Annotated in this window: 54 protein-coding genes and 1 rRNA gene (2 of these 55 running past the window's edge); 29 read left to right on the forward strand and 26 right to left on the reverse strand. The window is 67.7% G+C overall.

Features of this window, described 5'->3' with window-relative positions:
• The 4 genes in view from ppk1 to VD997_16620 are tightly spaced (at most 41 nt apart) and all read right to left on the reverse strand, a layout consistent with a single transcriptional unit that may run on beyond the window.
• Positions 1-996, reverse strand: partial view of a polyphosphate kinase 1 gene (gene ppk1 / locus VD997_16605; protein ID HYE63614.1) — the beginning only. It extends 1,248 nt beyond the left edge of the window; 996 of the gene's 2,244 nt are visible here — the first part of the coding sequence; the start codon lies at positions 994-996; its stop codon lies off the left edge, out of view.
• A 41-nt stretch (positions 997-1,037) separates the two neighbouring features.
• Positions 1,038-1,439: a 6-carboxytetrahydropterin synthase gene (locus VD997_16610; protein HYE63615.1), complete on the reverse strand. Its 402-nt coding sequence runs from the start codon at positions 1,437-1,439 to the stop codon at positions 1,038-1,040.
• Between the two features lie 31 nt (positions 1,440-1,470).
• Entirely contained in the window at positions 1,471-1,893 is a 423-nt protein-coding gene (locus VD997_16615; GenBank protein HYE63616.1) for a hypothetical protein, read from the reverse strand.
• A gap of 34 nt (positions 1,894-1,927) precedes the next feature.
• The gene (locus VD997_16620; GenBank protein ID HYE63617.1) at positions 1,928-2,662 is read right to left on the reverse strand and encodes a SatD family protein; all 735 of its coding nucleotides are present in this window, start codon (positions 2,660-2,662) and stop codon (positions 1,928-1,930) included.
• A 113-nt stretch (positions 2,663-2,775) separates the two neighbouring features.
• On the opposite strand from VD997_16620, the gene VD997_16625 reads away from it, so the two are divergent.
• A complete protein-coding gene (locus VD997_16625; GenBank protein HYE63618.1) occupies positions 2,776-3,249 on the forward strand; it encodes a winged helix-turn-helix domain-containing protein in 474 nt (157 codons plus the stop codon).
• Between the two features lie 2 nt (positions 3,250-3,251).
• On the opposite strand, the gene tdh is transcribed toward VD997_16625, so the two are convergent.
• A complete protein-coding gene (gene tdh, locus VD997_16630; GenBank protein HYE63619.1) occupies positions 3,252-4,355 on the reverse strand; it encodes an L-threonine 3-dehydrogenase in 1,104 nt (367 codons plus the stop codon).
• Between the two features lie 320 nt (positions 4,356-4,675).
• Between tdh and VD997_16635 the strand changes: the two genes are divergently transcribed.
• Together VD997_16635 and VD997_16640 are read left to right on the forward strand one after the other, a co-directional pair.
• Positions 4,676-5,299: a hypothetical protein gene (locus VD997_16635; GenBank protein HYE63620.1), complete on the forward strand. Its 624-nt coding sequence runs from the start codon at positions 4,676-4,678 to the stop codon at positions 5,297-5,299.
• Positions 5,296-5,913, forward strand: a complete 618-nt coding sequence (locus VD997_16640) for a hypothetical protein (protein HYE63621.1) — start codon at positions 5,296-5,298, stop codon at positions 5,911-5,913. Before VD997_16635 ends, VD997_16640 begins: the two co-directional genes overlap by 4 nt.
• A 240-nt stretch (positions 5,914-6,153) precedes the next feature.
• On the opposite strand, the gene VD997_16645 is transcribed toward VD997_16640, so the two are convergent.
• Complete coding sequence (locus VD997_16645; protein ID HYE63622.1) at positions 6,154-7,785, reverse strand: DnaA/Hda family protein; 1,632 nt, start codon at positions 7,783-7,785, stop codon at positions 6,154-6,156.
• A gap of 434 nt (positions 7,786-8,219) precedes the next feature.
• Entirely contained in the window at positions 8,220-9,221 is a 1,002-nt protein-coding gene (locus tag VD997_16650) for a GNAT family N-acetyltransferase (protein HYE63623.1), read from the reverse strand.
• Between the two features lie 77 nt (positions 9,222-9,298).
• On the opposite strand from VD997_16650, the gene VD997_16655 reads away from it, so the two are divergent.
• The 3 genes from VD997_16655 to VD997_16665 all read left to right on the forward strand — a co-directional run bounded on the left by VD997_16655 (position 9,299) and on the right by VD997_16665 (position 11,363).
• A complete protein-coding gene (locus tag VD997_16655) occupies positions 9,299-9,949 on the forward strand; it encodes a hypothetical protein (protein HYE63624.1) in 651 nt (216 codons plus the stop codon).
• Positions 9,950-10,118: 169 nt separating this feature from the next.
• A complete protein-coding gene (locus VD997_16660; GenBank protein ID HYE63625.1) occupies positions 10,119-10,409 on the forward strand; it encodes a bL27 family ribosomal protein in 291 nt (96 codons plus the stop codon).
• 72 nt (positions 10,410-10,481) lie between these two features.
• Positions 10,482-11,363 (forward strand): LysR substrate-binding domain-containing protein, encoded by an 882-nt coding sequence (locus VD997_16665; GenBank protein HYE63626.1) that lies wholly within the window; start codon positions 10,482-10,484, stop codon positions 11,361-11,363.
• A gap of 50 nt (positions 11,364-11,413) precedes the next feature.
• Here VD997_16665 and VD997_16670 read toward each other — a convergent pair whose 3' ends face one another.
• The 3 genes from VD997_16670 to VD997_16680 are packed head-to-tail and all read right to left on the reverse strand — an operon-like array spanning position 11,414 to position 13,330.
• The gene (locus tag VD997_16670) at positions 11,414-12,607 is read right to left on the reverse strand and encodes a DegT/DnrJ/EryC1/StrS family aminotransferase (protein HYE63627.1); all 1,194 of its coding nucleotides are present in this window, start codon (positions 12,605-12,607) and stop codon (positions 11,414-11,416) included.
• Positions 12,608-12,644: 37 nt separating this feature from the next.
• A complete protein-coding gene (locus tag VD997_16675; GenBank protein ID HYE63628.1) occupies positions 12,645-13,052 on the reverse strand; it encodes a PIN domain-containing protein in 408 nt (135 codons plus the stop codon).
• A complete protein-coding gene (locus VD997_16680; protein ID HYE63629.1) occupies positions 13,049-13,330 on the reverse strand; it encodes a hypothetical protein in 282 nt (93 codons plus the stop codon). Before VD997_16680 ends, VD997_16675 begins: the two co-directional genes overlap by 4 nt.
• A 207-nt stretch (positions 13,331-13,537) precedes the next feature.
• On the opposite strand from VD997_16680, the gene VD997_16685 reads away from it, so the two are divergent.
• The 9 genes from VD997_16685 (at position 13,538) to VD997_16725 (ending at position 21,996) form a co-directional block, all read left to right on the forward strand.
• On the forward strand, positions 13,538-14,752 hold the full coding sequence (locus VD997_16685; protein HYE63630.1) for a type II secretion system F family protein: 1,215 nt from the start codon (positions 13,538-13,540) through the stop codon (positions 14,750-14,752).
• 81 nt (positions 14,753-14,833) lie between these two features.
• Entirely contained in the window at positions 14,834-15,250 is a 417-nt protein-coding gene (locus VD997_16690) for a type II secretion system protein (protein ID HYE63631.1), read from the forward strand.
• A gap of 91 nt (positions 15,251-15,341) precedes the next feature.
• Positions 15,342-16,064 carry a type II secretion system protein gene (locus VD997_16695; GenBank protein HYE63632.1) on the forward strand — a complete coding sequence of 241 codons (723 nt, stop codon included), beginning with the start codon at positions 15,342-15,344 and terminating at the stop codon, positions 16,062-16,064.
• Positions 16,061-17,428 (forward strand): hypothetical protein, encoded by a 1,368-nt coding sequence (locus VD997_16700; protein HYE63633.1) that lies wholly within the window; start codon positions 16,061-16,063, stop codon positions 17,426-17,428. Before VD997_16695 ends, VD997_16700 begins: the two co-directional genes overlap by 4 nt.
• Complete coding sequence (locus VD997_16705) at positions 17,425-18,270, forward strand: hypothetical protein (GenBank protein ID HYE63634.1); 846 nt, start codon at positions 17,425-17,427, stop codon at positions 18,268-18,270. Before VD997_16700 ends, VD997_16705 begins: the two co-directional genes overlap by 4 nt.
• Before the next feature lie 46 nt (positions 18,271-18,316).
• A complete protein-coding gene (locus VD997_16710) occupies positions 18,317-19,159 on the forward strand; it encodes a hypothetical protein (GenBank protein HYE63635.1) in 843 nt (280 codons plus the stop codon).
• A 5-nt stretch (positions 19,160-19,164) separates the two neighbouring features.
• A complete protein-coding gene (locus VD997_16715) occupies positions 19,165-20,784 on the forward strand; it encodes a hypothetical protein (protein ID HYE63636.1) in 1,620 nt (539 codons plus the stop codon).
• Positions 20,781-21,365, forward strand: a complete 585-nt coding sequence (locus VD997_16720; protein ID HYE63637.1) for a hypothetical protein — start codon at positions 20,781-20,783, stop codon at positions 21,363-21,365. Before VD997_16715 ends, VD997_16720 begins: the two co-directional genes overlap by 4 nt.
• 4 nt (positions 21,366-21,369) lie before the next feature.
• Positions 21,370-21,996: a hypothetical protein gene (locus VD997_16725; protein ID HYE63638.1), complete on the forward strand. Its 627-nt coding sequence runs from the start codon at positions 21,370-21,372 to the stop codon at positions 21,994-21,996.
• Positions 21,997-22,043: 47 nt separating this feature from the next.
• Here the strand turns inward: VD997_16725 and VD997_16730 are convergent, their stop codons facing one another.
• Positions 22,044-23,156, reverse strand: a complete 1,113-nt coding sequence (locus VD997_16730) for a protein arginine kinase (protein HYE63639.1) — start codon at positions 23,154-23,156, stop codon at positions 22,044-22,046.
• Between the two features lie 15 nt (positions 23,157-23,171).
• Positions 23,172-23,762: a UvrB/UvrC motif-containing protein gene (locus tag VD997_16735; GenBank protein ID HYE63640.1), complete on the reverse strand. Its 591-nt coding sequence runs from the start codon at positions 23,760-23,762 to the stop codon at positions 23,172-23,174.
• A gap of 113 nt (positions 23,763-23,875) precedes the next feature.
• Here VD997_16735 and VD997_16740 point away from each other — a divergent pair, with 113 nt between their 5' ends.
• Positions 23,876-24,385 (forward strand): hypothetical protein, encoded by a 510-nt coding sequence (locus VD997_16740; GenBank protein HYE63641.1) that lies wholly within the window; start codon positions 23,876-23,878, stop codon positions 24,383-24,385.
• 9 nt (positions 24,386-24,394) lie between these two features.
• Positions 24,395-24,850 carry a YetF domain-containing protein gene (locus VD997_16745; GenBank protein ID HYE63642.1) on the forward strand — a complete coding sequence of 152 codons (456 nt, stop codon included), beginning with the start codon at positions 24,395-24,397 and terminating at the stop codon, positions 24,848-24,850.
• A gap of 137 nt (positions 24,851-24,987) precedes the next feature.
• Here the strand turns inward: VD997_16745 and rpmB are convergent, their stop codons facing one another.
• Entirely contained in the window at positions 24,988-25,266 is a 279-nt protein-coding gene (gene rpmB, locus VD997_16750; GenBank protein HYE63643.1) for a 50S ribosomal protein L28, read from the reverse strand.
• Between the two features lie 238 nt (positions 25,267-25,504).
• Here rpmB and VD997_16755 point away from each other — a divergent pair, with 238 nt between their 5' ends.
• The 4 genes from VD997_16755 to VD997_16770 all read left to right on the forward strand — a co-directional run bounded on the left by VD997_16755 (position 25,505) and on the right by VD997_16770 (position 32,124).
• On the forward strand, positions 25,505-27,361 hold the full coding sequence (locus VD997_16755) for a C2 family cysteine protease (GenBank protein ID HYE63644.1): 1,857 nt from the start codon (positions 25,505-25,507) through the stop codon (positions 27,359-27,361).
• A 230-nt stretch (positions 27,362-27,591) separates the two neighbouring features.
• A complete protein-coding gene (acnA, locus tag VD997_16760; GenBank protein ID HYE63645.1) occupies positions 27,592-30,351 on the forward strand; it encodes an aconitate hydratase AcnA in 2,760 nt (919 codons plus the stop codon).
• A gap of 121 nt (positions 30,352-30,472) precedes the next feature.
• Positions 30,473-31,765 carry a hypothetical protein gene (locus VD997_16765; GenBank protein HYE63646.1) on the forward strand — a complete coding sequence of 431 codons (1,293 nt, stop codon included), beginning with the start codon at positions 30,473-30,475 and terminating at the stop codon, positions 31,763-31,765.
• The gene (locus VD997_16770; protein ID HYE63647.1) at positions 31,762-32,124 is read left to right on the forward strand and encodes a hypothetical protein; all 363 of its coding nucleotides are present in this window, start codon (positions 31,762-31,764) and stop codon (positions 32,122-32,124) included. Before VD997_16765 ends, VD997_16770 begins: the two co-directional genes overlap by 4 nt.
• Before the next feature lie 105 nt (positions 32,125-32,229).
• Here VD997_16770 and VD997_16775 read toward each other — a convergent pair whose 3' ends face one another.
• Positions 32,230-33,810, reverse strand: a complete 1,581-nt coding sequence (locus VD997_16775) for a lamin tail domain-containing protein (protein ID HYE63648.1) — start codon at positions 33,808-33,810, stop codon at positions 32,230-32,232.
• Between the two features lie 168 nt (positions 33,811-33,978).
• On the opposite strand from VD997_16775, the gene VD997_16780 reads away from it, so the two are divergent.
• From VD997_16780 to VD997_16805, 6 genes are all read left to right on the forward strand, one after another.
• On the forward strand, positions 33,979-34,872 hold the full coding sequence (locus VD997_16780; GenBank protein ID HYE63649.1) for a type II secretion system protein: 894 nt from the start codon (positions 33,979-33,981) through the stop codon (positions 34,870-34,872).
• A 93-nt stretch (positions 34,873-34,965) separates the two neighbouring features.
• On the forward strand, positions 34,966-35,853 hold the full coding sequence (locus tag VD997_16785; GenBank protein ID HYE63650.1) for a prepilin-type N-terminal cleavage/methylation domain-containing protein: 888 nt from the start codon (positions 34,966-34,968) through the stop codon (positions 35,851-35,853).
• A 243-nt stretch (positions 35,854-36,096) separates the two neighbouring features.
• The gene (locus VD997_16790; protein ID HYE63651.1) at positions 36,097-36,792 is read left to right on the forward strand and encodes a hypothetical protein; all 696 of its coding nucleotides are present in this window, start codon (positions 36,097-36,099) and stop codon (positions 36,790-36,792) included.
• A 133-nt stretch (positions 36,793-36,925) separates the two neighbouring features.
• Positions 36,926-37,171, forward strand: a complete 246-nt coding sequence (locus VD997_16795) for a hypothetical protein (protein HYE63652.1) — start codon at positions 36,926-36,928, stop codon at positions 37,169-37,171.
• Positions 37,172-37,296: 125 nt separating this feature from the next.
• On the forward strand, positions 37,297-38,271 hold the full coding sequence (locus VD997_16800; protein HYE63653.1) for a hypothetical protein: 975 nt from the start codon (positions 37,297-37,299) through the stop codon (positions 38,269-38,271).
• A 719-nt stretch (positions 38,272-38,990) separates the two neighbouring features.
• A 16S ribosomal RNA gene (locus VD997_16805) occupies positions 38,991-40,474 on the forward strand.
• Between the two features lie 312 nt (positions 40,475-40,786).
• Here the strand turns inward: VD997_16805 and VD997_16810 are convergent.
• The 6 genes from VD997_16810 to mfd all read right to left on the reverse strand — a co-directional run bounded on the left by VD997_16810 (position 40,787) and on the right by mfd (position 49,250).
• Positions 40,787-41,290: a hypothetical protein gene (locus tag VD997_16810; protein ID HYE63654.1), complete on the reverse strand. Its 504-nt coding sequence runs from the start codon at positions 41,288-41,290 to the stop codon at positions 40,787-40,789.
• Between the two features lies 1 nt (position 41,291).
• Entirely contained in the window at positions 41,292-41,549 is a 258-nt protein-coding gene (locus tag VD997_16815) for a hypothetical protein (GenBank protein ID HYE63655.1), read from the reverse strand.
• A gap of 132 nt (positions 41,550-41,681) precedes the next feature.
• The gene (locus tag VD997_16820) at positions 41,682-43,034 is read right to left on the reverse strand and encodes a hypothetical protein (protein HYE63656.1); all 1,353 of its coding nucleotides are present in this window, start codon (positions 43,032-43,034) and stop codon (positions 41,682-41,684) included.
• Between the two features lie 21 nt (positions 43,035-43,055).
• Entirely contained in the window at positions 43,056-44,846 is a 1,791-nt protein-coding gene (locus tag VD997_16825; GenBank protein ID HYE63657.1) for a tetratricopeptide repeat protein, read from the reverse strand.
• A complete protein-coding gene (gene phoU / locus VD997_16830; protein HYE63658.1) occupies positions 44,846-45,601 on the reverse strand; it encodes a phosphate signaling complex protein PhoU in 756 nt (251 codons plus the stop codon). Before phoU ends, VD997_16825 begins: the two co-directional genes overlap by 1 nt.
• Positions 45,602-45,650: 49 nt before the next feature.
• Positions 45,651-49,250 (reverse strand): transcription-repair coupling factor, encoded by a 3,600-nt coding sequence (mfd, locus tag VD997_16835; GenBank protein HYE63659.1) that lies wholly within the window; start codon positions 49,248-49,250, stop codon positions 45,651-45,653.
• 191 nt (positions 49,251-49,441) lie between these two features.
• Between mfd and VD997_16840 the strand changes: the two genes are divergently transcribed.
• Entirely contained in the window at positions 49,442-49,933 is a 492-nt protein-coding gene (locus VD997_16840; protein HYE63660.1) for a hypothetical protein, read from the forward strand.
• On the opposite strand, the gene VD997_16845 is transcribed toward VD997_16840, so the two are convergent.
• From VD997_16845 to VD997_16870, 6 genes are all read right to left on the reverse strand, one after another.
• Entirely contained in the window at positions 49,930-51,501 is a 1,572-nt protein-coding gene (locus tag VD997_16845; GenBank protein HYE63661.1) for a hypothetical protein, read from the reverse strand. The genes VD997_16840 and VD997_16845 overlap by 4 nt on opposite strands.
• A 36-nt stretch (positions 51,502-51,537) precedes the next feature.
• The gene (locus tag VD997_16850) at positions 51,538-53,337 is read right to left on the reverse strand and encodes a glutamine--tRNA ligase/YqeY domain fusion protein (protein ID HYE63662.1); all 1,800 of its coding nucleotides are present in this window, start codon (positions 53,335-53,337) and stop codon (positions 51,538-51,540) included.
• A gap of 66 nt (positions 53,338-53,403) precedes the next feature.
• Positions 53,404-53,775 (reverse strand): HepT-like ribonuclease domain-containing protein, encoded by a 372-nt coding sequence (locus VD997_16855; GenBank protein ID HYE63663.1) that lies wholly within the window; start codon positions 53,773-53,775, stop codon positions 53,404-53,406.
• A complete protein-coding gene (locus tag VD997_16860) occupies positions 53,765-54,067 on the reverse strand; it encodes a nucleotidyltransferase family protein (protein HYE63664.1) in 303 nt (100 codons plus the stop codon). Before VD997_16860 ends, VD997_16855 begins: the two co-directional genes overlap by 11 nt.
• Before the next feature lie 55 nt (positions 54,068-54,122).
• Positions 54,123-55,748 carry a hypothetical protein gene (locus VD997_16865; GenBank protein ID HYE63665.1) on the reverse strand — a complete coding sequence of 542 codons (1,626 nt, stop codon included), beginning with the start codon at positions 55,746-55,748 and terminating at the stop codon, positions 54,123-54,125.
• Positions 55,749-55,962: 214 nt separating this feature from the next.
• Positions 55,963-56,109, reverse strand: a complete 147-nt coding sequence (locus VD997_16870; GenBank protein HYE63666.1) for a hypothetical protein — start codon at positions 56,107-56,109, stop codon at positions 55,963-55,965.
• A 366-nt stretch (positions 56,110-56,475) separates the two neighbouring features.
• Between VD997_16870 and VD997_16875 the strand changes: the two genes are divergently transcribed.
• Positions 56,476-56,919, forward strand: partial view of a hypothetical protein gene (locus VD997_16875; GenBank protein ID HYE63667.1) — the 5' portion only. 1,740 nt of this gene lie beyond the right edge of the window; the window shows 444 of its 2,184 coding nt (coding positions 1-444); the start codon lies at positions 56,476-56,478; its stop codon lies beyond the right edge, outside the window.

The following is a 56,919-nucleotide window of genomic DNA, read 5'->3' on the forward strand; positions in this document are numbered from 1 at the left end:
GCGCTCGTAGACGTCGGAGTTGTCGAGGCTGAGCTTGTCCTGGAGCCAGCGGAGCAGCTGCGGCGGGGCGTCGGGCTCGATCTCCATGCGGACGACGCGGGCGAACCGGCGCTGCTTGAGGTCGGCCTCGATGGACTGGAGCAGGTTGGCGGTGTCGAGGTCGTCCTTCTGGATGCCGGCGGAGCGGGTGACCCGGAAGGTGACCTGCTGGTCGATGGCCATGCCCGCGAAGAGGTCGTCGAGGTTGTTGCGGATCAGGTCCTGGAGAACGACGAAACGGAGAGCCTTGTCGGCGCTGCGCCCGCGGCCCGGCACTGGGATGAAGTGCTGGATAGTGGGGGGGAACTTGAGGCGGGCGAAGAGGTTGTCGGGGTTGCGCTCCAGCGGGCGGTTGTTCGCGTTGGCGCGCCCGTTGGCGCCGCGCCGCGCCGCGGGCACGGGCTGCTCGCCGGGGCGGGCGGTGTGCGCCACGATCGCGAGGTTCTCGGAGAGGTTGCTGATGAAGGGGAACTTGTGGGTGGGGTCAACGGCGAGGGGCGTGAGGGCGGGGAAGATGTTCTGCTTGTACCAGTCGTCGACCCAGGCCCGGTCCTTGCCTGAGAGCTCTGCGTAGGAGAGGATGTGGATGTCGGCTCTGGTGAGGGCGGGCAGCACGCTCTCGTTGTAGATCTTCGCCTGCTGCTGGGTGAGGTCGGCGACGCTCTCGCGGATGTGGGCGAGCTGCTGGCGGGGGGTGAGGCCGTCGGGGCTGAGGGTGTCCAGGCCCGCCCAGATCTGGCGCTTCACGAGGCCCACGCGCTTCATGAAGAACTCGTCGAGGTTGCTGGTGAAGATCGCGAGGAAGCGGACGCGCTCGAGCAGCGGCATGGACTCGTCGGCGGCTTGCGCGAGCACGCGCCGGTTGAACTCAAGCCAGGAGAGATCGCGGTTGAAGAACCGCTGGTCGTCGGGGATCTCGCGGGTGCGGAGCGGGTTGCTGGTGCTTGTGGTCGTCATGGGCGGGGCCGCGGAGGGCCCGCGGGAAGGTCCTTCTTGGGCTACTGGACCCGGGACTTGCGGCCCCAGGGCGTCCAGTAGGTGATGGCGCAGCCGGGGGCCTCGGTCACCCGCACGCTCGCGACGCCGGCGTTGGGGGCCAGCTGCGGGTCGAGCCGGGCGGCGAGGGCATCGGCGATGTGCCGGGCCACGTTCTCGGCCGTGGGGTTCACATCGACAAACGGCGGGAGGCGGTTGAGGTCGTTGTTATGGTACGGCCCGATAACTTCACCGAGCGCCCGCTCAACCAGGTGGAAGTCGCAGAGGAGCCCTTCGTGGTCGAGCTGTGAGCCGGTGATGGTGGCCGTGACGTGCCAGTTGTGGCCGTGGACGATCTCGCGCTGGCCCTGGAGGAGGATGGCGTGGGCGGCGGAGAACTCGGCTTGGACGGAGAGTTCGAACACGGGCGGAGGGTAGGGTGAGGTCCGGACGGGGTCAGAAGCCCAGCACGAGGGCGCGCGCGATCAAACCGCCGACAAGGGAGCAAACGAAGTTGAGGAGCGTGCCTGCGAGGTAGTACGAAGGGTTGGATTTCATGTCCTGCATCCGGGCGATGGACTTTGCGGCAAGCACGAGGCCGAGGGCTTCGTACTGGCCCAGACAGACGAGTGAGAACACGATCAGGTTCTCGCACTTCCCGATCACAACTCCCACGCCTCCCGCGTCGGTTGTGCTGCCGTTGGTCATGTCCCGTCGCCCGGGTTGACCGCCGTGCTGCTCGAGCCAGCTGATGTAGGTCCTCATCACGGCTTCGCTCAAACCGAACGTAAAGAGGAGGGCCCCACCGAGGACGATGAGCTGCCACCACGGATCAAGTCCCGTGGCGACTGGGAAGAGGTCGGTGATCTTCTGGCTCATGTGAGGAACGATACTTCGGGCAGCCGGGATGTGCTCAGAGCCTTGAACAAACGAGTGCGCGTCCGGCCCCTTCAAGTTGGACGAGTACGTCCAGTCTGGCCCGCCGGACGGCTTTGGATACTGCCTGCTGGCGGATATTCAACAGACGCGCGACCGCCTCCTGTGTTCCAGCAGCGCGAACACTTGGGATGACCTTCGCGACCCCGGGAGTCCAGTCTTCGACGATCGCAGAGTGCGCCCGCGCGAGTGCTTCGATGGCCATGAGGTCGATTTGATCAGCATCAGGGGCGCGGATGACCAGCGCCGAGCCGCTCCGGCTTGCGACACTCAGCGCTTCGGCCGCGAGGTGAAAAGCGGGTCCGTCCATTTTCCCAGCGTTCCCTGATTCTTCCGCGAGGTCGATCCTTCCTATACCCACGCCCAACCGGAAGCGTGCAGGCCACAACGATTCGTTGAGTTGAACCATGAAGTCAAAGAGCGGCTTGGGCGTCTTGAACACCGCCGAAAACTCGTCGAGACCTCGGGTGAGGACCGGTATCGCAAGCATTTCTCGCCGATAAGAACGGCCCAGCGATTCGAGCGTGGACTCAATCAACGACATCAGGGCGTGGCGGTCGGCGGCAAGCCGTGACCCGACGAGGTCAGCCGATACCGCAATATGGTCACCGCTCTTCATCACGAACAGTATCGGCGAACGACAACCAACGGGAGTTGTATTTTCAAATACAACCGTTATCGGTTGTGGCTGCGCGCCGTTGACCTCCTTCAACCCCGGATTGCCACCTCGCGGCCACTACTTGGGCCTAAAAACAATCTGTAAATGCCTCTGGCGTTTACTGTCGGTTTGTGGTACAATCAGTCTATTGTCCAAGGAATTAATGCATGCCTCTGAACGTGGAAATCGACGACGACATCCTCAAGGTGGTCAGGGAGCGTGGCGTTTGGGGAGAGTCGTTCAGCGACGTGCTTCGACGCGCTTTCCAGGCCGCACTGTGGATGGATCCACCGCTTGAACTGCGGCCTCGCCCAACACCTACGGCAAGCTCACGACGTCGCAACCGGGGGAAAGTGAGCCGGACAACTCTTTATCGGCCTCTGATTCTGCGCTTTCTGTTAGCTCAAGGAAACTACCAGGCCCGGGCCAAGGACGTGATCGAGTTCATGCGGCCCCAGGTCGCGCCCAAGCTCACTCCGGTAGATCTGGAGCCGCTGCCGAGCAACAAAAGCGTTCAGAGGTGGGTCAACAAGGCACTCTGGGCCCGCCAAGAGCTCGTGAAGGAAGGACTTGTCGAATCGGTGGGGTGGGGAATGTGGCGACTCACTAATCGCGGTGTGGCTGCTGCGAAGGCGATCTGAGCTCACCCCCCGATATCCAGCACCACCTTGATCCCCTCCCCCGAGATCATCGTGCGGAAGGCTTCCTGGAACTTCTCCAGCGGGAACTCGTGGGTGATGATGTCGTCCAACTCGAGGCGGCCGCTCAGGAGCAGCTCCTCCATCTGGTACCAGGTCTCGAACATCTTGCGGCCGTTGATGCCCAGCACCGTCGCGCCCTTGAACACCACGTGCTCGGTGATGTTCCACGTGATCGGCTTGCTGGGGATCCCCAGGATTGCGGCGGTGCCGCCGTTGCGGAGGGCCCTGAAACCCTGGTCGAAGGCGGAGGGGGCGCCGGACATTTCCAGCAGCACGTCCACGCCCTCGCCGCGGGTGGCCTTCTTGATCTCCTGGATGAAGCCGTCGCCCTTGCGGACATCGAAGGCCTCGACCGCGCCCAGCTTGCGGGCCAGCTCCAGGCGCGGCGGGTTGATATCCGTCGCAAAGATCCGCGAGGCCCCCGCGGCCTTGGCCACCGTCACCGCCATCAGCCCGATGATGCCCGTGCCGCTGACCAGCACGCTCTTGGCCGAGACGTTGGCGGCCATCACGGTGTGCACGGCGTTGCCCAGCGGGTCGAGCACGGCCGCGACCTTGTCGGGGATGCTCGGGTGCACGGGCCACACGTTCTCCTCGGGGACGACGACGTACTCGGCGAAGCAGCCGTCGCGGTCGATGCCCACGATTCGGGTGTCGCTGGCGATGTGGGCGTTGCCGGTGCGGCTGTTGAAGTCCACGCCCGCGGTGATGTGCCCCTCGGCCGAGACGCGCAGGCCCGGCTGGTAGCGGGTCACGGCCGCGCCGACCTCCTCGATGATGCCCACGAACTCGTGCCCGGTGACGATGCCCACGGGGATGCGGCCCGCGGCCCACTGGTCCCACTCCCAGATGTGGCGGTCGGTGCCGCAGATGCCCGCCTTCTTCACGCGGATGAGCACGTCGCGCGGCCCCAGCGTGGGGCGCGGCCGCTGCCCGTCAAACTTCAGCTCCGGCCCGGCGTGGTGCTTGACCAGGGCCCGCATGGTGCGGGTGGGGGCGGGGACAACGACGGGGCCCTTGGAGGTGGTAGGGGACAGCGTGGTCATGGATGGTTCCGGGTGGAAGGGACGGGAACTCAGTCTGCCACATTGTTGGAGGGCGGTTTGGGGGATCAATGGAGAAAAAGGGGGCGCGTGCCCCGGGCGGGTGGGGTCCTTTGAGCTTCCGGCGTCGCGCATCCGAGAGGCCCTCAGGCCGGGCCTCTCGGGCTCTCCCGGGCCGTTCTGGTGGCTCGGCGGCTGGCGGCGCACCACCCGGCGAGCGCCGGTATCAGCGGTGGCATCCCGGCCACGCTTGCGTCCGGGCGGGTCGGGCAGGGCGGCGAGCCCTGCCACCAGCGATACCGATCGCGAAGTACGCTGCGGTGATGCAGCGACCGCCGCGCCTGAAACGCTGGAGCCTCAAGATCGCCGCGTGCCTGCTCGCGGGCGCGGTGATCACGTGGGCGGTGGCGTGGGGGTGTGCCATCTACTGCGAGCTTCCAGTTGGGGGCGTGCTGCGTCGATCAACGCAGGGGCGTCCATTCGAGTGGCCGTCTCCTGCACCGGCGGGCTGGCCTGCGAAGCCCGCCGCGCAGTTCACATCAAAGGGCCCCGGGATCACCGAGCATGACTCCGTCGGCCCTGACAACGGTCGATTGGACGGCTCATTCCCCTGCACGATGCTCGCGAGGGACTGCGGGTGGCCTCTCCGCTCCATGCGTGCCCTGCGCCGGACCCCGCAGGGCCCCTGGCCCACTGAGGAGTGGGACTCACCGGAGGCGCCCTGGCTCTGGAGGGGACCCATCGGGCGGCGCTTGCCGATCCAGGTCCTGCCGCTGGGCTTTGTCACCAACACACTGCTGACGAGCGCCGTGCTCTTCTTGACGTTCACTTCCCGTGGCGTGGTCCGTGGGTGGGGGCGGCGGCCTGGCCACTGCCCCGTGTGCGGATATGACCGCGCCGGGCTCGCGAGCGACGCGGCGTGCCCGGAGTGCGGGGGGAAGGCGTGAAGAAGCGGTGCACCGTCAAGGTCGCGCTGTGCCTGCTCGCGGGCGCGGTGGTCACGTGGGCGGTGTGCTGGTGGTCCGCGGTGCGGGGCGTTGAGCCGGGACGGACCGCGGCCGTCAGCGTCACGCTGGAGGACAGAGTGATCCGTTGGGGAAGCCGCCGAAGGACAATTTTGGGTGAGGAGTGGCGCCTCGCACTCCCCAGGGGGATGGGCGGCGAGCGTCGGCACGTCGAGCCGCCGCGGTGGGTCGGCGCGTTCCCCGACAGTGACTACACCGAGTCTGTTGCAGTTGGACTTCCGTTGCGGGCGATGGCGATGCGGCGCGCTGTTGTTGCGCAGCCCGCCGGGCTCCAGTTGATAGTTGACGGCGCCTTCGTCTGGTGGCGTGATGGGTGGCCGCAGCCACTCCCGACCCAGGTCCTCCCCCTCGGTTTCGCCTTGGACACCCTGCTCGCGGCGGGCGTGGTGCTGGGGGTGGTGGAGGGCGTGCGCTTCGCGCGGCGGCGATCGCGGCAGCGCAGGGGCCGCTGCCCCAAGTGCGGCTATGACCGCCGCGGGCTTGCGAGCCACGCGGCAGCCTGCCCGGAGTGCGGGACGGCGGTGGGAACACGGTGAACGTTGGGAACGAGCCCGGAACGCAGTGACGGGTTCTGGGTTGAACCCTGCGCTTGGGAAGACTCGGTCCGCTCACTTCGTTCGGGGCTCGTTGCGAACGCGACCGCGGTGACTCGCGGTCCTGTGGTCAACGCGAAAGGCACATAGCGACGCAGAGCCGTCGCCATGGCACGCAAAAAAAAGCCACCGAGATGAGGGCATCTCGGTGGCACGGGTAGACGTGTCGTTGCGCTCAGCGGGTCACAGGCCCGCGGCGTGGCGGACGATCTGCCTGCTGAGGGCGTCGATCAGCTCCATCAGGGTGCTGCCGGCGTGGTTGGGGACGAGCTCGGCGGGGATAGGGTCCTTCTTGGCGATGTCGCGCTCCACGCGCCGGTGGGCGGTGATGACGGTGGAGTGGTTGCCGCGGCCCATGGCGCGGGCGATCTCGGGGAAGGACAGCGTGGTCAGCTTGCGGCAGACGAAGCTGGTGACCGAGCGGGCCAGCACCACGCGGGGGTGGCGGCCCTTGCCCATGAAGTCGTTGAGCTCGACGTTGAGGGCGCGGCACACCTCGGCGATGATGGTCTGGGCCGCGATGGGGCGGCGGGGGCGGAGGGCGGGGGCGGGGCCGTCCGTCTTGGGCTCGTCGGCGGCGTTGAGGCCCAGGGCGCGGCGGACCAGGCCGAGGCTGATCTCGCCGTGGTTGGGCGTGGCGTCGGGCAGCAGGCGGTGGATGGCCTCGATCTGGATGAGCAGGCCCTCGAGCTCGCGGACCGAGCCGCCGAAGCCGCCGAGGCTGCCGATGGAGCGGGCGCTGCGGTCGCACAGCAGCTTCACCGAGGCGTCGTCGAGCTTCATGCTCCGCTCGGCGGCGAGGTGGCGGATGAGGCTGGTGCGGAGCTCGGCGTCGGGGGTGTCGATCTTGACCACCGCCCCCGCCATGAAGCGAGAGACCAGCTTGTCACTGAGCTTCTTGATCTCGCGGGGGTGCTCGTCGCTGGCGAGCACCACGCGGGCGCCGTCCAGGCCGATGGCGTCGAAGGTGTGCAGCAGCTCGGTCTGGGTGGCGTCCTTGTTGGAGAGGAAGTGCACGTCGTCGATGCAGAGCAGGTCCACCTTGCGGTAGGCCTTGCGGAAGGCGTCGACCTTTCCGGTGCGGACGGCGGTGATGAACTCGTTGGTGAAGGCCTCGGCGGTGGTGTACTTGACGTTGGCGGTGGGGCGGCGCTCCAGGAAGCGGGTGACCGTGGCCTGCAGCAGGTGCGTCTTGCCCAGGCCGCAGCTGCCGTGCAGGAAGAGCGGGGCGGCGGGGGCGGCCTCCTCCGCGAGGCGGAGGCACGCGGCGTGAGCGAGCTTGTTGGCGGCGCCGACCACGAAGTTCTCGAAGCGGTAGCGGCCCACGGGCTTGGGGGCGGGGCGGTGGCGCTGGCTGGCGCGGAGCGACGCGGGCGTCGGGGCGGGGGCGGGCTGGGCGCCGAAGGCGGCACGGTCGACGGTGAAGTGGACCTCGACGGGGGTGGCCCCGGGGACGGCGGCCGCGGCACGCTTGATGTGCTCGCCGAACTGGCTGCTGAGCATGCGGGCGAGCAGGTTGTTGGCGACGGTGACGTCGAGGCGGTCGCCGATCATGGTGAAGCGGGTCTGCCCGCTGAAGTAGCGCTGCATTTTGTCGTGGCCCAGGTCGGCTTCCAGCCGCTCCAGCACCCGCTGCGCCGTCGTCGTCTCCTTGTGCTCCGCCTCGCTGCTGATCTCCGCCGCCGCCGCTCCACCATCCACACGCGTGCTCATCATCGTCATGCCCGGCTCCATCAGGCTCACCACCACGGACGATTCCTTGAACCGGTGGCCACCCTCGGCGCGAGGGATGACCGTGGGCGCGATCGTGTCCATGCGATCGCGCCTGCGCCCGGCACATACCAACCTGGTTGGAGAGTCCTTTCACGGTTCCGTCGACGCGCAGTCACAGCGGCCCGCGTGTGCGGGTCACTCTCCCAACGGTGAAGTCGGGCCCAACGGAGATGTCGGGGTGCGACGGGTGTGAGGTCCCCGTGCGCGGGTCGGACGAACGGCCAGTCCATGGCCTTCTGAATCCCCCAGCCGTCGCGTCGCTGCGGCGTCTGGTGCGGGGCGGAAGGTAAGCGAACCCGCGCGGGTCTTCAACGCCCCGGACCTTCACTCACACGCGTGTCCCACGCCGTTGTCGCTTTCTGGCATGTGCGGCGCAATGACTTAGTGCAGTGAAAAAAATCTTACACACGGGGCGTGGAGTGTTCAGCGTGGATAAAGAGTGTGCAAACTGCCTCTGAGAAAACTCTCATGCGAGGTCAGCGCGCAAGTCCCCGGACGGGCCGCACGAACGCGATCCGCTCACCGAAACTCCTGAAGCCAAGTGCCCCGTACAGGCGGAGCGCCGGGGCGTTGCGGCGGTCCACGGCCAAGGTCATCGGCCATGTCGCGTGCCTGCGGCGGAGCTCCTCAATGCCCTGCAGCAAGAGGTGCTTTCCCAGGCCCTTGCCACGGATCTCCGGGGAGAGGCCCAGGTAGACCAGCTCGGCGGACGCGGCGTCGGGGACGGCGCTGAAGAGGGCGCAGCCGTGCGGCTCGCCCTGATAGGTGACCAGCCACCACGTGTGGGGGTCGAACTTCCCGGTGTCCTTGTGGGAGGCGAGGATGTCCCTGGTCTCGCGCAGGCCGCAGAGCTCGGGGCAGTCGAGAGTGTCGACGTAGGAGCGGTCCATGGCGGCCACGAGGGCGGCGTCGACCTTGGACTTGGGGAGGTCGCTGACGCGGGTGAGGGTGACGCCCTCGGGCGTCTGGAAGGGTTTGACAGGGCGGGGCGTTGGGCCGGCGGGGCGGCGGAGATAGCTGAGGTGCCCGACCATGGTGAAGCGGGCGTGGGTGAGGGCGTCCACGAACCACGGCTCGGTGGGGTCGGGCAGGGCCTGTGCGATGTGCACGCGCTGGCTGGGCTCCTGACCCAGGTGATCGCAGGCAGCATCGAGCACGGCGACGCGCTCGGCGAGGGCTTGGGCGGCGTCCTCGCCCTCCGGCATCGGCTCGCTGAGGAAGAGCATGGCCGTGCGTCCGGCGCCGGGGACGGCGAGGCAGGCCTGGCGGACGCGTCGGCGCTGGTCGAGGGTGGCCCAGATGAGGGAGAGGTCGATGCCGTGGGACGGGGCGGAGGCAACGAGGCGTCGTGCGGCGGCCTCGGTGTCATTAGAGGCTTGGGAGACGAGGCGTCCCGCGGCGGCGAGCGCCAGGTCGGGGGATATCCTGACCGCGATTGGGCGGCCAGCCGAGGCGGGATTTGGAACCGAACGGCTCACGGTGCGCAACGGTACGTCGGTTTGACGGGGCGGAATCCGCCAGTAGACTGGACGGCTTGCCTTATTGGGAACCCACGATGAAGACTCGCACCAACCGCCGCTCGTTCTTCAAACTCGCCGGCCTGCTGGCCCTCTCGGCCGCCGCCCTGGTGGGGGTGGGTTCCAGCATCGGCATGGGCCCCGAGCCCGACCCGATCCCGAAGAAGTGGGAGCTGACGGTCGATCCGGGCGCGCTGCGGTACGCCAGCGTTGATGACGGCAACGGCGCCAAGGGGTACTTTTACTTCACGTACACGGTAACCAACGCGACGGGCAAGGACATGCTGTTCACGCCCTCATTCGAGATGTGCAACGACCAGGGGGACGTGGTGCGCTCGGGGCGGGACGTGCCCGCGGCCGTGACCAAGGCCTTGCTTGAGAAGCTGGACAACCAGTTCCTGCAGGACCAGATCAGCATCGTGGGCACGCTGCTGCAGGGCGAGAGCAACCAGAAGCAGGGGCTGGTGGTGTGGCCGGCGACCACGCTGCGGTTCAGCGAGATGGAGATCTACGGCTCGGGGTTCAGCGGCGAGACCAAGAGCATCGAGACCAAGGACGCCAAGACCGGCAAGACCACCAAGGTGATCCTGCGGAAGACCCTGTGCCTGAAGTACCAGCCCACGGGCGAGGTACGTGACCAGGGCTCCAAGCCGTTTGAGCTGATCGAGAAGCGGTGGGTGATGCGGTAAGTTCCTTGGGGTGCTCGGGTTGCCCCTAGGCCTTCCCCAAGGTGGGCGGCACTTGTACGGTGATTGATGCGCGGCCCGCGCCTCGACTCGGCGGGGGCAGGCGTCTAATCTTCCCTCCCATTCCAGAGAGTTCCGGGCCCTGAACGCCCGCTTTGAGAGGTACTTCGTCATGGCACACAAAAAGGGCCAGGGTTCAACCAAGAACGGTCGTGACTCCAATCCGCAGTACCGCGGGATCAAGCTCTACGGCGGCGAGGTCGCTCAGCCGGGCTCGATCATCGTGCGTCAGGTCGGCACGCCCTTCATGGCGGGCTACAACGTGATGCGCGGCAAGGACGACACCCTGTTCTCCGTCGCCAACGGCACGGTGATCTTCCGCGGCCGCAAGGTGCACGTGAAGCCCGCCGACGAGAAGGCGAACCAGCCGGCGTGGATGCGGGCTGAGACGGCGAAGGCCTGAGGCGAGCGACATCATCGAATATCGAAGACCCGCCGGTGAACGGCGGGTTTTTCTTTGGGGTAGTCTCCGCGCGTGGAACTGACGCCGCTCCGCTACTTCATCGCGATCGCGACCGCCGGGCACATGACGCGAGCGGCGCGGGCGCTGGGTGTGACGCAGCCGGCGTTGTCTGCGGCGCTGAGGAAGCTGGAGGCGGAGGTAGGCGCGGAGCTGCTGCACCGCACGGGGCGCGGCGTCGAGCTGACGGAGGCGGGGCGGGTGTTCCTCGCGGCGGCGGAGGACACGGTGCGTCGGGCCGAGGGCGCCGTGCGGGCGGTGCGCGAGGTGGTTGGGCTGGAGCGCGGGTCGATCCGCGTGGGTGGCGGTGCGACGGCGACGACGTACCTGTTACCAAGGGTGGTGAGCGCGGTGCGGGCAGCGCACCCGGGGCTGCGGTTCTACGTGCGCGAGGCGGGGTCGCGGGCGGTAGCTACGGCGGTATTGGCCGGGGAGCTGGACCTGGGGATTGTCACGCTGCCGCTGGAGCAGGCGGTGGCGCGGGAGCTGGTGGTCGTGCCGCTGGTGGAGGACGAGCTGCGGCTGATCGTGCCGGCGAAGCACGCGCTCGCGGGCAAGCGGCAGTTCAAGTGGCAGGACCTCGCGGGCGAGGGCGTGGTGGCGTTCGAGGCGGGCACGGCGGTGCGCGAGATGATCGACCGCGCGAGCGCCGCCGCGGGGGTGTCGCTGAACGTGGTGATGGAGCTGCGATCGATCGAGTCGATCAAGCAGATGGTGGCCGCGGGGATCGGTGTGGGGTTCGTGTCGCGGTTCGGGCTGCGCGAGGGCGAGGGGCTGACGTGCCGCGATGAGCGGCTGGCGCGCCGGCTGGCGATCGTGCGGCGGGCGGACCGGGCGGCGAGCGCGGCGGTGGCGGCGTTCGAACGGGCGGTGCGGAGCGCGAAGGCGCCGAGGTGATGGTGAGTCGAACCACCGAGATGAGGACATCTCGGTGGCACGGTTGATCATCACGCCCGGGTCAGATTTTCCTTCTTGATCAGCAGCTCCAGCGTGCTGGCGACCGCGTCGACCTGTCGGGCGGTCATGTCGTTGAAGAACGGCAGGGCGATGGTGCGCTGGCTGACGCTCTCGGCGATGGGGAACATGCCGGGGCGGAAGCCGAACTGCTCCTGGTAAAAGGGCTGGAGGTGGATGCAGGGGAAGTAGTCGGAGGCGCCGATGTCGTTGGTGCGCAGGCCGCGGATGATGCGGTCGCGCTCTTCGCCGGTGTAGCTGGGCTCAAGGCGGACGACGTAGACGAACCAGCTCATCTCGCTCTCTTCGTCGACGGTGGGGAGGATGAGGTGGGGGTGGCCGCCGAGGCGGTCCATGTACATCTGCGCGACCTTCTGGCGCTTGGCGATGATCTCGTCCAGGCGTCGCATCTGGCCGACGCCGATGGCGGCGTTGACCTCGCTCATGCGGTAGTTGTAACCAAGTCGTTCGTGGTGGAGCCAGGACCCGGTGGGCTTGCCGCCGACAGTTGCCTCGCTCGCGCCCGCGCCGCCGCGGAAGCCCAGGGCGCGCCCCTGGTTGCGGAGGGAGCGGCACATCTCGGCGAGGCGCTGGTCGTCGGTGACGATCATGCCGCCCTCGCCGGTGGTGATCTGCTTATTGGGGTAGAAGCCGAAGACGCCGACGCGCCCGAAGTGGCCGGCGGGGCGGCGCTTGTGGGTGGCGCCCAGGGCCTCGCAGCAGTCCTCGATGAGCGGGATCTCGTGGCGGGCCGCGATGGCCGCGTACTGGTCCATGTGCATCGGGTTGCCGAAGGTCTCGACCGCGAGAATGGCCCGGGTGCGCGGTGTGATGGCGGCCTCGAGCGCCCTGGGGTCCATGTTGAGGCTCTTGGGGCAGATGTCCACGAACACAGGCTTGGCGCCGACCATCAGGATGACGTTGGACGAGGCGATGAAAGAAAAGGGCGTGGTGATGATCTCGTCGCCCGGGCGGATGTTGAGGGCCAGCAGCGCGAGGTGCAGGCCGCAGGTGCCCGAGGACACGGCGACGCCGTAGCGGCAGTCCGCGGCGGTGGCGACGAGGGTCTCAAACTGCTCGGTGAGCGGGCCCATGGCCAGGCGCCCGGAGCGGAGCACCTTGAGGACGAGCTGCTCCTCGAGGTCGGTGATGTCGGGGCGGGAGAGGGGGATTTCGATGGCGGACATGGGGGAAGGGTACTCCCGGAGGATTGCGGCGCTGCGGCTAAGCCCCGTGGGGCCCGAGCACCGTCAGATTGGCAATGTTGGCAAAGTCGCGCTCGTTATTGGTGACGAGCGGGATTCCGAACTCAATCGCGGTTGCCGCGATCCAGCAATCACTCTCGCCGATTCGGCGGCCCATCCGGTTACGTGCCACGAAGACGTCTGCCCAGATCCGGGAGGTCGTTGGCGTCAACGGCACCACGATGTGGCGTCGGATGGCATCCTCGAGCGCTTGCTGTCGGCGGGGGCCCCACTTATGGATGAGCGCCCATCGGTAGAGCTCGGCGACCACCATGGCGGAAAGGACCGGTTCAGCCCTTTCGAGGTGCCGCTCAAACCGCGCGCGGCGCGTGTCCTGCTTGAGCATGTAGGAGAACACGTCAGTGTCCACCGCAACGCGCGAGGTCATCGACGATCCTTGATCGACCGGATGAACTCATCGACGTCGAAGTCTGCGAAGAGCTCGGCGGAGCCTATCTCGTCTAATGATCGGAGCGGGCGTACGCCCTGTTCCCTTGCAAGCTCATCCAAGGACGGCGGGTTCTTCGCCAGGTGGTCGGCGCGCCGGATAGCGTCCTCACGAGACGAGTCGACCACTGGCTGGAACTCAATAGGCGTCCCGTTGGGGAAGCTCACGTCCCCATCGGGCTTGATGACACCATCCTGGTACACGCCTCGGTAGTCCATCTCGTTGATTATCGTAACCCCCCCGCCCGGTGGTGCAATCTACGGTCTTCCGGCGGGGGTAGGGCGAGATGAAGACTTCTCGACGTCACGGTTACCGGCCGCCCTGCCACCCTGCGCCCGTCCGCCCCGGCCCCACCTGTGGGCAGTCTGACCCCTTAACCGCTCCCCTTCCCAAGCCCCCCCGAACAGTCACTAGACTTCCCGCCAATGACAGGCGTGAGCAGGGCCTCTCCCCCATCCCAGTACCTCTACCTCGCGGCCAAGCCCGACGGGGGCCGCACGCTCGGGCTGCGCAAGGCCCGCAGCCAGCGTCACCTCTCCGAGGACCTCCGCCGGCAGCGGCTGGTCGCCCTCAAGACGTGGACGGTGCCGGCGTGGGCGGGGCGGGGGGAAGACAAGGTCAAGCTGAAGGATCAGGCGGAGCTGCACCTGCAGCTCGCGCAGCTCTTGACGCGGGCCGTGCCGCTGGTGGAGGCCCTGGAAGTCACGGCCACGGCGGTGGCGCCCAAGACGCGCCCACGCGTGGAGAAGATGCGCGAGATGGTGGCGGCGGGCTCGAGCTTCTCCGATGCCGCGGAGGCCGTGGGTGTGTTCGACCGCGTGACGATCGCGGTGTACCGCTCGGCGGAGCGGACGGGCGATCTTGCGGGCGCGGCCAAGCAGCTGGCGCACACGACGCGCCGGCAGCTGGCGATCACCGGCAAGGTCGGCACATTGATGATCTACCCGATCATCGTGCTGTCGCTCAGCGTGCTGGTGTCGGGGTTCATGCTGATGGTGATCGTGCCGCGCATCGGCGCGGCCCTGGCGTCCTCGGGCACGGAGGTGCCGTGGATCACGCAGAAGATGGTGTGGCTGGGGACCACGCTGGGGGCGAACTTCGCGTGGGTGGCGCTGGTGCTGGCGCTGCTGACTGTGGTGGTGTTCGGGCTGCGCGCTCACATCTTCCGCGGCGCGATGCGGTTTGCCCGCGTGGCGCCGGTGCTGAAGGACGTGGTGCTGACGCAGGAGTCGGCCCGGTTCTTCACGGTCATGGCCGCGATGACCCGCTCGGGCGTGACGCTCGCGGATGCGCTGGGCGTGGCCACCACGGCGATCGGTCACCCGCGCCTGCGGCAGCAGCTGACCCTGCTGCGGACGCGCCTGATCGAGGGCGGCGTGCTGCGCGTGCTGATCGATTCGGTGGACGCCCTGCCGCTGGCGACGCGTCGGCTGCTGATCGCGGCGGAGCGCTCGGGCGACCTCGAGTCGGCGTTCGACACGCTGGCCGAGGACATGGCCGTGGAGCTGGACCGCAAGAGCACGCGGGCGCTGGCGGCCCTGGAGCCGGTGCTGATCATCTTTATGTTCCTCATCATCGGCAGCATGGTGCTGGTGATCATGATCCCGCTGATCAAGTCCGCCGCGGCCGCGGGCGGCTGATTGCTGCGGGCAAACCGACGAACAAACCCGCGGGGCTGGCCAACAACCCCCGTGGAACACGCAGAAGACTGGAGATTGAACATGGTCCGGAATGCAACCGCCCGTCGTACACGCCGCCGCGCCTTCTCGCTGCTGGAGCTGATGCTCGTCGTGGCGATCATGGGCATCCTTATGGCGGTGGTGGGGTTCAACGTGCTGGGCTCGGGCGAGCGAGCCAAGAAGCGGGCGACGGAGGCAACGCTGAAGAACGTGCAGACGGCGCTGAAGGCGTACCACCTCGAGCAGAGCGCCTTCCCGCCGGACCTGCAACTGCTGATCACCACCAAGCACCTGGACAACGTAAAACTGGCGGACGGCTGGGGCACCGCCCTCATCTACAACCCCACGGCTGCGTCCACTGCCCCCGACGTTGACCAGCCCTATCAGCTTGGCTCGGCCGGCGCGGACAAAAACCCCGGAACCGCCGACGACATCAGCGTCTGGACGATCAATCGCTGAGACCGGCTTGCACATGCACGCTGGGCACGCACACTGGATGCTGCCGCACGCCGATCCCTCACCGCACACCAGAGAGTCAGAGGCACCCAGGGTGGAACCCGCACGCCACAACCCCCGCAGGACTCGCCGCTCGCTGCGGCGGGGCCTCACGTTCATCGAGACGGTGTGCGCGGTGGCGCTGCTGGGGATCGTCGCGGCCACCGTGTACGCCACCTTCGGCACCATCATGGGGACGCAGGACCGCCAGCAGCACCGCCTCAACGCGATGGAGGTGGCGAACCGGCTGATCCTCCAGTACCTGGACGACGCCCGCACCATGCCGCAGGCGGGGCTGCCGGTGGAGTACGGGAAGTACCGCTACCGGTGGGAGCTCACCGAGGTCCCCGTGCGGCTGGTGCCCAGCCGCCAGGACATCGCCGACGAGCGGGCAAGCGCGGCGCCGATCAGTGTTGACCGCATGCAGGCGCTGGCCGTGAAGGTGTGGCTGAGCGAGGAGTCGGGCGGGTCGCTGCAGTACGACACGGCGGTGCCGGCGGTGGCGCTCACGCGCCTGATGGACCCGATCGCTCTGCGGAACCCTGACACCAACATCCTGCTCGCCACCGACCAGCACAAGCAGTCCGAGTTCCTGGAGCGGTTCAACCGCATCGGGCGGAACGCGACCAACCGCGGGCGGAACAACGCGTCGGGCACGACGCCGCGTTCGAACCCAACGCCCCGCGCCCAGCCGACCACGACGCCGACGAACACGCCGACGAAAGGGGGCAACCCGCAGCCGCGGGGCAGCAAGCCTCTGACCGGGGGCGGCAAGTGAAGCGCCGCGCGTTCACACTCCTGGAGACGATGCTGGCGGCGGGCATCGGCAGCGTGGTCGTGCTCGCGTGCGTCGCGATCATGTACTCCATGCAGCGCACCGACCGCATGATGGAGTCGCGGGCGGAGGAGCGGGCGGCGCTGGGCCGGATCCGCACAGTGATGGAGCGGACGTTCAGCTCGCTGCTGATGTCCGACGAGCCGCAGAGCCTGTACAACCCCGAGGCGAGCGACGCGGAAGAGACGGGCCAGTTCAACGGGCGCCTGCCGACGAACCGCCGCACGAACACAGCGGGCAACAACACCGCGAATGGCACTTCGGGCAAGACGCCTGGCCGCACACCGTCGACCGTTGCGGGCGGCGACACCAAGGCGGGCGAGAACGCCTCGGCGGAAACGCCGCGCGAGCCGCGGGTGCCGCCGCTGCCACGGATGATCCTGGGGCTGGACACCAACGCGCCGCTGGCGCTGCGCTACCAGCCCTCGAAGGATCTGGAAGCGGTGGACATCGCGCCGCAGCGGCTGGAGGTGGTGCTGCATCGCTCGCCAGTGCCGCAGGCGACGATCGACCCGCTCGAGATGCCGCTGCCCCCCCGCAGCTACCGCCGCAACCGCAGTTCGACGCCCGAGGAGGAGACCGAGGGCGGGCGCAACATCGAGAATGTGGGCATGGGCAACGAGGAGGCCCAGGAAGCGGCCGCGGATGCCGAGGCCGAGGACGCCGCCCTGCCCGTGCGGGCGGTGCGCGGCGTGTTCGAGCTTCACCCCCAGCCGCCGCGCAACTGGCGGGCCCCGGGTGTGCCGCAGGCCCCCGCGCCGGATCCGCGTACGGGCGGCTACGAGGCGACGGGGCTGTGGGAGCTGTGGTGGGTGCCGCTGCCGCCGCCCAACTCCGAGGGGCTGGAGCTCACGCGTCAGGAGGCGATGTTCTCGGGGCTGGGACGGCCCTTCCTGGTGGCGGGTGACCTGAAGTACGCGCGGTGGACGGCGTTCTTCCGCCGCAGCAAGCGGGCGGATCTGATCAGCACGTGGACGAGCGATCTGCCGGCGTACATCGAAATGCAGGTGGAGACCGCGTCGGGGCTGCAGTCCAACTGGATGTTCGAGCTCGACTGGGCGAGCGGGCCGGAGGTGGCCAAGCGGCCCGATACTACTGGTGAGGCTGGCTCCCAGACGGCGCAGGGCACTGATGAGAGCGCCACCGGCGGCACGGCAATCAACCGCAGCGACCGGCCGACCACGCGTGCTGGCGGGGGGCGCACGCTCGGCCGCCCGGCGAGCAAGGGCGGGAGCCCATCGCCGAGTCGCTCCACGCGCCCCGCGCCGATCCAGGCTTCACCGAACCCCGAGGGGGCCAAGCCGTGAGCGCCCGTCTGACTAGATCGGATACGCGCCGCGGGTTCGCCATGGCCATCGTGCTCATGCTTCTGGCGGTGAGCGGCGTGGTCATCGCGTTCATGCTGGACCGCCAGGCGAACCAGACGCGCACCGTGCAGCGCGAGATCGAGTCGTACACCTTCCACCACATCTCCCGCGGCATCCAGGAGGCGGTGGAGGCGTGGATCCGTAGCAACGGGAACAACCCGCTCGGCCCCGCGCTCTCAGACGACGGGCACGCGTTTGATCTTGTCGTGGAGCGCGGGCAGACGGTGGAGGTCTACTTCCTAGACGCCCAGGGCGCGGTGCTCGCGGAGTTTGCGGGCCTGACCGGCGACAGCCTGGACATGGCCATCGACATCCTCCAGCAGCTACGGCGGGCGGAGAACCGGCGCACGGCGGAGTACATCCGACGGGAGGGGCCGGTGGCGATCAGCATCAACGTGGCGCCCGAGCCGGTTCTGCGGGCGGTGATCTCCTCGGTGCTCGATCAGATCCAGACCAACGCCCTGGTGCGCGAGATCATGACCGCCCGCGCGGCGGAGGTGATCGACCGGGCCAAGCTCGAGGCGATCTTCCGTGATGCGGACACGCCCGGGGCGAACATCCCCAAGCTGACGGCGCTGCTGGCGACCGAGCCCGTGCTGTGGCAGGTCATCGCCCAGGCAAAGTCGCCCGAGGGCGTGTGGCCCCCGCCCCGGGGGACGATCCGATATGGAGGGCTGGCGCTGGTGTCGACCGGCGCCGCGGCAGCGGGGCGGAACCGCTCGGCCGACCTGCAGCGGTCTTCATCCATGATCTCTTGGGAGAACCTGAGCGAGCAACCGTAGTATCGTTTGGGGGCTGAACGGGAGCGGCCCCGCAGGAACCATGGCCATGAGCATGAGCGCACTCAGCAAGCAGAAGGCAACCACCCTCACCAGGGCGGCCCAGGGCGCCCTCGCGCTGCTCGTCGTCGCGGCTGGCGCGGCGGTCGCCATGTCCTCGCGCTTCGCCAGCGACCCCGAGCGGGCCGGGCCGCTGGTGCTCCCCACGGTGGACCTGGGCAACGGCAAGAACACGCCCGCGCCCATCAACAACAACATCGACTTTGCGGCTGTGGGTGATCGGCTCGGTGCCGTGTCGAACCATCCCAAGCCGGTCGTGGTCGCTACGAACAATGCGCCCGGCGCAGCCCAACCGCCGCCGCCCGCGCCGGTGAACGAGATGAAGTACCTGGGCGCGGTGGGGGTGGGCGCCAACAAGGTGGCCCTGATCTCCGACAACGGCAGGCAGCGCTTTGTGAGCGTCAACGACGACCTCGCCGGCGGCAAAGTGGAGCAGATCACCGACACCGAGGTGCGGGTGGGCGGCGCGGCGTCGAAGGTGATCACCCTCGCGAGTCGCTCAAGCGATGTGGTGACCCGCGCGGGGGCGCCGCGACCCGCGACGCCGGGCGTGAACACGGCGAGGGCTCCGATGCCCGGCACGCTCCAGGCTTACCAGCCCACGCCGCAGCCCGTGGACGAGGCGCTGCGGGTGAAGGGCAACATCCCCGACTACGTGCCCCAGGGCGAAGAGCGCGAGTTCATGATGGTGCGTGAAGAGCTGCGGGCCACGACCAAGTTCGCGAGCGAGGATGAGCTCAACGAGATCGCCTCCAAGACCTGGGAGGAGAAGAAGGGAACGACGCCGGAGATGGAGCGGTACCGCAAGATGCAGGAAGGGAAGGAGAAGTAAGCGCAGTGACCGTCCGCGTCTGCTATCTCTCCAGAACCTCCCTCGGCTCCTCGATCCGCTCGCTGCGGCTTGTCGGGCACGCCTCCGATGAGGCATGGCCCACCGGCCAGGGCGTTGTCGACGCGGACCACGCGGCCCAGTGGGTCCGCTCGCGCCTCGCGAACCTGCGCTCCACCAACTCGCTCGCGCTGCTGTGCCTGGATGTCGAGGGCGGCGTGTGCTCGTGGCTCTCGGCCCCGTCGGGCAGCCCGGCAATGGTCGCGGCCATCGCCCGCGGTGGGTCTCTCGCTGCAGACGATGCGCCCGCGCGGGCCGGTTCGTCGCCGATTGAGTTTTACGCGGGTGATCCCTACGCCTCCTCGATCCAGCCGCTGGACCACGTGAACGGCGCCACCAAGGCCGAGACACGGCGGATGCCGGTGCTCGCGATCAGCGATGTTCCGGGCCGGCTGCTGATGGACGCGCTGGACCGCGTGAACATCAGCGTCGAGGCCGCGGCCACGCTGTGGCACGTGATGGCGCACACCTGGGACCCTGGTTCGCCTCGGGCCGGGACGCCCGCGACCGGCGATCACGAGGCGCCGACGGACGCGCCCGTCTCGGGCGTGGTGATGGTGGACCCGGAGAATGCGCGGCTTCTGTGGACGTGGTCCCAGGCGGGGCGGTTGCTCGTGGCCGGCTCCATGCGGCTGCGGCGTGCCGCGGTAGAGACCAATGCGATCACCGAGTCGGATTCCGACGCGGCGGCCCCGATGACCATCGCGTACGGGGCCGAGGACGTGTCGCGTCTCACGGTCGAGTGGCTCTCGTGGGCGGCGCAGGTGGGGCAGGTGCCGACGCGGATCGTGTGCATCACGCCGGATCAGGCGCAGGCGGGTCCCTTCGGGCGGGCGCTGGGCCAGGCGTGGAACGGCGCGACGGTGGACGTGGTGGTGCGGCCGGACCCGATCGGCGACACGCTGGCACGGGCCGCGAGCATCATCGAGAACACGCCCAAGGCGGCCGACGACGACCCGCAGCTGGCGCTGGTGGAGCTCAGCAGCCGCCCGGGGCGGTCGCACCGGCGGCTGTTCATGTGGTGGTCCGCGGCGGTGGCCGTGGGCGCGGTGGCCTTGGGGCTCTTCGGATGGCAGCTCCAGCAGAACGCGGCGGAGGCCCGCGAGGCGGCCCTCACGTGGCGCGATCAGCAGGGCGAGGCCATCGCGGAGGTCATGCCCGGCGCGAAGACGGGCGTCGGGCCTGAGGGCTCCCTGTACAACCAGCTTCGCAACGAAGTGACAAGGCTCGAGAAGGCGGCATCCGGGCCCCGCCGCAACGACAACCCGCTGCCGGTGCTCCAGGAGCTGGAGACGCTGTCGCTGGTGATCGGCAACAGCGGCCTCGCGCTGGACACGCAGGGGCAGGGCATCGAGATCGACTCGCGGGGGGCGCGCATTCGAGTGCTGACGAACACCACCAGCGAGGCCGAGGCGCTCTTCGAGGCCTTCAAACGCGTGTCGGGGTCCAACCTCGTCGACTGGACATTCAACCCGCAGAGCCGCACCGAGGGCGAGGCCGTGCGTGTGCGCGGCGAGTACACCGCGCGGTGGGACCCCAGGCTCAAGCCGCAGGAGGCTCCGCGATGAGCCGGTCCATGCCCGCGCACCTGGCTCCCATCGAGGACGCCCGCATCGAGCAGGCCGCGGCCGCGGCCCGCACCGCCCGCCGCAACCAGCCCAAGGGGCTGCTGTTGCTGGCGTCGGTGCTGCTGGTGGGCGCGATCATCTATCTGACCATGGGCTTCCTCGCGCAGCGCGAGGCGGCTGGCGAGCTGAGGGATGCCCGCGAGCAGGCGCAGGAGACGGTCGCGTACGCCGCGAGGCTGCGGGCGCTCAAGGCCGCGGCCGCCTCGGCCCCCCAGGCCAACGCCAGCGTGAGCTTCCTGCGGACGCGGATCGAGCAAGCGGGCATGGAGGCGGGGCTGACCGAGGCCGTGCGGCTGCCGCGTGAGACGCCGGAGAACGTGCAGCAGTCGCTGGGCTCGCGCAAGCGGAACTTTGAGTACACCATCAGCGACCCGTCGATGGGCGCGCTGCTGTCGTGGATGCAGCGGGCGGTGGCGGCGGTGCCGGGGCTGGAGATCAGCAGCGTCAGCATCACGCCCGAAGCCAACAAGTGGCGGGTGCGGGTGATCTTCTCCCGGTGGGAGAAGTGGGAAGGGGCCTAGAGGCATGAAGATGAGCAAGAGCATCCTGCTCGCGTGCGGGGTCGGTCTGTCGGTGCTTGGCCTTTCAGCCGGGTGCGCCTCGAACCGCGCCCCTGTGGTGACGGCTCCGAGCGAGGCCGACCTGCGTGCCGCGATGGCGATCGCCGCGCGCGGGCAGGAGGAGTTCAACCGCCGCAACTACGACCGCGCGATTGACCTTTTCCGCGAGGCCCTCACGCTCCGGCCGGACCTGGGCAGCGTGTACAACAACCTGGGGCTCGCCCTCCAGGCCCGCGGCAACGACCTTGACTACCTCAACGCGATCGACGCGTTCAAGCGCGCCGCCGACCTGCTGCCTGTCGACGAGCGGCCCTATCAAAACCTGGGCGTGCTCTACCACGAGCGCGGCTTCGCCGACGAGGCCCACCGCTACTTCAACCTCGCCCTGGAGCGCAACCCCAACAACCTTGAGTGCCTCCGCGGCTCGATCGGGGCCGCGAAGCTGCTGCTCCGCAGCGAGGAGGCGGGCCTGCAGCGGGTGAACCGGGCCCTGCTGATCGACACCGACCCGGCGTGGCGGAAGATCCAGGAGTTCGAGCGCGTGCGGATCCAGCACGACCTGGCTGAGGCGGCGATGTCGGCGACGCGGTGACGAGCCCGACGCGCAAGCGAGGGTCTGGACTCAAAGTTGGCTGAAACTCAGACCGTGCGCGGGTCAAGCCGCCCACGGACCAGCATCGCTCTTGCCAGCCGCCGCTGCTCCTGGTCGAGCTCCTTGCCCACGACCCGCTGCAGGTGCGCGGGCTGCACGAGCAGCATCAACTGGTTGATTAGCTTCTGCTCCGCCTGCGGCAGGATGCCCAGCAATGAGCCGAGGCGTGCAAGGCTCAGGGCCTGCATCGCCTCCTCCGTGGTCAGCAGGCGGGCGCTGGTGAGCAGGCCCCACGCCCGCCACACCTGGTCCTCCAGCACCGTGCGGCGCTTGCTGACCAGGTCGCGACGGGACTCGCGCTCGTACTCCACCACCCGCGGGATGATCTGGCTCTCCAGGTCGTGCAGTATGGTCGCCTCGGTGCGCCCCAGCGTCGTCTGATTCGAGAGCTGGTACAGATCGCCCACGGCGTCGGAGCCCTCGCCGTAGAAGCCTCGCACGGCGAGGTTCATGCCGTCGGCGGCACGCTTCACCTTGTCAATGTCGCCGGTCAGCCGCAGCCCGGGCAGGTGCAGCATCACGCTCATCCGCAGGCCCGTGCCCACGTTGGTCGGGCAGGCCGTGAGATAGCCGAAGCGCGGCGAGAAGGCGTAATCGAGCCCCGCCTCCAGCTTGTCGTCCACCTGATCGACGTCGCGCCACGCGGCCGAGAGGGCCAGCCCGCTGCGGATCCCCTGGATGCGCAGGTGGTCCTCTTCGTTCACCATGATCGAGAGGCGCTCTTCGGGGATGGAGATCGCCACCGCCCGCGGGTCCTCGCCGGGCGTGCCGGTGCCGGCCTTGCCCTTGCTGTGCTGCTTGCTGATCAGGTGCCGCTCGACGAGCATTGAGCGGTCCAGCACCGGGGCCTCGTGCAGGTCGACCCAGATCATCCGCTCGGCAATGTTCGCCCGCAGGATCTGGTTGCGGCAGGCTTCGAGGGTGGCGAGGCGGTCCTTGCGGCTGGCCTTGGCGGCGAAGGGGGCGCCGGCGATGTTGCGGGCCAGGCGCACGCGGGAAGAGAGGACGACGTCGAAGCAGTCGCCCTCGCCGCGCAGCCATTCGGTGGTCGCTTCAAAGGCGGGCAGCGGCTTCTTGGGATCGAAGGGGCCGGAGGTCATGGTCGCGTGTGTTTCTCAGGCGGGCTTGGGTGGCTGGTTGGGGCCCGCATCGCTCATCTTCTTGAGCTCATCGCGCAGCTTGGCCGCCTCTTCGTACTTCTCCGCGGCCACGGCGAGCTCCAGCTGCCGGCGGATCTTCCGCAGGCGTGCGGCGCGGTCGTCGAGGTCAACAACCGGTCGCGGCGCGGGCTTCGGAGCGGCAGGCGCCGGCCCCGCGGCCCCGCCCAGCATCCGCTTGGGCAGCTTGCCCGCGTGCTTGATGCCCCCGTCGTGGGCCCGCTCCAGCAGCGGACCGAGCTGGGCCTCGAACACGCGGTAGCAGTCGGGGCAGCCCAGCAGCCCATGCTGGCGGAACTCATTGAAGGTGGTCTTGCAGGTGGGGCAGACGTGGGCGCGCCCCTGAGCGGCGGAGGTCGCGGGGATCTGCGTGAGGCCGTGGGAGAGGACGTAGTGCTTGATGAGCTCGTTAATGGGGGTGGCGGGCTGCACCGCAATGCCCTGCTGGGCGGCGCAGCCTTCGCAGAGGTGCTTCTCGATCTTGACGCCGTTGCGGACGGTCATCTCGTGGACCGTCGCCTCGTTGTCGCAATGATCGCACTTCTTCATGGCAGATGAAGTTTACGGGCGGCAAACGGGCGGGCCACCCGGGTTTTCGGCTTTGCATGCGGGTTTATCCCGCCTGTTAGGGGCCGGCCACCAGCTTGGGCGGAGGTGGACCGATGGCCGCCGACATCGAACATGCGGGGGAGGAGCACTTCTCCCAGGAGCGGCGGGAGTGGGTGATCCAGCGCACCGCCTGGGCGGTGATGGCGCTGATCCTCGTCGCGGCCCTCCTCGGGTTGTTCGGCAACGGCCCCCTGAGCAAGAGGGTGGTCGAGAGCGACCCGGCGGGCCTGCGGATGGAGTACCAGCGGATCGTGCGGTACCAGGCGCAGACGCAGCTGAAGCTGCGGATCGATGAGGTTCAGGGCGAGGAGGTCACCGTAACCTTCGGCGACGGCTACTTCGAGCACTTTGAGCTCGACACCGTGGTGCCCGAACCCGACGAGCAGCGCTCGGGCGATGGGCAGCTCGTCCTCGTCTTCAAGCCCGCCCGGGAGCGTGGCCCGGTCGAGGTCAGCGTGCGAGCGAAGGTCGAGAAGCTGGGCACCATCGATGGCAGCGTGAGCGTCGAGGGTGCCGGCGACGTGCCGCGCCGCCTCCGTTTCGAGCAGTTCGCCCTTCCCTAGGAGGCCGCGATGGACGCCGTCATCCGTGTGGTCGCGATATACGTGTTCCTGATGCTGGTTTTCCGCCTGTCGGGCAAGCGGACGCTCGGGGAAGCGACCCCCTTCGACCTGCTGCTGCTGCTGGTGATCAGCGAAACGACCCAGCAGGCAATGGTGGACGACGACCACTCGATGACCCACGCCTTCCTGCTGATCCTCACGTTCGTGGTGCTCAACCTGGGTATGTCGCTGCTCAAGCAGAAAAGCCAGAAGGCCGAGCGCGTCCTCGACGGCGTGCCGGTGATCCTCGTGGACAACGGGCGCTTCCTCAAGGAGCGGGGCGACAAGGAACGCGTGGACGAGGAGGACATCCTCGAGGCCGCCCGTCAGACGCACGGCCTCCAGCGGATGGACCAGGTGAAGTACGCGGTCCTCGAGCGCGACGGCAAGATCGCGATCGTGCCCAAGGAGGGCGCAGGCGGGTGATCGATAGAGAGCCGCTCTATCGATCAGAATCGGGCTTCGTTTGATCGATGAACCGCGTGGATATGCAAGGTCCGGGAGAGCAATGAAAAAGGGCGGCCTCTTGGACCGCCCTTCGTCAGTTCAGCTGTGCTTCGGGCTCAGTGCCCGGCCGCGGCCTTCTGCTGGCGGGTGTAGCCGTACTTGCGCTTGAGGGGCTTCACCACCAGGCCCGTGCGGATGGCCTTGGTGGAGACCTTCACGCGCTGGGGGACGCCGTCGATCAGCGCGGTCAGGGTCTGCAGGTTCGGCTTGAACGTGCGGCGGGTGATGCCCGTGGGCTTGAGGCCGAAGCCGCCCTTGGACACGGCCTGGCCGCGCCAGGCGCGCTTCATGCCGCGGGAGGTCTTCTTACCAGTCAGGGCGCAAACGTTGGGCATACCACACCTCAAAAGAGAACCCGGCCCGGTCTGGGCAGGGCCCAAAGTATTGGCCGGTCAGGGGCGGGCGGCAAGGGGGCTGTCCGAAGTCCTCGAGCCGAGGCATCGGGCCAGGCCAACCTAAGTCCCAGAACAGGGGGTGGTTGGAGAAGAAGGACTGTACTGATTGAAGGGCCCGCCCCACAGGTTCATGGGCCCTGATCAGCGGCCTGCACCGGCACGGAATCGCACGTTCCCCATGCGGGAGGAACTTCGCGTGCTGGACAAGGCCCTGATGAGCGTGGAACGTCTGCTGAACGGCACCTCGGGTCACCCCTTCGAGCAGCTCGAGGGAAGGGCCCTGATGTCGGGGGATGCCCTGGGTCTTGGTGATCTGGCCGACCAGCCGCGCCTCGCCCGGCCGGTGGAGGTCGCGCCGGCGCGGAGCTGGGGGTTGGGGATCCTGGCGTTGCAGGGGGGGATGCACGGGGCGCGCCCGAGCGTGGGCTTGCTGATGCCGGTGGTCACGTCGATCACGGGCACGGCCTCGAGCGTGGTGCTCAAGTGGTCGGGGGTTGATGCCACCGCGACGGCGGTGATGGTGCAGCGGTCCAGCGACGGCGTGACGTGGACCAGCTTCGCGGTGAGCAAGGCGGCCGTGGGGTACACGGATACGACCGTGTCGCCCGGCGCGGGGTACTTCTACCGCGTGTTCGTGAAGGGGCCCGCTTCATCGATTGCGTCCAAGGCGATGACGGTGAAGGCAGCCCTCTCGACCCCGGTTGCCAGCGCGTCGGTCTCGGGCAGCACGGCCACCGTCACGTGGAGCGACACCAACCCAAAGACCGTCAGTTACCAGGTGTACCGCTCGAAGGACGGCGTGAACTTCGCGCTCGTGAAGAACGTGGCCGCGGGCGCGGCCAAGAGTTTCAGCGAGTCCATCAGCGCCGGCTCCACGTTCACCTACCGCGTGCGGGCGGTGTACCAGACGAAGGTGTCAGCGGACTCGCCGAAGGTGGTCGCGAAGAACGCGGCCCCCGTGAGCACGGCGACGATCGCATGGCGGTACGGCACTGAACTGGTCATCACCAGTCCAGCGTCGGACACCATCAGCGTGGCCCAGAGTGGCGGGGCCCTGGCGGTCACCATCGGCGGCGTGACCACCACGCTGACCATGCCCAAGAGCCTCTTCATCTATGACCGCGGCGGCACGGACACCATCTCCGTGGCCTCGTCAGTCACCGTTCGCACCACCATCACAGCCCTGAGCGGCGCGGCCACCAAGGTCAGCAGCAGCGGCAACAACGTCAGCGTGTGGCTGGACTCCACGGACACTTTCGCCGGCAGCGGCAACGTCCACTGGGTCTCGAGCTTCGCGGGCGGGGTGAGCAAGGCCGTGGGGGCGTCGCTGGCGAACCCGGCGGATTCCGATGCGGTGTTCAAGGTGTCGGCGTCGCTCTGGGGTGCGGCGCCGACGCCCGACGACATCAACCAGGGCGCGGTGGGCGACTGCTACTTCCTGGCGCCGCTCGCAGGGCTGGCGCTGGAGAACCCGGCGGGGCTGATGGAGACGGCGGTGGACATGGGCGACGGCACGTACGTCGTGCAGATGTACAAGAACGGCGTGCCGCAGTTCATCCGCGTGAACAGCGAGATGCCTAAGGGGCCATGGAGCGGGTACATGTACGCCCACCCGGGCGCGAGTGGGGCGGTGTGGGGCGCGGTGCTGGAGAAGGCGTGGGCCTACGCCCGCACCGGCGCGAACACGTACGCCTCGACGAGCTCGGGATGGATGGAGGAGTCGTTCCGGGCCCTTGGGTTCAAGGCGACCAGCTTCAGCGTGTACACCACCGAATCGGCGTTCTACTCGATGGTGTCGAGCAGCCTGGGCGCCGGGCAAACGGTAACGATCGCGACCGAGACGACCTCCACGCTGCTGGTTGGCGGGCACGCGTACACCGTGGTCGGGGCGTACATGGACGCGGGCAAGTCCTACTACCAGGTGCGCAACCCCTGGGGCGTGGCGGGCACCGACTACGAAGGCAAGACCGGCTACGCGGTGCTCAGCTTCGATCAGGTCAAGAGCGAGTGCTACGCGGGCGTGCGGGTGGCGTGAGCGCCGAGACCACCACGGAGGGACGCGGAGGGAGCGGAGGTGCGCGGAGTTGGATCGAGCACCTGACTTGAACTCCGCGAAACTCCGCTCCTCTCCGCAAACTCCGCGGTGATGCCTTCCAAAACTAACGGTTATCAATCCAGCGAGTCCGATTGATTGGATTCATGCACTCCGGAGGGCGATAGTTGCTCCATCGGGACCTCCCGTCCCGCCATACACGGAGCACCAGCATGCCTCGCCCTGACCCGTTCAATAGCCGCGCCACCCTGACCACCAAGGCCGGGACGTTCACGTACTACGACCTCAACGCCCTCAAGAAGCAGAACGTGGGGCACGTGGACAAGCTGCCCTTCTCGATCAAGGTGCTGCTGGAGGCGATGCTGCGGAACCTGGACGGGTTCGTGGTCACGGCCGACGACGTCTCGGGCCTCGCCAACTGGAACGCCAAGGCGCCCGTCAAGGAGGAGCTGCCCTTCATGCCCGGTCGCGTGGTGCTCCAGGACTTCACCGGCGTGCCGTGCGTCGTTGACCTCGCGGCCATGCGAGACGCGATGAAGAACCTCGGCGGCGACCCCTCCGCCATCAACCCGCTCGTGCCCTGCGACCTCGTGATCGACCACAGCGTGCAGGTGGACGCGTTCGGCACCAAGCAGGCCCTCACCATCAACGCCGAGAAGGAGTTCGAGCGCAACGGCGAGCGGTACGAGTTCCTCAAGTGGGGGCAGCAGAGCCTGAGCAACTTCCGCGTGGTGCCGCCGGCGACCGGCATCGTTCACCAGGTGAACCTCGAGTACCTCGCCAAGGCCGTGTGGTCCAGGCAGATCGACGGCGAGATGGTCGCCTACCCCGACTCGTGCGTGGGCACCGACAGCCACACAACGATGGTCAACGGCTTGGGCGTGGTGGGCTGGGGCGTGGGCGGCATCGAGGCCGAGGCCGTGATGCTCGGCCAGCCGATCTACATGCTGACGCCCGACGTGATCGGCTTCCGCCTCAAGGGCAAGCTGCCCGAGGGGTCCACCGCGACCGACCTCGTGCTCACGGTGACGCAAATCCTCCGCAAGCGGGGCGTGGTCGATAAGTTCGTCGAGTTCTGCGGCGAGGGCCTCGCGGCCCTCTCCGTGCCCGACCGCGCGACCATCGCCAACATGGCGCCCGAGTACGGCGCGACCATCGGCTTCTTCCCCATCGATCAGGTCACGCTCGACTTCCTCCGCTTCACCGGGCGCGACGACGCGACGGTGGAGCTCGTCGAGAAGTACTGCAAGGCCAACGGCATGTGGTGGCAGCCCGGCATCGCCGAGCCCGAGTTCACCGACCTCATCGAGCTGGACCTCTCCACCGTGCAGCCGTCGCTCGCGGGCCCCAAGCGCCCGCAGGACCGCGTGCTGCTCAAGGACGTTAAGGGCGAGTTCCTCAAGAGCCTGGGCGCCCCGCTGGGCAACACCGCCTTTGGCCTGCCCGCCGAGAAGATCTTCAACGCCTCGGGCACGGTCACCTGCCGCAGCGGCAACTCGAAGAAGCTCACGCACGGCGCCGTCGTGATCGCGGCCATCACAAGCTGCACCAACACCAGCAACCCCGACGTGATGATCGCCGCGGGTCTGGTGGCCCGCAAGGCCCGTGCCCTGGGCCTCAAGAGCCGCAGCTGGGTCAAGACCAGCCTGGCCCCGGGCTCCAAGGTCGTGACCGAGTACTACAACAAGGCGGGCCTGACCGAGGACCTCGACGCGCTGGGATTCAACACGGTCGGCTACGGCTGCACAACGTGCATCGGAAACTCCGGCCCGCTGCCCGACGAGATCGAGGCCGCGATCAAGGAGGGCGACCTCGTCGCCGCCAGCGTGCTCAGCGGCAACCGCAACTTCGAGGGGCGAGTGCACCAGAGCGTGAAGGCCAACTACCTCGCCAGCCCTCCGCTCGTCGTCGCCTACGCCATCGCCGGCACGGTGATGATCGACCTCGCGACCGAGCCCCTCGCGACCACGCCGGACGGCAAGCCGGTGTTCCTCAAGCACATCTGGCCCACGCACGCCGAGGTGCAGGCGGTCAAGGCGCAGGCCGTGACGCCCGAGCAGTTCAAAACGCAGTACGCCAACGTGTTCACCGGCAACCCGACGTGGAACGCGGTGCCAGTATCGCAGTCGGACCTCTACAGCTGGAACGACAAGAGCACGTACATCCAGAACCCGCCGTACTTCGTGGGCATGGGCGAGCAGCCCGCGCCCATCAAGCCCATCCGCGGCGCCAAGTGCCTGGTGTACGTCGCCGACTCGGTGACCACCGACCACATCTCCCCCGCCGGCGATATCGCCGAGAAGAGCCCCGCGGGCGAGTACCTCAAGGGCCTGGGCGTGCCCAAGAGCATGTTCAACAGCTACGGCTCGCGCCGCGGCAACGACCGCGTCATGACCCGCGGCACCTTCGCCAACGTCCGCGTCAAGAACAAGCTCGCGGTGGACCCCGCGACCGGCAAGGTCAAGGAGGGCGGCTGGACCAAGGACCTCTCCAAGGCCGGCAATGGCACCATCGACTTCATCTACAACGCCTCCACGCACTACAAGGCCGAGGGCACGCCACTGGTGGTCCTGGCGGGCAAGGACTACGGCATGGGCAGCAGCCGCGACTGGGCCGCGAAGGGCACGCTGCTGCTGGGCTGCCGCGCGGTGATCAGCGAGAGCTTCGAGCGCATCCACCGCAGCAACCTGGTGGGCATGGGCGTGCTCCCGTTGAACTTCATGGAGGGCCAGACGGCCGCCACCCTGGGCCTGGACGGCACCGAGACGTTTGACATCGTGCTGCCCGACCCGCTCGAGCCGCGCTGCGACGTCAGGGTGATCGCGACCAGGCAGGACGGCAAGAAGGTCGAGTTCACCACCCGCTGCCGCATCGACACGCCGGTGGAGGTCGAGTACTACCGCAACGGCGGCGTGCTGCAGACCGTCCTGCGGCGGCTCTTGAACGAGAGCCGCAAGGCGGTGGGGGTGTAACGCCTTCCGACCCGCTGCGGTGCAAGTCTTACTCAAACGCGGCCCCGCCCTCGCCGGCGGGGCCGCGTCGTTCCTGGGCCTTGCACCCTCTGGTAAGCTCGTGCGGCACAAAGGGGGTGGCATGGACGCGAGCGGAGAGCGGGACCGAAAACTGGCCGAGGCAGTGCGCCTGCTCGTACGCGAGCTGCTGTGCACCCGCCCCGAACTGGCTTCGAGCATCGCGGTATTGGCCGAACTGGTCTCCGAGGAGGCCGCGGCACTGGCGGAGGCCGAGTCCGCCGCAACCGTGCCGCCGGTGTCGGGGGAGGCCACAGCCCCGCCTGCGCCGCAGCCACAGGAGGACGTGGCTCCGTCGAATGAGGAGCCCTCGGCGCCCGCAGTTCCCTCCGCGGCCAAGCCGGCAGCACAGGTGGAGGTGAAGTCGGTGGCGGCCGCAGCGCCACCCCCGCTTCCTGAAACCTCGGCCATTCTCAAGCTCAAGATCGGGGACGACTCCACCCACCTGAAGGTCGCCGGCACCCGCGCGGACATCTACGCCGCCCGTAGCTCCATCCAGGAACAACAGCCGGCGCAGGAGCCGCGGGAGAACCCGGCCGGATGGCAACTGCCGGACCTCACCCAGGTCACCGAGCGTTGCGCCGCAAAGGCGGAGGCCTGCCGCGCCCTCGCCGCGCTGGAAGACGCTGGCGCATGGCAGCCCCGAGAGGCCGAAAAGGTGCGGGTGCTCTTCGAGAAGGCACAACTCGCGCACGTGCACATCCACTGGACCATGACACGGGCAAAGCCCGGAGCGGACGCGGTGCGGCTGGTCAGCGAGGGCTACGCCAACCTCTCCCACGCGGCCCGCCTCGCCCATCACACGCCCGCCGGCAGCGCCCGCCGATCGGGCGCGTTCCAGCTGCTCGCCGAAGCGCAGTCGGCCCTGCGGCTCGCACTCGCGGGCGCGCTGGTGGACCGGGACGACGCCGACCAGTGGGCCTCATACCAGTTCCTCGCCATGTTCACCAAGTACGAGCAGATCTTCGTCCCCCGCCACATGCGGCTCGACGACGCCGCGGACCCCGCCAACTGGCAGGACCTCCGCACGCGCCTGCAAGCGGCGCTCCAGCCCATCGACGCGGCGGCCAGGCGTGAACATCAATCGAGTTCCTTGATCAAGAAGCTCGCCTACCACGTGAAGCGGATCGTCCACGACCGCAGCCATGATGAGCACGCGGACTGGCTGAAGGTGGAAGAGTCGCTACGGGCACTCGCCCAGCACGGCGTCGGCGGGGATGATCCTCGGGTAGTTGACCGGCTCCGGCTGATCGCGGAGCGGCTCCGGCGACGCTCGACCTGCCGCTTGTCCGCAAAGCCCTGGCGGAAGACAGCCATTCCGACGATGAGCCGCAGCCGGAGCGCGAGTACAGCGTGAATGTCGGCGCGGTCCGAAAGCTGCTCGCGGGCTCGAGGATCGTTCTGATCGGCGGCGAGCCCCGTGATGACGCGGTCAAGCGCATCGAGCACGCCTTCGCCCTTGAGGAGTGCGACTGGACCACCGTCCGCGACCACGCCAGCAGCGCGCCCCTCGAAGCCCCCATCCGGCGCGACGAGACCCGACTGGTGCTCATCCTCATCGGACTGGCCAACCACCAGACCGTTGACGATGTCACCGCGTGGTGCATCAAGTACGGTAAGCCGCTGGTTCGCCTGCCCGGCAAGGGCTACAACCCCGAGCGCATCGCGGCCGAGGTGCTCGAGCAGGTGAGTGGGAAGCTGGAGGGCGGCAAGTAGCCGGCTCCGCGAAAGACCCGCATCCATGCAATGAAAACGCCCGGCCAGCGCCGGGCGTTTCGATCCTGAAGGCCGATCACCGCTCAACGCGGGCGAGGATCCGAATCAGCACGTCCCCCCGCCCAGCACGCGGAAGAACGCCTCGATGTCCTGATCCGTGCCGGTGTCGCCATCGCCGTTGAAGTCCGCGCCCCCGTGCCAGCACGTGGGGCAGCAGTTCCCGCCCAGGCACGCGAAGAACGCCTCGATGTCCTGGTCCGTCCCGCTGTCGCCGTCCTGGTTGAAGTCCTGCGGCCCGCACCCCAGCACCGGCGACGCGAAGATCACCAGCTGCGGCTCGACCAGGCTCCCGTGGCTGATCCCCGCGTACGGCGCCGCCACGCTCGACCCACCGGGCGACAGCAGCAGCGTCAGCGTGCCCGCGCCCGACGAGATCTCGTTGAACACGGCCTCGGCTCCGGGCGTGTTGCTGCCGCCGGCGGTATAGATCGTGCGGGCGTCCGCCCCCGCACCCGACGAGAACGACCAGCTCGCCACGCTCAACGCATCGGGGTAGTTGCTCGCGAAGGTGTTGAACCGCGTGCCCGTGTTGCCGGGCGTGAGGTTCACGCCATCGGCGTTGGTGTACCGCAGCAGCACCGAACCGCTGCTGCTCACAGGGTCCACGGCCCTCATCATGTTCAGCGAGATGCGGTCGATCGTCCAGCCGTTGGGGTACACCGAGTTCAGGGCCGCGACAATGGCCGCGTTGGTGAACCGGGCCGCGGCGTACGCCGGCGCCGGCCGCCCGTCGACATCTTCCACGCCCGTGCCCTGCACCCGCCACATGGTCGTGTCGGGGGACACGCCGGAGTTGAGCACGAACGCGGCGCTCGCGGCGGTGAGGATGACCGCCCCCTCGCAGAAGTCAGGCTGCGCGTCGGCATCCACGTCCGTCAGCGTGCCGCGCTTGAGATCGGTGCAGTCGATCATGCCGTTCTGGTCGCAGTCCAGCGACGGCTGCGCCACGATCTCGCACGCGTCCAGCTGCCCGTTGGTGTTGCAGTCGTTCGCGGGGTCCTGGAGCTCGATGTTGTCGTCGATGTTGTTGCCGTTGCAGTCCGGGCCCGTGGTGCACGAGTGCGTGGGCGAACTGCTGTTCCGCGGCGTTGGCGTGCCGTTGGAGAAGTCATTGGTGTCGTTGCCCGTGTCGGTGCAGCCGCCGTTGGCACGCCTGATCGCGTCCGAGCCGTTCATCGCCCCCGCGGGGAACGCGGGCTCGCACAACACCTCGCCCCACAGCACGAGGTCGACGGTGCTGTCGAGCGACGGACAGTGCGAGATCAACCCCGACTGGTTGTTGGAGATCATGATCTTGCCGCCGATAGGGTCGCCGGTGATCAGGCCGGTTGCGTCGGGCGGGGGCAGGGGCAGGCTGCCGCTGGCGGGCGCGAGCTCCACGAGGAAGTAGCCGTGCGCGGGGATGGATCCGCTCAGCGGCGCGACGTTCCACTGTGAGCACCCGCCGCAGAAGGCGATCTTGATCGACCAACCATTGAGGCTCACCGGCGCGTTCCCCGCGTTGAACAGCTCCACGAAGTCGCTCTGGTACACCGTGCTGCCAATGTGCAGCTGGCTGATCGTCACCTGGGCGTGCGCGCTGACGGCCAACCCACACGACGCGATCGCGGCGAGAACAGACTTCATGATGTGGCTCCTGAGTAAGGGGGGCGGGTTCAGGCCCCTCCCGCTCGCACCAGACTACCGGTTTCCCTGTGGCGGCACACCCGGCCAGAGTAAGAACAGCACGGTTTTCCAAGCGGGTTCCGCTCGCCTGCCGCACCCGCGACCATGCAGCGCGGTACACCACTCTGGATGGATGCGATCTGCGGTGGCAGCACGGGACGTGGCAGTGCGCGTGGGTTCACCCTAGTGGAACTCGGCGTGTGCATCGTCGTCGCTCTCTTGATCGCACTGCTCGTCGCCCCACTGCTGCGGGGCAAGGGTCGCACGGGGCCCCACCACTCCAAGGACCCAACGCAGGTCCGCGGCATCCACCAGGGCCTCGTGATGTGGGCCCAGAACAACCAGGACCGCTTTCCGCTCCCCTCGCAACTGGACGCCGCCGATGACACCGTGCTCGCACCCGCCGCGAGCAAGGACACCACGTCCAACATCATGTCCGTGCTTATGTACAACGGCTTCTTCGGCCCGGAGATCTGCATCAGCCCCCAGGAGGTCAACCCGCAGATCGCCCAGATGACCACCTACGCCTACTCCATGCCCACCATGGCTAACCGCCCCGCCAAGGCCCTCTGGGACCCCGCGTTCAACGCCGACTTCTCCGCGCCGGGCGGCGGGCACTTCAGCTACGCCCACACGCTTCCCTCGGGGCCGCGCCTCAAGCACTGGGTGTCCACCTTCGCCGCCGACGTGCCGATTGTCAGCAACCGCGGCCCGCAAGTCACCGCGATGACCTGGGGCACGCTGGGCGAGGCGCTACCAACGTATGACGCCAAGAGCAACACACTCCGCATCCACGGCTCGCCGAAGACCTGGGAAGGCGCCGTCGTCTACGCTGACAACCACGTGAACTACGAAGTGGACCTCTCACCGCCGACCGCGACGTTCCTCAATCGCACAGGCAAGCGCACGACCGACTGCCTCTTCTTCGACGAGCCCGAGGACGCCACCGGCGAGAACGCCCTGCTCGCGATCTGGACCAAGAGCGGGGCCGCGCCCGAGCAGTTCTGGACTGTGTGGGACTGACACACCAAAACAAGCCGAATCGTGCGCAACCTCTATACCGCCTGCACCGCGCCGCGCTCGCCGCCGGTAGCACAGGTATTTGGAGGTTCGATTATGCGAAACAACCTGTGCATCGCCGGCAAGAGAATGGGCTTCACTCTGGTGGAGCTGCTGATCGCAGTCGTCGCGTCCATCGTGGTCGCGTTCATCGGCCTTGTGCTCATCGACGCCAGCCGCCCGCGCTGCGGAGGCCGCCAGATCAAGGACTCCACCCAGGTCCGCGGCATCCACCAGGGCCTCGTGATGTGGGCGCAGAACTCCAAGGACCAGTACCCCGTTCCCAGCGACTACGACAAGATGAACACAACCCTCCAGGTCCCCGCCGCGGAGAAGGACACCACTTCTAACATCATCTCAATCCTCATCTACAACGGCTTCTTCGGCCCCGAGCTCTGCGTCAGCCCCGCGGAGAGCAACCCGGCCATCAAGCAGATGGCCAACTACCAGTACTCCAACCCCACCAGCGCGGCCAGCCCCGGAACGGCCCTCTGGGACCCCGCGTTCAACGCCGACTTCACCGCCGCGACCGGCGGCCACTTCAGCTACGCGCACCTCATGCCCGCCGGCGAGCGCCGCGCCGACTGGTCGAACACGTTCAGCGCGACCACCGCCGTGGTCAGCAACCGCGGCCCGCAGGTCCAGAGCGTCACCTACAGCGCCGCCCACGTCCCGATGCCGACCTTCCGCGCCAACAGCAACACCCTCGCCATCCACGGCGGCCGCACCACCTGGGAGGGCAACGTCGTCTACAACGACAACCACGTGAACTTCGAGACCCGCATGGCCCCCGACACCCTCACTTTCAAGGACTCGGCCAACGCCGACTGGGGCGACTGCCTCTTCTTCGACGAGCCCGAGGACGTCAGCCAGCGCAACGCCCTCCTCTCGATCTGGACCCGCAGCGGCGCCACGCCCGCTGAGTACAAGGCGATCTGGGACTGATCCGATATGGTGATGGACAGTCGCCCGCGCCCGCGGCCGCGCGATCGGCCGCGGGCAGTTGTCGTATGAGACCATGGAGTCGGAACGCTGAACCGCGCCTTCACACTCAAAGAGCTGCTGATCTGTGTCCTGATTATCGGGATACTCGCCGCGCTCGCGGTGGTTGCCCTCTCCCGTGCACGCGCCGCCGCCAGGCAGAACTATGACTCGACGCACGTGCGTGCTTTGCACCAGGCGCTAGTGATGTCCAGCACGCAGAACGACAGCTTCGTTCTGCCTTCGTGGGTGGACAAAGTGGACACCACTGTGGCGGGCGATCCGTCTGCAAAGGACACGACCGCGAACGTCGTGTCGTACATGATCTACAACGGGTTTATCGGCCCCGAACTCTGCGTCAGCCCGGCGGAAACCAACCCAGCCATCCAGATCAACACAACGTTCCAGTACTCAAACCCCGCTGCGGCCGTGGAGCCTGCGATGGCCCTCTGGGACCCAGCTTTCTCGGTGGACTTCACGAACGGGAAGGTCGGGAATTTCAGCTACGCCCACCTGTTCCCGTTCGGCACGAGAAAAATCAAGTGGTCAAACTCCTTCTCTGCGACTGAACCTGTCATCGGGAACCGTGGGCCGCGGGTCAGCTCAGTCGACTACAGCAGTGATCCGATGCGACCACAGATGGTTTACGACCGAAACAGCTTCACGATGGCCATCCACGGCCCCAGGCGCAGCTGGGAAGGTCACGTCGCATACAACGACAACCACGTCGACTTCGAAACCACTCTTGCACCGAAGGCGTCGACCTTCAAGAAGTCGAGCATCTCATTCGCGGATTGCCTGTTCTTCGACGAGCCCGAGGACACCGACGACCTCAACACCCTGCTGGGTATCTTCACCACGGCCGGTCCCGCAAACATCGACTGGACCCACATCTGGGACTGAAGCCGCGTTCCGCCACGGCCTCATGCAGGCGATCGTCCAGCTGGAACTCCCTGCCCCCACCCGATTTAGACGCTTCTCAACGGTGATCGACCTTCACCGGCCACACTCTGGCCAACAAGGAAGGAGTACCACCATGATTGGTCTACGTCCCCAGCACACCGAGGGGCCCGTCGCCCGCGCGATCGAAGAGCAGACCGCCAAGCTGCCCAGCGACCTGTTCCTCTGGGCCGCCGTCGGCTCCATGGTCGTCTCGGCCGCGTTCCAGGCCACCGGCAAGAAGAACGCGTCGATGTTCGTCGGTCAGTGGGCCCCCTCGTTCCTCATCCTGGGCCTGTACAACAAGCTCGTGAAGATCGAAGGCCACGATCAGCTGAGCTGATCGGCTCGACAAACCTGTACGACCCGTACGAGACCGGAGCGCGAGCTCCGGACGAGTACGACGCAGCCGCGCCACCGAGATGTCTTCATCTCGGTGGCTCTTTTCGTGCGCGGTACGCTGCCGCCATGCCCGCGCACTTCCAATGGCCACCGCGACCGCTGCCGGAGCAAGAGCTCGGCGCCCCGGCATCGCCGCGCTACTGGAAGCCGCAACCAGCCAAAGAGCCGATCGCGCAAGCGATCGAGTCCCCTGCCTCCTCACCATCCGACACCTCGCCTCCGGAAGCAAAGCCTGTCCGAACAGCCGCCACCGCTCCACCCGAACCTGCGCGACCGATCCCCGCGCGCGCTTCGGCCCCATCGCTCCTCTCGACCGCCTTCCGCCACATCGAATCCACCTACCTCGGCCTCACCCGCCCACCCTTCGCCCAGCGAGCCGCCGACGCCAACTGGCATCCCGACCTCCCCCACGAGTACTGCCCCCGCTGCGCTTCCACGACCGGCGTGCACGAAGCGACCACCGCCGGCTGCACGCGCTGCGCGCACCTGAAGCTGCCGTGGGACCGGGCCGTGCGGCTAGCCCGCTACGAAGGCCTGCTCCAGTCCTGCATCCACGAGGTGAAGTTCTCCGCCTGGAAGCGGCTGGGGTTGGACCTCGGGCGCGAGCTCGGCCACCAGCTCGCACCCCACCTCGAGCACGTCGACAAGACCCGCCTGGTACTGATTCCGATCCCCGCCAGCTGGTGGCGCCGGGTCTCACGCGGCATCGACCACACCACTGTGATCGCCAAGGGCGTGCACCAGGTGGTGGGGGGCACCCTCGCCCCCGCCCTCCGCCGCCGCCACCGCCGCCCGCAGGTGGGCCTGTCTAACACCGACCGCGCCCGCAACGCCGCGGGATCGATGCGCCTCCGAGGCCACCCCCGGTTTGAGGGCTGCACGCTTGTCCTTATAGACGACGTGCGCACCACCGGGGCAACCATGGGTGAGGCGGCCAAGGTGCTCCGACGAGGGCTGACCAGGCTGGGCCAGAAACCCGCCGCGATCTGGTCCTGCACCCTGGCGGTCGCGGAGTTCGGCGACCGCTCCCCGCCCATCTGACTTGGAGTCCCGGCCTTTCTCCGCGCCTCCGCGAGCCCCGCGAGAGGTTCTCCCCCTAGACTCCCCCGGAAAACTCAAGTTTTCGTCCCCAGCCTCTCCACACCGCATCCGCAGGTTGGAGGATGGAGAAGAAGGTAAGTGTCCGGTCAGCAAGGGTTTGTGACGCGGGTCGCAAAAACCTTTTCGTCGAAAAGCTTGACTGCCAACGACGACAAGCCCTAGACTGACCCCCCACCGAAAGCCGCAAGGCAATCGCCGGTGAGAACCGGGGAGTTGCAGTGCCGAGGTGGCTGATCTTTGAAAAGTGAACAGTTGGGTTCCGCACGAGAGTGTGTGATCTCTGGCACGGCGTTGCACGCCGCCCTTCCACCAAGGGGCCAGGGTCAATGATCACCGATGTCCTGTCCCGTACAAGGCTGGTCGTCGGGGTGGAGTCTTGAGGTCACAGTCAAGACTGGTCTTACTCTCTCGTGCAGACCTGCCCGTCGATCTGAGCGCTTCAGTCGGCGGGCAAAAGAGAGTGAGCCTAATCCATCGGTTTAGCCACCGATGGCGGCGGTCCTGAAGTCCTCCCTCCCCGGGAGTGACGGAAGTCCCGTCGTTAGACCGGCCACGCAGAGCTGCAGCCGCAAGGTTGTGGTGAGTGTGGTTTTTTTCATGGTCCAAACCACTCATTGAAGTATTGGAACCCTCGGTGAAAGCCGAGGACTACGAAAAATCAATTGAAGAGTTTGATCATGGCTCAGATTGAACGCTGGCGGCATGGCTAAAACATGCAAGTCGAACGTGCCCGCAAGGGCAAGTGGCGAAAGGGTCAGTAACGCGATCGAATGTACCCTGAGGTGGGGGATAGGGCAGGGAAACTTGCCATAATACCCCATGATGTCCTCGGACCAAAGGTTTACCGCCTTGGGAGCAGCGATCGTCCTATCAGCTAGTTGGCGGGGTAATGGCCCACCAAGGCGAAGACGGGTAGCAGGTGTGAGAGCACGACCTGCGACATCGGAACTGAGACACTGTCCGGACTCCTACGGGAGGCTGCAGTAACGAATCTTCCGCAATGGGCGAAAGCCTGACGGAGCAATGCCGCGTGTGGGATGAAGCGGCTACGCCGTGTAAACCACTGTCAGGGGGCAGGAACAATGACCGCCCCCAGAGGAAGAGCCGGCTAACCCTGTGCCAGCAGCCGCGGTAATACAGGGGGCTCGAGCGTTAGTCGGAATCACTGGGCTTAAAGGGTGCGTAGGCGGCTCGCCAAGTGCTTTGTGAAATCCCACAGCTCAACTGTGGAACAGCAGGGCAAACTGGCGAGCTTGAGGCAGGTAGGGGCCGGAAGAACAGTTGGTGGAGCGGTGAAATGCGTAGATATCAACTGGAATGCCGATGGGGAAGCCGTCCGGCTGGGCCTGTCCTGACGCTGAGGCACGAAAGCGTGGGGAGCAAACAGGATTAGATACCCTGGTAGTCCACGCCGTAAACGATGTGCACTAGACTGGTGCGGTTTTGACGCCGTATCAGTCGCAGTAAAAACGATAAGTGCACCGCCTGGGGAGTACGGTCGCAAGGCTAAAACTCAAATGAATTGACGGGGGCTCACACAAGCGGTGGAGCATGTTGCTTAATTCGAGGCAACGCGAAGAACCTTACCTGGGCTTGACATGTACGGATTAACCCTATGAAAGTAGGGCCACACCCGCAAGGGCGGAACGTGCACAGGTGCTGCATGGCTGTCGTCAGCTCGTGCTGTGAAGTGTCGGGTTAAGTCCCTTAACGAGCGCAACCCCTGTCGTTAGTTGCTCACGCGTCATGGCGAGTACTCTAGCGAGACTGCCGGTGTCAAACCGGAGGAAGGTGGGGATGACGTCAAGTCCTCATGGCCCTTACGCCCAGGGTTGCAAACGTGCTACAATGGCGCGTACAAAGCGATGCGAGATCGCGAGATGGAGCAAATCGCAAAAAACGCGCCCCAGTTCGGATTGCAGGCTGCAACTCGCCTGCATGAAGTCGGAATCGCTAGTAATCGGAGATCAGCTACGCTCCGGTGAATGTGTTCCTGAGCCTTGTACACACCGCCCGTCACGTCATGGGAGCCTGGAGTGCCCGAAGTCGCCATATTTCAGTGGTGCCCACGGCAAGACAGGTGACTGGGACGAAGTCGTAACAAGGTAGCCGTAGGAGAACCTGCGGCTGGATCACCTCCTTTCTAAGGGATTTCCTTAGACCAGCAGCGTCCGGGATCATTCGAAAGATTGAACAACCCCCCGGACCGGAAGGGCGACCTTCCACTGGTATGTCAACGCACCCTCGTCCACGGCAACGTGGATACGCGATCGGCAACGATCGCATAAGCGGTACCCAACTGTTTCTCTTCTAACCGGAGTCTTCCGGCGGCAACACCCATCCAACGATGGGTGTTGTTCGTTTTTGGCCCCGCGTGCGCGCTCGTCAGGGGAGAGCCGATCGCGCCAGCGATCGAGTCCCTCCTCAACGTGCCGCCCCTCCGCCCGACCACACCTCACGGCATCACCGCGCACGCCCCCGCCTGCTCCCAACTTGTAATCACCTTCTCGCCCGGCCCGAGCGCCTCCAACCGCACCCGGGCTGACGCCCCCGTCACTACCCGCGGCAGCTCCAGCAGCAGCACCCCCATCTGCGAGCTCGGCCCCACACGAATCCAGGCCCTCTGCTCAGCCGGCGTGACCGGAGGCTCGTCTTTAAGCTGGTACTCCACGACCACCAGCGCCAGGTACGGCGCGGCCTCCGTCCCGCCCGTCCGCGTCGGACCCACCACGCACCCGACCACGCTCGGCTCGGCACCCTGCGGGAACAGCGCCAGCTTCGCCGGGAAGGCCTGCCGGCAGTACCGCTCCCATTGATCGCGCTCCACCCGCCCCTGCGCCCATGCGGTCTCGACCAGCTCGCCCCACCACGGCGCCCACCGAGCGCCATGCGGCTCGCCCTGCCGCGTCAGACCTTCCTCCACCAGGCCGCGCAGGTGGTCGTCACTGACCTGGCCCATCTCAAGTCGGCGGGTCCATCGCGGAGCGGCTGTCCGCGCGGGCGTCCCGGACCAGCACCGACTCCAGGGTCACCCACTGGGGCTTGAACCTGCGGACCAGTTCAGAGTTGTACAGGAGGGTCTGGCCGAGAGCGAGCAGCATGAGCAGCACGCCGAGGGCGACCAGCCACCCGCGCCGTTCGCGCCGGCCGCGCCATGGAGCAACACGGGCAAGGTCGGGCAGCCCGCACCGGACCGCTCGCCGAGCTCGAACCCGCATCGGGCGCAGGTGATGGCCGCGCCAACGCGCCGGCCACGGAGTCCGAGGGCCAGCATCCACGCTCCCATGGCGGCGTTGACGCACAGCAGCCCAATGCACACCCAGGTCCAGACCCAGCTCATGAGGCTGAGCTTACCGGCGCTCGACAGGAACATCGGGCACCACGAGCTCCCCGTTGCAGACTTCCTCGATGTCCACCGTCGATTCAGCGTGCATGGGGTCGGCCCGCAGAACGACGTCAACGCGTTTGGCACCGAAGTCCGCGGGCATCAGACCGCCTACCCCGTACCCGATGGGCTGGCTCGCGGTGACGCTCGCGATCCGCCACTCCTTGACGGTGCCATCGGGCTGCCGCTCGACCGCGAACGCGGTGAACGCGACCGGCATTGGGACGCTGGAGAAGAACACCGTGAGATCAAGGGAGCGCTGCTCCTTGTCAAACAGCTTGTAAGGCGCGCTGACGCGCAGGGTGGCCGATTGGATCCTGAACTGCTCGCGCAGCTCGGGGCGGTCCACCATCGTCACCGAGGACCGACCCCGTGGCAGGACCTCGACGAGCTGCTCGTGGGTGAGCTCGTAGCGCTCGCTGCCGATGCTGAGACGGGTGACCGCCGCGGCCTTCCAGGTCCCGGGCGCCAGGGGCGTGTCGCCAACCTGCACGAGACCGCCAAGTGACGCGGCGCCGGCACCGCCGATGATCAGGCCGCCGCCGCCGGGGACGCGTTTCGTGACCACAGCCCCTCCGGGCCCGGTAAGTACAACGTCGATTCCCTTCACTTCGATTCGATAGGTGGCATTCGCGGCCCCGCGGCCCGGGAGATACCGCAGCCGGTACGGCAGGTTTTTCCCCGACTCGACGCGACCACGCAGCTGCAGCGTTGGTTGGCATTGGTTGAGGACGAACTGCCGTTGTTGCTCGGGCGAGAGCTCGCCCGATGCATGGGCGTCCATTAGCAGGTCGCCCCAGAGCGGTGCCCATTGCATGCTCGGATCGCCCTGGCGCGCGAGGCCGTGCAACACGAGGGTTCGGAACTGTTCGATAGGAAGGGTTCCGCCGGCGCGCCTCGCCAGCAACTCCTTCAGCACCCCGTCATCCGGAGGCCCCGCGCTGGTCGCCTGCTGCACCAGCAGCCAGTGAGGTTTGACGGTGTTCCAGTCGAACCGAGCCGCGGCGCTCCAGATGGCGAGGCCCGCGGATCCCAGCCCGAACAGCAGCAGAAGACCGCCGACGACAAGGAACCCGGGGCGTTTGCGGCGTGCGCCGTGCTGGATCACGCCTTCGTCGAGCAGGCCCGCGCCGCACTCCGGGCACACGCCTTCACCGCCCGCGAGCACGCGCTCCGCGATGCCGGCGAGGTCGAACCCGCAGCGGCCGCACACCGGGCGCGTGTCGATCCGCTTGCCCCGCAGCCCTCGCCAGAGCAGGTAACCGCCGAGGATGATCCCCGACCCGCCAAGCCACAGGACCCACAGCCACGTGTTCACGCCGCCAGCGTAGCGGATTGCTCAGCGGAGCGAGCCGGCGCACGCGCGCGACCAGAGGCCGCGCAGCATCGCGGCGAAGCGGTCGGCGTACCCGGGCTCGTCGCAGATGGGTGACGCGAGCAGGCATGGGCGCAGCGTGCGGCGGAGCTCCGCGCGACGTTCCACATCACGGGCCAGCGGGACCGCGGTGGCGATAAACTCCTCTTCGTCCGCCGCGATGAGTTCCTCGAGCCCCACGTTGGTGAGCAGCGACACGCCCACGCGCGACGCGTGCATCGGGCCGGCCATGGTGACGACCGGCACGCCCATGTACAGGGCGTCGCAGGTCGTCGTCGTTCCGTGGTAGGGGAAGGTGTCAAGGGCGACGTCCACGCGCCCGTAAGTCGCGAGGTGCTCGCGCATGCTGGCCTGCTTGGAGACGAGCTCGAACTGCTCGGGCCGGTAGCCCAGGCCAACGAGACGCGCCCCCATGGACTCGCGGATCTCGGCCTGGATGAGGCCGTGGTTCTTGAGGAGCAGGCGCGATCCCGGCACCGCGTCCAGCACACGCTTCCATCGCCGCAGCAGCGGGTCGTTGATCTTCTGAAGCACGTTGAACGAGCCGAAGACCACGCCGCCCTCTGCGCCGCCGGTGCCGCGCAAGTTGGGCGTCAGCTCCGGCTGCGGAGCGTCGATGGGGGGGCGGTAGCACAGGAAGCTCGGGTCGAGCCTTACGAGCTCCTCCACGCAGTGGCTCTCGCTGCTCGGCGGGTCCGTGAGAGTGTCCACCACGCGAAAGTCGATGGTCCGCAGCCCGCTGGTGGCGGGGTAGCCGAGGTACGTGACCTGCACCGGCGCGGGGCGGTACTGCATCACCGCGAGGCGGCTGCTGTCGGTGTGGCCGCTCATCTCGATGAGGATGTCCACGTTGTCGCGCCGGATCGCTGCGGCCATGTCGGGGATCGAGAGCTGCGCGATGTCGCGCCACAGGTCGGCCTTGCCGCGCAGCCGCTCGGTCACCTTGTCGACGGTGAGCGTGGTGTAGTAGCAGGCGAGCTCGAGGTCGCGCGGGTGCCGCGCCTTCAGGTGCTCCAGCAGCGGCTCAAAGAAGAACGCGACCGAATGCGTGCGGAAGTCGCCGGAAAGAAAGCCCACGCGCACGCGGCGGGCGGGGTAGGGGTTGCGCACCGGCGGGCGGGCCGGCGTCGGCACCACGCGCTCCATGATCTCGCCGAAGCGGCGGTGCGCGCCCACGACTTCCGCGGGCGTGACGCCGGCGAGGTACGTGGTGGTCTGCGCCACGCCCGAGGCCACCGCTCCGTCGAGCGGGCGCAGCTGGGCCGTCTCGCGCATGAGGGCGTACGCCTCTTCACCGCGCCCGGTGTTGATGTAGGCCGCGGCGAGCGTGCTGCGGAGATCGCCATCAGCGGGCGTGTGCCTCAGCCCCTCGCGGCACTCGGCGATCACCTCCGCGAACCGGCTGTGCTGGAAGAGGATCTCGCACATCCCCGCACGGGCCTGGGCGTGCCCGGGGTCGACCTTGAGGGCCGCCCGGTAAGCGGCGGCGGCCGCGTCAGCCTTGCCAAGGTTGAAGAGGGCGTTGCCGTGGAACACGTGCAGGTCGGCGGTGCCCCCCAGCTCCGCGGCCCGTCCGGCGTAGAACGCGGCCTGATCGAGCTGCCCCGCCTGGTTCGCGGCGATCGCCAGCAGCCGGTGCACCTCCGGGTCGCGCGGCGTGCGCCGAAGCTGCCGTACCAGCAGCTGGCGGGCCCGCTCGTGCTCGCTGCGGGTCAACAGCTCCGCGGCCTGCTGGAGGGGCGTGGGCTTCAGCATCACTTCTTCGCGGGGGCGCGCCGCTTCTCGTGGCGGATGATCTCGCCAGTGGCGAGGTACACGACGTCCTCGGCAACGTTGGCCATCAGGTCGCCCACGCGCTCCAGCTCGCGCCCGACGCGGTAGACGTACATGCCGGTGGCGAGGTCGGCGTCGCTCTTGCCGCCAACCTTCATCATCTCCATGACCTCCTCGAACAGGCGGCGGTCCAGGGTGTCGATCACCTTGTCGGCGGTCACAATCTGTCGCGCAGCCTCCACGTCCTCGTCCATGACCGCCTGGATGAGCGAGTGGCACAGCGCGGGCACACGCTGGCCGAGCTCGGTGAGGGAGGTCGGCCACTTGATGGCGGCGGGCGCACCCTCGCGCTGGCGGGCCTCGGTGATCTTCTTGACGGCCTTGGCCACCGACGACGCGTGATCCGCGACGCGCTCGAAGTCGGCGTTGGCCCGCAGGATGAAGGTGAGCACGCGGAAGTCGCGGGCGAAGGGGTGGTGCAGCGCGAGGATCTCGTACGTTTCCTGCTCGATCGCGACCTCTTCGCTGTCGATGCGGTCGTCGCTGAGCCGCACGTTCATCGCGGCGTCCAGATCGAGTGGCCACAGCGCCGCCATAGCCGCCTCGAGCATCGAGACCGCCATCGTGCCCTCGCGGAGCAGTCGCCGCTTGAGCGCCAGGATCCGCCGGTCGGTGGTGAAGAGTGGGGCCCCGGGCTGGGGCGGCTGCTCGAAGGGCGGGGTCGGGGTCTGGCTCATGGTGGCTCCGGGTGGCTGCGCCATCTTAACAGTGTCGGGCCTGCGTGCGTCAGCGTTTCTTCCTGTCGGCATCGCGGCGCATGGCGTCGGCGAAGCTCAGCGACTTCTTAGCGCTTCCTTGACCGTCGGTGGCGGGGGCGGCCACCGGCGAGGCGGTGGGCGCGGCGACCAGACGCGGCTCCATCAGCCGCCGCTTGAGCACCGCCACCAGCGTGGTCGGCTCCATGTACTCCTCGGGCGGGCGGAAGTAGACCTCGCTGAGCTCGCCAACCTTGGGCGGCAGCACGCGGACGGTCGCCTCCTCGGCAGCGCGGGTTGCGGAGTTTGCCCGCAACCGCGACGCCACCGGCCCCGGGTCGCTCGCGAGCAGCACCACGTCCTTCTCGCGGATCGTGATGGTCTTCACCCCCAGCGAGTGCGCCAGCACCCGCACCTCCGCGAGGTCCAGCAGCCGCTCCGCGGCCTTGGGCGGGTCGCCGTACGCGTCGACAAGGTCCTTGCGGACCTGCGCGAGCGACTCGAGGTCTGGGGCTGTGGCGAGACGCCGGTACGCCTCCAGACGGCGGGCGTCGGAGGGGATGTACGACTTCGGAATAAGTCCGCTGACGCCGATCTCGATGCTGGTCTGGCTGGGCTGGGCGGGCTGCGGCTCGTTCTTCAGCGTGTGCACCGATTCCTCGAGCAGGCGGCAGTACATCTCGTAGCCCACGGCCGCGATGTGGCCCGACTGCTCGGCGCCCAGGATGTTGCCCGCGCCGCGGATCTCCAGGTCGCGCATGGCAATCTTGAAGCCCGCGCCCAGCATGGAGTACTGCTCCACGGCCTTGAGCCGCTTCTGCGCGACCTCCTTGATGGTGCGGTCGGGCGGCAGCAGCAGGTAGCAGTACGCACGGTTCTTGCTGCGGCCCACGCGCCCGCGGAGCTGGTGCAGCTCGGCCAGGCCGTAGCGGTCGGCGTCGTCGATGATCATCGTATTGGCCGTGGGGATGTCGATACCCGACTCGATGATGGTCGTGGACACGAGCACGTCGGCCTCGCGGCGCATGAACTTGAGCATGACGTCCTCGAGCTCCTTGGGCTCCATCTGGCCGTGGCCGACGACGATGCGGGCGGCGGGCACGAGGCGGCGGACGTTGTCGGCGACGGTGCGAATGTCGCCGATGCGGTTGTGCACGTAGAAGACCTGGCCGTCGCGGGAGAGCTCGCGCTCGACCGCCTGCTGGATGCGGCGGGCGTTCCACGGGATGACCTCGGTCACGATGGCCCGCCGGTCCAAGGGCGCAGTGGTGAGGCTGGAGATGTCGCGGATGCCCAGCATCGCCATGTGCAGCGTGCGCGGGATGGGTGTGGCGGACATCGTGAGCACGTCCACCGTGAGGCGCAGGCGCAGCAGGGCCTCCTTGTGCTCGACGCCGAAGCGCTGCTCCTCGTCGACGATGACCAGGCCAAGGTCCGCGAAGTGCACGTCCTGTGAGAGCAGGCGGTGCGTGCCGATGATGAGGTCAACGTGCCCCTTGCGGAGCGAGGCGAGCACCTCACGGACCTCCCTGTCGCTCTTGAAGCGCGAGATGCTCTCGACGCGGAACGGGTATCCCGCAAAGCGCGAGCGGAACGTGCGCTCGTGCTGCTCGGCCAGCACCGTCGTCGGCACCAGCACCGCGACCTGCTTGCCGAACTCGCAGGCCTTGAACGCCGCGCGGATGGCCATCTCGGTCTTGCCGAAGCCCACGTCGCCGCACAGCAGGCGGTCCATGGGGCGGGGCGAGGTCATGTCCTTCTTGATGTCGGCGATGGCCGCGAGCTGGTCGGGCGTCTCTTCGTAGGGGAACTCGGCCTCGAACTCGCTCTGCCACTTGGTGTCGCCGGGGTACTGGATGCCGGGCATGTGCTCGCGCGCGGCCCGGACGCGGAGCAGCTCGCCCGCCAGGTCGCGGACGGACTCGGCCACCTTCTCCTTCTGGTGCTTCCACTTGACGCCGCCGAGGGTGGAGAGCGGTGGCTTGCCCGCGAAGCCGCCGATGTACTTCTGCACCTTGTCGATCTGCACCGCGGGCACGTGCAGCTTGGCCTTCGCGGCGAACTCGAGGGTGAGGTACTCCTCGGGCTGCACCTCCTGTTTCGGTGCGCCGGGCGCCACTTTGGCGGGCACCTCGCGCGGCTTCATCAGTGTGAGGCCGACGTAGCGGGCGATGCCGTGCTCCACGTGCACGACGTAGTCACCCTCCTGGAAGTCCAGGAAGGTGTCCATGGCCCGCCCGCTCTTGATGCGGCCGGCGCGACGGCGGACGGTGAAGCGGTTGAGGAGCTCGTGGTAGGGGACGATGGCAACGGAAAGTGGCAGAGTGGCAGAGTGGCCAAGTGGCAAAGTGCCTCTAGCCCTTTCATCACTCTGCAACGTTGCCACTTCGCTACTTTGCCACTTCTCCGAGCCACTGCCCCACACGAACCCTCGGTGCAGGTACCCCTGCGTGCGCTCCACGCGCGCGGCGCCCTCGCCGCCGAACTCCACCAGCAGCTCGCCCAGCCGCTGCAGCTCGCCCTTGTTCTGGCACGTGACCAGCACGCGCGAGGCGATGGACATCGCGACCAGCTCCCGCACGGCCTCGCTCACGTCCTTGCTGAAGGCCGGCAGTGCGGCGGTGGGCAGTTCGACGCGAACGTCGGCACTGGCTGCGCCGGCGGAGAACTGGTTGAGCTCAGCGAGGGCGTGGAACCGCGTCTCCAGCACCTTGAGCACGGCCGGCGGGCCGATGACGCTCCCGCCGTCCACCACGCGTTCGAAGTAGCCGCGCCCCTGCTCCACGACCTCCATCGTCTCGGCCAGCAGGGCGACGGCGGTGGGGGGGAGGAGCTCCAGGAACGTGACGCTGCGTTCCTCCTTCATCACTCTCGCGACGTCCACCGCGACGAGGTCTACGCTCGCGATGGCCCGGTCGGTGGCCATGGTGTCGAGGTCGATCTCGGCGATGCGGTCGACCTGATCGCCGAAGAAGTCGAGGCGCACGGGCGTGGCCGCGCTGGAGGAGGACGCGAAGGCCTCGCCGGCGCCCCCGCTGCCGGTGGGAGGGAAGACGTCGAGGATGCCGCCGCGCACGGCGAAGTCGCCGGGCTCTTCCACCGCCTCGACGCGCCGGTACCCCGCGTTTCCCAGCCACTCGACCAGGCCGGTGAGCGAGACGGTGTCGTCTTTGCGGAGGGTGCGCACGAGCGCGGGCATGCGCGCCGGGGAGACGACGTACTGCATGAGCGCCTGGATGGGCGCGATGATCACGGCCGGCTCGCCGCCGCGCTGCACGAGGTCGAGCACGCTCTTCACCACGCTCAGCCGCTCGGCGAAGAGCTCGAGCGAGATGTTGGTCTCGCCGGGGAGCGTTTCCATCGCGGGCAGCCGCAAGGCCCGCACGCCCGCGCCGGTGAGCTCGTCCAGGGCTTCGTCGGCGTCATCAACGTGGGCCAGCACCAGCACGACGGAGCGGCCGGTCGTGCGCATCACGGCCCCGGCCGTGAGCGCGACCACCGCGCCCGAAGCGCCGGTGGCGACGACGCGCCGGCGGCTCTCCAGCTGGGCGCACAGGCCGCGCACCGACGGGTCTGAGGCGATCAGCCCGACGAGGTCGATCGGTGCTGCGGTGGGGCCTTGCTCCGGCAACCGAGGGCTCCTGTGCTTGACGAAACCAAAAACGCGCGCAGGCGCGAGCACCGGCTCGGTTTCCCAAGCCGGTGTCTCGCTGGAACGTGCACGGGAGATGATAGGTTCCCATTGCCCCACGCCCCAATCGGGCCAGGCTCCGGCTCGGGCGGCAGCAACCCTCGACCCTGGCTTCCTACTAACCTCTCGCCGTGCCCGCCGAGTACATGTGCCCATCCTGCGCCCGCCTTGTTGGGAGACGCGACAAGTTCTGCGATGGCTGCAACACCGACCTGCGGAAGTCGCGCCCGAAGCGTGTCCAGGGCACGAAGGACAGCCCGCTCGCGCTGATGCGCTCGGCGTGGGTGGTCTGGCTGCTCGCGTCGGTGCTGCTGTTCCTCCTGGCCCACGCGGGCGCGCTCGGCCCCGGGTGGGCGCGTGCGTACAGGTGGACCTTCATCGGCTCGCTCTCAATCGCCTCGCTGCTCGTGCTCGCGGCTAAGGCCTCCGAGGGGCTGGTCGAGCTGGTGTACTTCTGCATCGACTCGCGCTGGTTCTTCCGCGACGACCCGCTGGACAAGTGGGTGTGCGTGATTGCCGCGCTGGCGCTCGAAGGCCTCGCGTTCATGCACCTCATCATCAGGCCGGGGATGCCGCCGGGGTGTGTCTTGGTGGCCTTGAACTGTGTACGACGCGGCGGTTAGTCCGGCTGACTTCCGTACCCCGAGATCGACCGGATCACACGGGCCAGCACGCTGCGTGACGCAAGGAACCCAAGGATGTTCTGCAGGTTCTCCACGACCTTGGGCAGGTCCATGAGGAGTGTGTCGTTCGCGATGATGGCGTCCCAGTCCAGGCGCGCCGGGTCGGCGCCGGGCACGCCCAGTGACCGCATCGTCAGCAGCGCCTCATGGGCCATGATGCCGTAGCACACGGTGGTCGGGTGGATGCCGTCGAGGCTGAAGAGGCCGCCGCGGTGCTTCTCCTGCATCTTGCGGAAGTCAGGCTCGTCGGGCATCGCTGACTTCACGTTGATGTAGCGCGTGTCCAGCAGCACGCGCTGGCGGCCGTCGACATCATCGGCGAACACCCGCCAGGCGGTCTTCGGGTTGCGCCTCAGGGCGCCCACCATGGCCTCGGGGAAGCGGTAGCTGGGCACGCCGTCGTTGCGGCGGAACGCCAGGCCGTCAAGCACGCGGCAGAAGTCCACAATCCCCCAGCCGTGCCGCGCAGCGGTCTCGCGAATCAGCGTGTTGTAGCCGTCGATGGTGCGGTCGATGGTCTCGGCGTCCTCGCGGGTGAGGTGCGGGTAGGCGTGGGGGTCCTCGCAGAAGTCGTCGTCCCACACCCAGAAGTGCGTGTAGTACTCGTAGTAGCCGCGGACGCGCTCGGGCACGCGGTGGGCTTTGCCGAACTCACTGCGGGCGTAGGGGCTGATGCCGCGCGCAACCGGCGCGATGGTGACGTGCGGGACAGTTCCGATGATGACCTGGCCGATGCCGCCGGCCCGCTGCATGCCGGTGATGCGGGCGGCCACCCGCTCCAGCAGCACCTTGAAGTGCTCGACCTCCCAGATGTTGCACGTGCGCTGGTGCGCCAGCTTCCGGAAGTCCGCCGACTGGCTCCACCGCACCTCCAGGCTGGTGCACGTGCCCAGCACGTTGTTGGAGCCCAGCGCCAGCAGCAGCGTGCCCACCGGCCCCTGCTCATCGATGAGGCGCTCCACCGCGCCGAGCTGCGTCAGCTCCTCGTAGCGGAACGCGAGCATGGGGTTGAGCACACGGCGCGCCGTGCGGTACATCGCCATCTCGGGAATCTGGTTCTGCACCCACAGCTGGTCGCGCGCGGGCGGCATCGAACGCCGGCACAGCGCCTCGGTCAGCGTGTCGCAATCGCCCAGCTCGAAGCCCCATACCGCCAGGTTGTGGTGCAGCGGGCCGGTCGCGCTCTCGCCCGCGCCGGCGCCTCGCTCCCAGTAGTCCTCGACGCCTCCGAGCATCCTGCCGATGGTGCCCAGCGCGGCCGTGTACTCGCCGATGTTGATGTGCGTGCCGTAGGACTCGCCCAGGCGGCGGAACAGCCGCTCGAGGTTCACCGGCAGCCCGCCCTCACCCGAGAAGTCCGGCACGCGGAAGTCAGCCTCCGGCCCGCCGACGCTGAGCCCCAGCGCCCGCGCCATCATCGCCGGGTACGACCAGTCGGCCCGCGAGATCGCCCCGCTCTGGAACCCCTGCGTGAGGCTGTCACCCACCGCGACCAGCGTGTTCGCCATGGCCGACAGTCTACCGGCAGGCAAGCCGCTTGCCGGTCATGCCTTCCCCGCCTCCTTCGCCCACGTGTCCTTCAGCGTCACCGTGCGGTTGAACACCGGCTTGCCCGGCCCCGAGTCCGGGTCCACGCAGAAGTAGCCCACGCGCTCGAACTGCACCTTGTCCCCGACCTTCACGTTGAGGGCCGCGGGCTCCAGGTGCGCCGCGGGAATCACCTCGAGCGAGTGCTCGTTGAGGTCATCCATGTAGTCGCCAGTCTTGGCGCCGGGCTCCTCGGTCTTGAAGAGCCGGTCGAACAGCCGCACCTCGGCGGTCTTGCCGTGCGTGGCGGAGACCCAGTGGATCGTGCCCTTCACCTTGCGGGGCGGCTCGCCGTTGGGACCGGGGGGCGCGTCACCGCCGCGGGTGGCGGGGTCGTACGTCGCCCGCACGGCCACCACGTTCCCTGCGGCGTCCTTCTCAACGCCCGTGCACGTGACGAAGTACGCCCACCGCAGGCGCACCTCCTGGCCCGGCGCGAGGCGGAAGAACTTCTTCGCCGGCACTTCCATGAAGTCCTCGCGCTCGATGTAGAGCTCGCGGGTGAACGGCACCTTGCGGGTGATGGCCGCGCCGCCGCGGGCCACGTCCTCGGGGTTGTTTACAGCTTCGAGCTCGTCGACCTTGCCCTCCGGGAAGTTCTCGATGATGAGCTTCAGCGGCCGCAGCACGCCCATGAAGCGCGGCGCCGTCTTGTTGAGGTGATCCCGCACGGCGTTCTCGAGGCGGCCGACGTCGATCACCGAGTTCTGGCGCGTGACCCCGATCTCCTCGCAGAAGGCCCGCATCGCCTCGGGCGTGAAGCCGCGCCGCCGCACGCCGCTGAGGGTGGGCATGCGCGGGTCGTCCCAGCCCTTGACCCTGCCCTCGGTGACGAGCTTGAGCAGGAAGCGCTTGCTCATCACGGTGTAGGTGAGGTTCAGGCGGGCGAACTCGATCTGCTGCGGGTGGTGGATCTTCTTGCCCCACGGGCCGCTGCCGTCCTCGGTGCGGCCTTCGTTGATCGAGTCGATGAACCAGTGGTAGAGCGGGCGGTTGTTCTCGAACTCCAGCGTGCAGATGGAGTGCGTGATGCCCTCGATCGAGTCTTCCAGGCAGTGGGCCCAGTCGTACATGGGGTAGATGCACCACGTGTCGCCGGTGTTGTGGTGGCTCTCGTGCACGATGCGGTACATCACCGGGTCGCGCATCACGAAGTTGGGGCTGGCGAGGTCGATCTTCGCCCGCAGCGTCTTCGCCCCGTTGGGGAACTTACCCGCGCGCATCTCGCGGAACAGCCGCAGGCTCTCCTCGGGGGCGCGGCCGCGGTGGGGGGACTGCGCCGGCACGCTGGGCGTCCCCCGCAGCTTGCTCATCTCCTCGGCCGTGAGGTCGCAGACGTACGCCCGCCCCTTCTGGATGAGCTCCTCGGCCCACGCGTACATCTGCTCGAAGTAGTTGCTGGCAAAGTGCAGCCCGCCCGCGTGCGGGCCGGTGTCGAAGTCGCCTCCCAGCCACTTCACGTCGCGGATGATCGAGTCGACGTACTCCTGCTCTTCCTTGGCCGGGTTGGTGTCGTCGAAGCGCAGGTTGAACCTGCCCGCGTACTCCCGGGCCAGCCCGTAGTTCAGGCAGATGCTCTTGGCGTGCCCGATGTGCAGGTACCCGTTGGGCTCGGGCGGGAAGCGCGTGTGCACCCGCTGCCCGTACTTCCCGCTGGCGTTGTCCTGGTCGATGATCTGCTGGAGGAAGTGGCGCGGTGCAGCCGCAGGACCGGAGGACTCGCCCGGAGAAGCCTTGGAATGAGCGTCGGATGACATAGCCCCGATGGTAGGAGCCCGGTTTCTGGAGTTCGGTAGCTATCGGGAGCGCAGCGGGCTTGGCGGTCAGGCTCGGGCGTCCCACTCCGCGAGCACCTTCTCGATCTTCGATACGAGGTCGGGCAGGTCAACGGTCACGGTGTGCCACAGGCGGTCTGCCCTTACGCCCCAGTAGACATGCACCATGATCTGACGGACGCCGACAACATCCTTCCACGGAAGTTCCGGAAGCCGCATCCGCGCGGCCGGGCTGATTTTCGAAGCAGCCTCACCGATCTCCTGAACGCAACTCATGAGCGCCCGCAAGAGCAGCCTGCTTGATTGCAGGTCCTCGATCGTCTTGCCCGCCACAAAACCCATTGCTTCTCTCGCGGCCTCGAGCATGTGCAGATATCGCGTGCGATCGTCGGGCTCGCCGCGCTGTGCCTTACGCGGCATACTGCACCGCCGCCAATCGCATTACTTCATCCCGGAAGTACCGCGACAGTGTTTCCGGCTCGTGGAGGTCGACCGTCCGGCCGAACATTTCGGACAGGTCCTGCTGCATCCGCCCCAGCTTGAACAGGCCAAACTTGGCCTCGGGCGGGAACTCCACGAGCACGTCGATATCACTTTGGGGCCCGAACGCCTCGGTAAGGATGGAGCCGAAGAGCGACAGCCTGGCCACGCCATGCTCACGGCAGAACGCGGCGATGCGATCAGGGTCGAAGTAAATCCCGTGCAGGACCATACAGGAATGGTACCACCGCACGGGACCTTCAGGCACGCGCCCCGCTGCAGAGGCGCTAGCACCCATGCCCCCCGACCACCCTGAAGAACGCCTCGATGTCCTGGTCCGTCCCGGCGTTGCCGTCGTTGTTGAAGTCCGGGCTGCCGCAGAGGGCGCAGCAGTTCCCGCCGATGCACGCGAAGAACGCCTCGATGTCCTGATCGGTCGCGGTGTCGCCGTCGTTGTTGAAGTCCGCCGAGCAGTGCATCACCCGCGGCAGGTCCATCCGCACCACCGTGATGTCGAAGCTCGGGGCATCGGCCGACAGCGGGTCCGGCGCCGACTCGCCCACCACCAGCAGCGCCCGGCGCGAGGCGTCGAGCTTGAGGTCCTTGCCCCGGTACGACCGCGGCGTCGAGCCCACGTTCCCGTACCGGAACGACCACCCCGGCGTCCCGTCGCTGATGCGGTACTGCTGCACGACCCAGTCGATGTCGGTGTAGCTGAACGAGGGGCCGTTGCCCGCGGAGATCAGCACCACCGCATTGCCCTGCCCGTCGGCCACGATCCCCTGGCAGGTGTCTGACGTGACCCCCGGCCCCGTCCAGCGGCGCGACCACCGCTGCACGCCCGCCGTGTCGTACGCCACGAGCAGCACGTCCTCGTCGACCGGGAAGTTCCCGTCCTCGAAGACCTGCGTCATGATGACGATGCGGTCGCGCTCATAGTCGAACAGGGTCTTGACAGGCCGCTGCGAGTCCCCGAACAGCCCGGCGAACGACCGCTTCCACGCCATCGCCCCGCTCGCGCCCGAGAGCTTCATGAGCCCCGTGTCCCACTGGCTGGACTGCCCGCCGCGGGCAAACACGACGAACAGGTTGTTGGCGGGGTCCACATCCAGGTGCGTGGTGCCGTTGAAGTGGTGCACGTCCTCGGTGTCGCGGAACACCCACTGCCGCTGGCCCTCGACGTACTTGATCACGGTCGTGCGCAGGCCCGAATCAAACGTCGGCGCGATGCCCGTGAACCCCACCACCACGAGGTTCCCGTCCCGGTCGATCTTCGCGTCCATCACCACGTCCGGCGCGTTCATCTGGAACGGCTCCGACGGGACGTGCTCGAAAATGTCCGTCCACGTGACCTCGCCGGTCGAGGGATTGAGGGCCACCGCGTACATCGCGGTGTCGTGCCCGAACACGCCGTTGTGCGTCGTGCCCACGACGTAGACCTCGCCGCCGGGCCCCACCAGCACCCTCGTCACCTGATCATCGAGCCCGAAGAAGTTCAGCTGCCGCTGCCACACCAGCGTGCCTTCGGGCGTGTACTTGGCCACCATCCCGTCGAACTCGGTGTCCTCATCATCGATGAGCCCGCCCACGATCACGTTGTCCTCTGCATCAGTCGCGACCGTCACCGCCCGGTCGAAGGTGATCGTGCCGCTCCCGTCCAGCCGCCGCTCCCATTGCCGCCCACCCGGCCCGTACTTCAGCGTGATGAACGCCTGCGACTCGAAGTTCGCCGGCGAGCTCGCGGCCACCACCAGGTTCCCCTGCCGGTCCAGCACGCTCGCCCACGCCAGGTCCACGCTCGAGTCCGGCCCGTTGTAGCGGTCTTCCCACACCGGCGTCAGCTGCCCCATTGCCGCGCCCGCCAGACCCGAGACCACCGCCGCCGCCAGCCCATGTTGACGCTTGAGGTTCATGACGCACTCCATGCCCGCCCGCCCCCAGCAGGCGCGGCCAATCGCAGCAGTTCGCCGCCGCCGCAGGCCCAAACCACCCGGCGGCACGCGGCGGATCCGATCCACGCACCCACTGATGTCCCATGCGACGGACGCATTGCACCCGTACGACCGAGATGCCTTCATCTCGGTGCTTGACGCACCCGTGCCACCGAGATGTCTTCATCTCGGTGCTTCACCCGGTTGAACTATTCGTGACCTCAAAGCACCCCGGCTCAGCAGCCCTCGCCCAGCACCCAAAGAACGCCTCGATGTCCGCATCGGTCCCGATGTCCCCGTCGCCGTTGAAGTCCGCCGTGCACGGCAGCGTGACGATGAACAACCCGGGGCTCGCATCCGTGATGCTCCCAATGGTGGTGTTGTGTTAGTCGAGAGCATCAAGCCGCACGCAAACCCACCAACGCGCAACCCTGCAACCCGTCCTTGCAGCACCGGAGGAAGAACTATTGGAAAAACCGCCCGTTCCGGTATGCTACCGGCCGCCTCGGCATTCTCCCAGGCGACGGCAGGGGGACCGAGGTCAACGCCCCGTTACCGCGCCACCGAGATGTCCCCATCTCGGTGCTCGGCCGACGCTCGACAACTCACATCGCGGCCACCCTCTTCCGGCCGCGTCTTCCTCCGCAACACGCACAGAAGAGCGTTACATCCAGCCCCGTCTCTCGTGGGTCACAGGAGTCCTCCGTCCATGCCGCACCGCACCACCGCCCTGCTCGCCGCACTGTCCGCCACCAACGCTGCGCTCGCCCAGTGCACCCTCGAGCTCGTCGACCGCGGCGAGCTCGCGGGCGTCAACGGGGTCGTGCACTCCTCGACGCTGTGGGACACCGACGGGGACGGCCCGCTGCCGCCAATCGCCGTGTTCGCGGGTGAGTTCACGCAGGCCGGCAACGCGCCGATCTCGGGCGTCGTCGGTTGGGATGGGCAAGACTGGGTCGCGCTCGCCCCTAACGCCACCAATGTCCTGAAGGTCGTCGCGACAGGCGCCGGCCTTGCCGTGCGCGGCTCGGTCGCGGGCATCCCGACCCCCCTCGCCCTCTGGGACGGCGAAGCATGGAACGCCGTTGGCACGCCCACCGACATCATCACGGATCTCGGCACCGACGGCGAAGGCAACCTCATCGGCGCCGGC

The organism is Phycisphaerales bacterium (genome assembly GCA_035627955.1).
Taxonomy (GTDB): Bacteria; Planctomycetota; Phycisphaerae; order Phycisphaerales; family UBA1924; genus JAEYTB01.

What these genes read in the sequence shown, in the direction of transcription:
- VD997_16635 (HYE63620.1), top strand. Translation starts at nt 4,676, where the DNA reads ATGCAGCGACCGCCGCGCCTGAAACGCTGGAGCCTCAAGATCGCCGCG.
- VD997_16775 (HYE63648.1), bottom strand. Translation starts at nt 33,810, where the DNA reads ATGAAGTCTGTTCTCGCCGCGATCGCGTCGTGTGGGTTGGCCGTCAGC.
- VD997_16690 (HYE63631.1), top strand. Translation starts at nt 14,834, where the DNA reads ATGGTCCGGAATGCAACCGCCCGTCGTACACGCCGCCGCGCCTTCTCG.
- VD997_16850 (HYE63662.1), bottom strand. Translation starts at nt 53,337, where the DNA reads ATGTCATCCGACGCTCATTCCAAGGCTTCTCCGGGCGAGTCCTCCGGT.
- VD997_16670 (HYE63627.1), bottom strand. Translation starts at nt 12,607, where the DNA reads ATGTCCGCCATCGAAATCCCCCTCTCCCGCCCCGACATCACCGACCTC.
- VD997_16800 (HYE63653.1), top strand. Translation starts at nt 37,297, where the DNA reads ATGCCCGCGCACTTCCAATGGCCACCGCGACCGCTGCCGGAGCAAGAG.
- VD997_16660 (HYE63625.1), top strand. Translation starts at nt 10,119, where the DNA reads ATGGCACACAAAAAGGGCCAGGGTTCAACCAAGAACGGTCGTGACTCC.
- VD997_16615 (HYE63616.1), bottom strand. Translation starts at nt 1,893, where the DNA reads ATGAGCCAGAAGATCACCGACCTCTTCCCAGTCGCCACGGGACTTGAT.
- VD997_16735 (HYE63640.1), bottom strand. Translation starts at nt 23,762, where the DNA reads ATGAAGAAGTGCGATCATTGCGACAACGAGGCGACGGTCCACGAGATG.
- VD997_16625 (HYE63618.1), top strand. Translation starts at nt 2,776, where the DNA reads ATGCCTCTGAACGTGGAAATCGACGACGACATCCTCAAGGTGGTCAGG.
- VD997_16785 (HYE63650.1), top strand. Translation starts at nt 34,966, where the DNA reads ATGCGAAACAACCTGTGCATCGCCGGCAAGAGAATGGGCTTCACTCTG.
- tdh (HYE63619.1), bottom strand. Translation starts at nt 4,355, where the DNA reads ATGACCACGCTGTCCCCTACCACCTCCAAGGGCCCCGTCGTTGTCCCC.
- VD997_16710 (HYE63635.1), top strand. Translation starts at nt 18,317, where the DNA reads ATGAGCATGAGCGCACTCAGCAAGCAGAAGGCAACCACCCTCACCAGG.
- VD997_16780 (HYE63649.1), top strand. Translation starts at nt 33,979, where the DNA reads ATGGATGCGATCTGCGGTGGCAGCACGGGACGTGGCAGTGCGCGTGGG.
- VD997_16825 (HYE63657.1), bottom strand. Translation starts at nt 44,846, where the DNA reads ATGCTGAAGCCCACGCCCCTCCAGCAGGCCGCGGAGCTGTTGACCCGC.
- VD997_16795 (HYE63652.1), top strand. Translation starts at nt 36,926, where the DNA reads ATGATTGGTCTACGTCCCCAGCACACCGAGGGGCCCGTCGCCCGCGCG.
- VD997_16855 (HYE63663.1), bottom strand. Translation starts at nt 53,775, where the DNA reads ATGCCGCGTAAGGCACAGCGCGGCGAGCCCGACGATCGCACGCGATAT.
- VD997_16845 (HYE63661.1), bottom strand. Translation starts at nt 51,501, where the DNA reads ATGGCGAACACGCTGGTCGCGGTGGGTGACAGCCTCACGCAGGGGTTC.
- acnA (HYE63645.1), top strand. Translation starts at nt 27,592, where the DNA reads ATGCCTCGCCCTGACCCGTTCAATAGCCGCGCCACCCTGACCACCAAG.
- VD997_16815 (HYE63655.1), bottom strand. Translation starts at nt 41,549, where the DNA reads ATGCGGGTTCGAGCTCGGCGAGCGGTCCGGTGCGGGCTGCCCGACCTT.
- VD997_16730 (HYE63639.1), bottom strand. Translation starts at nt 23,156, where the DNA reads ATGACCTCCGGCCCCTTCGATCCCAAGAAGCCGCTGCCCGCCTTTGAA.
- VD997_16740 (HYE63641.1), top strand. Translation starts at nt 23,876, where the DNA reads ATGGCCGCCGACATCGAACATGCGGGGGAGGAGCACTTCTCCCAGGAG.
- VD997_16860 (HYE63664.1), bottom strand. Translation starts at nt 54,067, where the DNA reads ATGGTCCTGCACGGGATTTACTTCGACCCTGATCGCATCGCCGCGTTC.
- VD997_16720 (HYE63637.1), top strand. Translation starts at nt 20,781, where the DNA reads ATGAGCCGGTCCATGCCCGCGCACCTGGCTCCCATCGAGGACGCCCGC.
- VD997_16725 (HYE63638.1), top strand. Translation starts at nt 21,370, where the DNA reads ATGAAGATGAGCAAGAGCATCCTGCTCGCGTGCGGGGTCGGTCTGTCG.
- VD997_16655 (HYE63624.1), top strand. Translation starts at nt 9,299, where the DNA reads ATGAAGACTCGCACCAACCGCCGCTCGTTCTTCAAACTCGCCGGCCTG.
- VD997_16765 (HYE63646.1), top strand. Translation starts at nt 30,473, where the DNA reads ATGGACGCGAGCGGAGAGCGGGACCGAAAACTGGCCGAGGCAGTGCGC.
- VD997_16645 (HYE63622.1), bottom strand. Translation starts at nt 7,785, where the DNA reads ATGGACACGATCGCGCCCACGGTCATCCCTCGCGCCGAGGGTGGCCAC.
- VD997_16685 (HYE63630.1), top strand. Translation starts at nt 13,538, where the DNA reads ATGACAGGCGTGAGCAGGGCCTCTCCCCCATCCCAGTACCTCTACCTC.
- phoU (HYE63658.1), bottom strand. Translation starts at nt 45,601, where the DNA reads ATGAGCCAGACCCCGACCCCGCCCTTCGAGCAGCCGCCCCAGCCCGGG.
- VD997_16745 (HYE63642.1), top strand. Translation starts at nt 24,395, where the DNA reads ATGGACGCCGTCATCCGTGTGGTCGCGATATACGTGTTCCTGATGCTG.
- VD997_16790 (HYE63651.1), top strand. Translation starts at nt 36,097, where the DNA reads ATGTCCAGCACGCAGAACGACAGCTTCGTTCTGCCTTCGTGGGTGGAC.
- VD997_16680 (HYE63629.1), bottom strand. Translation starts at nt 13,330, where the DNA reads ATGGACTACCGAGGCGTGTACCAGGATGGTGTCATCAAGCCCGATGGG.
- VD997_16810 (HYE63654.1), bottom strand. Translation starts at nt 41,290, where the DNA reads ATGGGCCAGGTCAGTGACGACCACCTGCGCGGCCTGGTGGAGGAAGGT.
- VD997_16755 (HYE63644.1), top strand. Translation starts at nt 25,505, where the DNA reads ATGCGGGAGGAACTTCGCGTGCTGGACAAGGCCCTGATGAGCGTGGAA.
- VD997_16675 (HYE63628.1), bottom strand. Translation starts at nt 13,052, where the DNA reads ATGACCTCGCGCGTTGCGGTGGACACTGACGTGTTCTCCTACATGCTC.
- VD997_16865 (HYE63665.1), bottom strand. Translation starts at nt 55,748, where the DNA reads ATGAACCTCAAGCGTCAACATGGGCTGGCGGCGGCGGTGGTCTCGGGT.
- rpmB (HYE63643.1), bottom strand. Translation starts at nt 25,266, where the DNA reads ATGCCCAACGTTTGCGCCCTGACTGGTAAGAAGACCTCCCGCGGCATG.